The following is a 57671-nucleotide window of genomic DNA, read 5'->3' on the forward strand; positions in this document are numbered from 1 at the left end:
GCCACCGAGATAGCCTGACCATTAGTATTTAAACGCGCCAAGAGATACATTGGCACTTTATCGTTAATAGTCATCAGGTAAGGCATCGGGCTAAGGATATGTGCGCCATCAATACCACCACCAGCCGAGCCGATTTTGAGGTTATCGCGGGTAACAGGCCAAGATTTCTGCTTGATGACTTCAACATCAGTCATCCCGTACTTAGCAAAGAAACCCTTTTCTTTAGCAATGATCAGAGGTGCAGCATCAGTCAGAGGGATAAATCCTAACTTGGCTTTAGTAGTTTCTACTTTTGGTGCATTAGCTACTTTAGAGACATTCGCCGCAGGTGCAGCCGAAGGTGCATTATCCCCTGTAGTCGCTGAATTGGAACCATTAGAAGCGCAACCATGAGCCAGAATAGAAGCCGCCGCCGCCGCAGTGGAAGTAAAGATAAATTTTCTTCGTGAAAAATTAGTCATTGTTTGTTGTTAAGCAGTTTAGTGTTTGGTATTTGGCAAAAGTCAAGGGTCAAGGGTCAAGGGTCAAAGGTCAAAGGTCAAGAGTCAAGGGTCAAAGGTCAAGGATTATAAATTATTCCCCATTACCCATTACCCATTACCCCTTCCCCATCAATGAGTCATCAATACTTCCTGGCTGAGTTTTGCGCCAAAGTTTTGGATGAGTAAATCTCGTAGTACTGATTGCAAGTCTTCACAGGGAACGGCTTTTGTAACGCAAGTTCCTAATTGCGCTTCTTTACCAACTTTACCGCCCATATAAATATCTACAGCTTCCACGGTTTTACCGTTTTTGCGGGTTTTAGTCCCCATTAAGCCAATGTCTGCAACCTGGGGTTGTCCGCAGGAGTTGGGACAACCAGTCCAGTGAATTCGCACCGGATGAGTTAGAGTTAATTCAGCTTCTAGTGCTTTGATGGTTGCTAAAGCGCGATTTTTGGTTTCGATGAGGGCAAAGTTGCAGAATTGTGCGCCTGTGCAAGAAACTAGCGATCGCGTCAATAACCCTGGATTAATTGCAAACCTTTCTAGTAAAGGCTCTGTTAAAAATATTGCCAGCCGAGAATCGGGAATATTAGGGATAATGACGTTTTGTTCAACGGTTAAGCGAACTTCTCCACTGCCGTAAACCCCTGCTAAACGGGATATTTCAAACATATCACCCGCATACAAGCGTCCTACAGGAATATGTAAGCCTACGTAATTTAATCCTGGTTGCTTTTGTTTATATACACCGATATGGTCGCGTTTTTCCCAGTCGATTTCATCTTTCGGTGCTGCGGGTAATAGTGACTTACCCAAACACTTTTCGACCTCTGCACGGAATTTCTCTAAACCCCATTCATCAATCAGCCACATCAAACGTGATTTTTGGCGATTAGCACGGAAGCCATTGTCACGAAAAACCTCTACAATCGCTCTACTTACAGCAACCACATCTTCCGGCGCAACCCAAGCATTCAAGGGGATCGCCGCTTCACAACGTTTCGCAGAAAAGAAGCCACCCACCAACACGTTAAACCCGAACTTAGGAGATGGGCTGACTTCTTCCCCAGTCCCCAGTCCCCAGTCCCCAGTCCCTTCTTTAAATGCTGGTACAAATGCTAAATCGTTGATTTCAGCATGGACAGAATTATCTCTTCCACCAGTAATTGCAATGTTAAATTTGCGCGGAAGGTTGGTAAATTCGGGATTACCTTCACCTTTGTTGGTGATCATATCCTGAATTTGTTGTACCAACTCTCGGGTGTCAAACAACTCATCCGCATCTAATCCAGCCACGGGATCGCCTGTGATATTGCGGATGTTGTCCATACCCGATTGGATAGTAGTTAAACCAACTGCATGAAATCTGTTGAAGATATCAGGTAAGTCCTCAATCCTGATCCCCCGCAATTGAATATTCTGCCTCGTGGTAATATCGGCGCTGCCATCATCACCGTAACGCTGCACTACTTCTGCTAACACACGCATCTGATTGCTGGTGAGAATACCATTCGGTACTCGCATCCGCATCATAAACTTACCTGGCGTGACTGGGCGGAAAAATACACCCACCCACTTCAGCCGATGGTCTCGGTCTGTTTCATCCATTGCTTCCCAGCCTAGAGAGGCAAATTTTTCGATGTCTTGCTTGATAGCAAGTCCATCTTTTTCTGCCTTAAATTTCTCAAATTTATTGAGGCTGGTTGTAGTGGTAGTTGCTGTGTCTGTCATGAACTGACTCTCATTGCAAAGTTTTAATCCCGTAAACCTAAGTAAGTTATTTGCCCAATATCAATTAACCCGTAGTGCGATCGCTTCCTCTCCTACTAGGGCAAATGCATTCATAAACTAATATTTGTGTATTGAGATGATTGCTTCAGAAGGAATATTTGGAATATTTCCTTGTATCCATTGTTGGAAATTTGCTAAAGCTGTTTTGTTAACAAAAGTGTAACGATTTACATATTCCTAAGGTTAAAGGCGGTTTTCTGCTAAAATAGTATAAGTTGTTACAAAAATTTGGTAATAGTGCAAAAAATGTATCGCTACTATGCATTTTTTGCATTGATATTTACACATAAATTGTTGAATCAGCAGTCTGTGACTGATTTTGCCTGTAATATTGCCCTAAAAATTATTGATGCGATCGCAAAATAATTAAGCTGTGCGCTACATCCACAAGCAAAAATAGCTTTTTAACTCATTCACAGCAGCAGTTTTAAATAGCTTTCTTAAGCTCATTCCAATCCTTAAAGGGGCAATCGGATTTCACGTTGATGGTTGATGGGTAGCAGAAAACATAGTCAACCATCAACAGTTAACTAAAAGCAAATACAATTCAGTTTAAAAAATTAATTGATAACAAAACCAAAAAACTAGTTACTCAAAAAAACAGAACAATAATTTTGGAGGGGGTTTGGGGGACGCAACCGTCACCCAATCGGGGGTTTGGGGGATTCTCCCCCAATTGATCTGGCTTTGTTAATAAGAGACAAATCAATCGCTAATGACCTTAACCCAAGCGTATTGAACCAAAAGCCTTTTTTGTCGATAAATGATGCTGTTGTTTGATTGCCCTATTTCCCAACAACTCTGGGTAATCTAAGAACAAGGGGTAATTAGGAATTGGAGCGCGAAATCCGATGAAAAATGCTAGAAGTATCAGGATGTTGGCTATTAACTTAGCAGTGTTGGCATTCCTACCATCACTGCTATTTTTAGCATTCTGGCATCGTGCCACAGCCGAAGATTTGGGAAGCTGTTTTATGGTGACTTCCTCTGGTAGAACTATCAGTTTAGGAAAGCTTTGTGGTGTCACACCCCCAGACAACGGAGTTTTTCGCGTACCAATCAAACGCCGTATTGGGAAAACTCCTGTGATTGATGTGACTTTTAACCAGCGACAGACATTTGAGATGATTTTAGATACAGGTGCCAGTAGTACCCTGATAACTCTGAAAATGGCTGCAAACCTGCAACTCCAACCCACAGGTAAAATCAACGCGCAAATTGCAGATGGAACTGTAGTGCAATTTTTAACGAGTCAGATCAAAGATATTGCTGTTGGTGGCGCTGTAGCTAATAATATTGAAGTTGCGATCGCACCCAAAGCTAGCATTGGTCTACTAGGTCACGATTTTTTTGACAACTACGACATCAAGATTTTGGAAAAAGAAGTGGAATTCCGCCAGCGCTAAAGTGCTAGAGGCTAGGGACTAGTTTTCTACTTAGCATTCAGCAACGCCACTTGCTACAACGGGGGTAACCCCAACGGACAGTTTGCTCAAGTCGGGAAACCCGCCCACGCAACTGTCCTCCGCAACGCAGTGCTCCTCAGCACTATCAAGACTAACTATTAAAACTTGTATCCTCTAGCAAGCCAATATTGCCAGTCTGCAAGTGCTTCTAGGGTTTCTTCATCAGCATCTATTGCTTCTATTTCTGATAGCTTTGCCGAAAACACATCTTCATCGTTGCCGCCAGGATAGACTACATCGACAAACATATCTCTTAAACAATCTTCATCAGGTGCCATTCCTAAAACTTCAACTTCTTTTTCTTCGATGGCCCCGGTTTTGCGTACCTTCTTTTTCCATTTGGCTAAAAAGGGGACGTTAAGAGTATCGTCTAGGTAGTAGTACCAACCCATCGCCCGCTCCTCTTTATCATTACCAGCATCGACAATGATCTCTGTTTCAATGCGCTGTTCGCGAGTTTCATCCCTTTCGACATTAGGCATAAAATCCAGACTTGCATAGGATAAATGTTCAAATATGTATACCCTGTTGGAGATTGCCTGTCAATTTCTTATGACTTCTCTGGACTAAAAACTTCAGGAGTGATTTAGGCCAATTCCTCGATTTTTGGGTTTTTAAGCGATATATAAGGCAATTTAGACCCCCAGCTTTTTGGAAAAATCGGGGGTCTGGACAGCAACTTTTGCTTCAGTAAGTGCTATTCACCCATCAAGTGTGGTCTATTTACATCAGCCAGGCTCGCGCAAGCCTACCTTTACAAGTTGAGCGATTTGAGTATTGTGTAGCGCCAAAACAGTATTACTCTACCCTCAGAGTATTTTGTATCACTTCAGAAATAAGATACTTGTCTTGCCAGCGCTAGATAACGTTTATTTCATCAAGACAGAGGGTATTAAATTTGACTTAATTATTTTATTATCATATATCAAAGTCTTTTTCTTAAAGAGGGCAATAATTTTCTATATATTTTTGATAAAATCTTTAAAAGCCATGATTTCCATGCCACAAACATAAAGCATTTTGGTAAAGCTATTATAAAAATTCTTTAATTTTTGAATAAGTTTAAGTAAAAATTGTTGTAGTTTTAGTTATGTACTTTTCAGTAATTCCACTTACTTATTTCAGCAATGAGAATTTCTAAGTTTGGTAATTAAGTTTGCACAAAATGAGAATGACTCACCTGGGTACTTGCCTATATCGTATTAATCAAGCGAGGAGAAAAGCGAGCCAACAAGCGGCAAGCAACTCGCGAAACTAATACAAACCAGGAGACTTTAATCATGTCTAACGAACTATTTACCGCAGTATCTGTTGAAGAACAAGAAATCGTAACCGGTGGTGCACAAGCTAATTTGTTCACTCTTAATGGCTTTAAGACAGCAGTTACAGCTTTAGCTACATCTTCAGCTAATATCAACGGCGCACAATCAGGTGCAGGTTTTAGTAGCACTACTGAATCACTATCTGTCTTATTGGCTCAACTCCAACAGCCTTAATATTAGTGTATTGATGAAATCCTAACTAAGCTAAGTTGGTTATCAAGAAATCCGGTTTATTAAAACTGTAAATTTGGATTTCTTGAAACTACTAGGGTTCTATTTTTGCCTGAAACATCAACAATAAGCTAATAGTTTCATGCTTAGGAGTTCAGGTTACATAAATGAAACGACTTCAGAAGAAGTCGTTTCATTATCCATACTAATGAGCAATTTTTTTATTTAATAAATTGAGATTTCAAGACGGCAATACTGTGTCTAAAGATATCAAGCTCAATAATTCTGGATTATTCCTAGATTTGTCTGAAGAAGAACAAGCAGCCATAGTTGGTGGAATTTCCAGTTCACAATTTGCTTTCTTCTTTCAAATGAGACGGATAATCTCTTTAGCTGGCAGCCAAATAAGTGTTTCTGAGAGAGGTCAAAATGTTGCTCTTAGCCAACAAGCAGGATATATGTCTTCAGAAATTACCATTGGTGTTAATCCATCTTTTTTTGCAGGTGGGAGTATTCAAAGTAGAACCAGACGCTTTAATAGCTTTTTACGCTTATTATGGTCAATTATGAATTGATTATATATTCTTTAAATAATTTTTAATCACATATCACTAAATCGATAGTTTTTTAAATTGCCGGATGTGTAAAGTACTTCGCTTATGAGATACAAATTTGTCAAACAGCATAGTGAAGAAGATTGCGGGGCTGCTTGCATTGCTACAATTGCTAAACATTATGGGCATAATTTTACTCTCACCCACATCCGAGAAGCTGTAGGTACTGGACAATTTGGTACCACTTTATTAGGGTTAAGACGCGGTGCAGAAACACTGGGATTTAATACTCGTCCTGTCAAAACTTCACCAGAACTGTTAAACAGGATGCATGAGGCACCGTTACCAGCAATTATTCACTGGAAAGGGAATCATTGGGTTGTTTTATATGGTAAAAAGGGCAAAAAATGTTTAATCGCTGATCCAGCTGTAGGTATTCGCTATCTTTCTAAAAAAGATTTAGCTGAGGGTTGGACAGATTGGTTAATGCTATTACTGGAACCAGATCCAGTGAGATTTTTTGCTCAAAAGGATGATAATATTGGTGGCTTTTGGCGCTTCTTCAAACGTGTTTGGAATTATCGCGCAATTCTAGCACAAGCCTTACCACTGAATTTAATATTGGGCTTACTATCTTTAGCTTCTCCCTTTTTATTACAAATCCTCACAGATGATGTTTTAGTTCGCGGGGATACTAGCTTACTAACTACTGTAGCAATATCTGTAGTAGTAATGAATTTTATTTCTAGTAGCCTTTCATTTGTACAATCTAATTTAATTGCTAACTTTGCTCAACGCCTACAATTAGGGATGGTAATGGAATTTGGCAGGCAAATTCTCCGATTACCTTTAACTTATTATGAAACTCGTCGTAGTGGAGAAATAGTTAGCCGATTACAAGATATTGAACAGATAAATCAATTAGTAGCCCAAGTAGTTGTTGGCTTACCTAGCAAGTTTTTTATTGCCATCATCTCTTTAGGACTGATGATTTTTTATAGCTGGAAATTAACTGTAGTAGCGGTATTCATCTCTATAGTTATGACCCTGTCAACGATAGTATTCCAGCCCACATTGCAGCAAAAAACTCGCGAGTTATTAGTTACCGAAGCCGAAACTCAAGGACTTTTAGTAGAAACATTCAAAGGCGCACTTACCCTGAAAACGACTGCATCTGCTCCCCAATTTTGGGATGAACTACAACATAGATTTGGTCGTCTTGGTAATCTCACCTTTCGCACCATGCAGATAGGAATTATTAATAATACTTTTTCTGGTTTTATTTCTGCGATTGGGGCTGTTGTTTTGCTCTGGTTTGGTGGTAACTTAGTAATTAATCCGGCTGAAAACCTCAGTATTGGGCAATTAATGGCGTTTAACTCCATGAATGGGAACTTTTTGGGGTTAATTGCTACTGTGATTAGTTTTGTGGAAGAATTTACGCGGGCTAAAACTGCTACACAACGCCTGACAGAAGTTATTGATGCTACCCCAGAAAATGAAGGTGACGGACGCAAACCTTTAGCTTATATTGCCAATGAAGCTGATATTATCTGTACTAATCTCAGCTTCCATTATGCTGGTCGCCTGGACTTGTTAGATAATTTTTCGTTAACAATTCCTGGTGGTCAAGTTGTGGCATTAATTGGTAAATCTGGTTGTGGTAAAAGTACTCTAGCGAAATTAATTGCTGGTTTATATCAACTGCAATCAGGTAATATTCAAATTGGTATATATAATATCCAAGACCTTTCTCTCGATTGTTTGCGTCAACAGATAGTACTAGTTCCCCAAGATGCTCACTTTTGGAATCGTTCTATTGTCGAAAACTTTCGTTTAGGAACTCCTCATATTAGCTTTGAGCAAATTGTCAGAGCTTGTCAAATAGCTGGAGCCGACGAATTTATTAATAAATTCCCAGAGAAATATCAAACTATTTTAGGAGAATTTGGTGCCAATATCTCTGGGGGGCAACGGCAAAGATTGGCGATCGCACGGGCTATTGTCACAGATCCACCAGTTTTAATCTTGGATGAATCCACTGGTGGACTCGATCCAGTGAGTGAGGGACAGGTTTTAGATCGGCTGTTTGAGCATCGCCAAGGTAAAACCACTATTTTGATTACACACCGCCCCAAAGTAATTAACCGTGCTGATTGGGTGGTTTTATTAGAAAACGGCAAATTAAAACTGCAAGGTTCCTTAAAAGATTTGATATCCCAACCAGGTGACCATCTAGATTTTCTCATTCCTTAATTCACACTCATTTTCAGAGGGGATATGATATGCTCTACATCCATAATCAGAAAGTCCTACCTGAAGTCCAAGAAGATTTTATTCCTCCTGTCAGTCCTTGGACATCATTAGCAGGAATTTTTCTTGTTGGTAGTGTTGGTTCTGCGATCGCCCTCTCTTCATGGGTGAAATATAATGTCACAGTTAAAGTTCCAGCTAGTATCCGTCCTACTGGGGAAATTCGGCTAGCACAACCGAAAATGGAAGGAACTATTAAACGGATTTTAGTGAAAGAAAATCAAGTTGTTAAGCAAGGGGATATTATTGCTTATCTTGATGATGAAGAATTACAGATAAAAAAGAGCCAACTGCAAGGGAATATTCAACAGGGTAGGTTACAAATCACCCAAATTGACGCTCAAATTAATAATTTAGATAACCAAATGCAAGCAGAAAAGACAGTAATTGATAGAACTGTTGCTGCGGCGGAATCTGATTTATTACGTAACCAACGAGACTATCAAGAACGTCAAGTTACAACTCAAACCGACTTACAAGTTGCTGAAGCTAATTTGCAAAAAACTTATACAGATTTGCAAAAAGCTCAAGCTGATTTAGACTTTGCCAATTCAGACCGCGATCGCTACGAACAATTAGCAGAAACCGGTGCAATTGGGAGACGAGAATTTGAGCAGAAAAAATTCTTAGTTGAACAGACAAAAGCTGTTGTGGAAGGTGAGAAAAAAGCTGTTGAAATAGCTCAGGCTAAAGTGGAATCAGCTAGATCTGCGATTAATCCTACTGATGCAACAGTCGCAATCGCGAAAGAACGGATTGCTCAAGAAGTTGCTAGAGGTAAAGCCAACATTGCGACTTTAAATAAAGAAAGACAAGCTTTAATTCAGCGACGAGTAGAAATTCAATCCCAATTAATCCAATCTCACAAAGAACTCGAGCAAGTTTTCAATCAACTACAAAATACTGTAATTCGTGCCACTACAGAAGGTACTATTCTCAAGCTCAATTTACGCAATCCCGGTCAGGTGGTGGGCGCTAGTGATGCGATCGCAGAAATTGCACCTAGTAATGCACCGTTAGTAATTAAAGCCATGATTCCCACTCAAGATATTAAAAGTGTGGAAGTTGGTCAAGAAGTGCAACTGAGAATAGATTCTTGTCCTTATCCTGATTATGGGACGCTCAAAGGAGTAGTTAATACAGTTTCTCCAGATGTAATTACATCTCAAAATAACAGTACAAATTCTCCCACATCTAGTTCTAATATTCTGGCTGCTAGCTATTTTGAAGCTACTATCGCACCAGAAAGTTTATCATTCGGTCATCAAAATCATCAGTGTCATATCCAATCAGGTATGGATGCTAAAGCTGATATTATCTCTAAACGCGAAACGGCGCTGCAATTTATGTTGAGAAAGGCCAGATTAATTACTGATTTATAAATCAGTATATTTCATTTAGATAAACTTATCTCTGTAGTTAATAAATGGAGAAAAGAAATATAAATCTTAGATATTTTTATAACTAAAATTCAACAGTATAGCTAAATTTTACTGTTTACACAGTTGATTGCCTGAATTTAGGCAATCAAGATTTTTATTTGCGAAACACCAAGATTCATCTACTCATTAAAACTATAAAATTATATGCATATTTTTATAATTATCATCAATATTTTGGGTATTTCTCTTATTCAATTTAAACATTTTACAAAAGATAAATCTGATATATTTTGCTTTAAAGCTTTATTTAATCGGCATAAAATACCCATCAAAACTTCCTGTGAAACTGCTATTGTGGACGCAAGTTATACTGTTAATAGCCAGCTTCATAACCCTCCTCTGGTTTATCAGCTCTGAATTAAGAATTCGGCAAGCATTAAAATGGTGGTCTTATCAAGAGTCGATAAAACGATTTTTAGAAGCTGAAAAAATTCGTGATGATTTATTGCAGGAATCCTTTAGTATCAGGCGCAATCTAGAAATGTTAACAGTAGATAATTTAGATTTATCAGTTAACAAAATTCAAGAATCTGTTAAAAAAATTGATAGGTTCCATCAATCTTTAGTGGAATTGAGCGATCGCTTATTTCCATCGCAGCTACAGTATAGCTTGCCGTTAGCTATTGATTGTTTATTACAGTCTAAACTGACGAATAATTCTCAGTTATCTTTTCACCGTAATATGCCAGTAATCTGGCGACATCAGTCAACCGAACAAAGCTTAATAATTTTAAGCTTACTAGAAGAATTGCTCACAATAGCTTTGCCGCAAGTTTTAACACCTATATCAATTTATATCAATTTGAAACAATGCAAAAATTTATGCCATTTAATGGTACAAATTACTTATCCGGATGTATCTACCCGTGGTTCTTACGCTAATCTACGAGAATTACAATATTTGTGTGATAGCTTTTACCTATTAACTTCAGGTAAATGTTTTTATCGTAGTACAAGGCTCATGCTAACTTGGTATTTCTACTGGTAAGCATCAGTTAACATTGCTATCAGCAGTTTTAATTGAAGACCTCTAGATCGTCTATTTGATAATTGCTCAGGGCATCTTCCTTTGTCAATAACATAATTACAAATTATACAATCATAAATTCAGCGTTTTTTCTGATAAACATCAACAATCTAGCTTCAATAGCTGCTTTTACTTCGACTGATCGCTAAGTAGAGAGTCAGGAATACTAGTCCCTAATTTCCTTTTTATCGGGCGATTTTATGCAATTTATAAATATTTGCAAGGAAATACTGTGAATAGGGATGAAAAGAATAACAAATGACAAAAAAGCACAATTTTCATCTGTCTGGCTTTAGGCAGTAGATGAAAACTTAGTATTTACTTAGTTCGATAACGAGGTGTTAATTATGACACAACTTGTAGCAGAGAAGAAATTACTCACCATTTTGGTGATTGACGACCATGAATCAGTTTTAGGTGGCACAGTCGATGTACTGAAAAAAAAATATCCTAGTGCAAAATTTATTACTGCTATTGATGCTAAGAATGCTCTCGAGCAGATGATGATATCACAAGCAGACCTTGTAGTGATGGATTTATCAATGCCAGAACACCCCGGAGCAACAGCACGTCCTGATACAGGAATTCAACTTCTAAGGAATCTGATGAAATCTTATCCGCATTTAGATATTGTTGTGCAAAGTGCCCATGCTAGAACTTTAGTCAGAATTAGACCGGAGATTGATAGTCATAAAGGTGGCTTTACAGTTGCAGATAAAAGCCTTTCCACCCAAGAAATGTTAACTAGAGTTGATTGGGCATTACAAGGATTAACTCATACTAAAGATATCAAAGGTATCAATTCAGGATTAGAGGTGAAACCAGAATGGCTAAAGGTATTAACTCTCGCATTTGAAGAAGGTTTACAAGATAAGACGATCGCAGAAAGAATGTGTATGTCTGAACGCATGGTGCGTCATTACTGGAATAAGCTACAAGATGCTTTAGATGTTTACCCCGAAGAAGGTAAAAATATCCGCATTCAAACGGAAATGAAAGCTCGGCATGAAGGGTTAATTGATTGATCATAGTCAAGCTTTAGTAGGTGCTGTTTCTGTGCAATATCAAATATTTAGTTCGTAATGGTACAAGTAGTAAGACAAAATTTATCACACAATTTATGAGACAATGTCATTACGAATACAACAAAGTGAAAGTTTCCCATTAGCCTTTGGCGTTCCCGCAGAGTAAGCAGCTTTGTTGAAAGAATACTCTTTGGGAAGGCCAAAGGCGATCGCATTCAATGTAAATATTTTTTTCTATTTACTTCTATAGCTCAAACCCCTTGCTATCAGGGCCAACACTTAGATATAAAATTAAATCAGGATTTGAGTAAATCCCGATATTTAAGTTTGACTATTGCTTAGGTCTAATTTGTAACCACAATCAAATTGAAGTCAGAAAAATGTAATATGTATTTGTTAATAATCATTAATTTTTGCGTAATGATGAATTATTATCGGTGATTTTTATTTGATAACTAAAGACTAGGAAACTGGTTTATGCAGCCTGGAATTTGGAGAAGAATCAAAGAGGAAATCTCCATTTGGCGTGTAGGAACGCTGCCCGGGATTGTAGTACTTTGTCTAGTAATTATTCTTCGTCTGACTAGTGCAATGCAATCTTTAGAATGGCTAGTATTTGATAGTTTCCTCCGTCTACGGCCTGTGGAACCTATAGATGAACGAATTGTCATTGTTGGCATTAATGAAGATGATATCCATAATTTTGGATATCCCATCCCAGATCAAGAAATGGCAAGCCTGTTAAAAAAATTGCAGGCTTATGCTCCTCGAGCCATTGGTGTTGATATTGTGAGGGATATACCAGTTGAGCCTGGTTCTGCTGAACTAGTCAGCACATTTCAACAGCATAAAAATTTACTTGGAATTGAAAAAGCATTACCTGTAACAATTAATCCACCACCGTATTTATCTGATGCACAAATTGGTTTTGTAGATCAAATTCCAGATGCGGATGGTAAATTAAGACGCAGCCTACTAGGAACAATCACACCGAAAGGATATAAATTTGCCTTATCTCTCAAGTTAGCAGAGATGTATTTAGCTAATGAAGGCATTCAGTTAAAATATGGATTTGGCGATCGCAATCCCATCTGGGTTGGTAATATTCAACTTCCTCGCGTTTACAGCAACTCTGGCGGATATGTGCGAACCGATGCGGGGGGATTTCAGGTATTACTCAACTTTCGTAGCGGCCAAGAACGATTTAGAACGGTGACCCTTGGCGATATTAAAGCAGGAAAATTCCAGCCTGAGTGGATACGCGATCGCATTGTCATTATTGGCATGACGGCCCCTAGCGCCAAAGACTTGACCACAACTTCTGCTATTCCGTCGTCAAAATTTGCACCACCAGGCCAAGTTTATGGGGTAGAAATTCATGCTCATGCTGTTAGCCAACTAATCAGTGCGGTTCTCAATTCTCGACCCCTCTTAAAGACTTGGCAAGATGAATGGGAATATCTATGGATTATTACTTGGGGTTTTTTAGGAATCGCTCACGCCAGGCTAACTAAATTACCTTTGCTCAATCTTGTAACGATTGGTTTTGCTAGCTTTATTCTCGTTCTCGTAGCTTATATATTTTTAATTTTGGGTTGGTGGATTCCATTAGCCCCAGCCATAATTATTTATACCTTAAATTCTTTAGGACTCACCGCTTTATATCAATACGAACAAGCTTTAAAAGCAGAAATTAATGCTCATTATACGATGATTGAACGCACATTTGAAACAATTCATAATGGGCCTCTACAAACTCTGGCTAAAGTTCTGAAACTTTTGAAAGAACAGAACTTACCTACAGATAAATTATTACCTGAAATTGAAAAAGAACTAGAAAAATTAAATTACGATCTCCGAGGAATTTATGAATTCTTGCAGCGAGAACCTGTAAATCAGGATAAAAGTTTATATTTAGGACAAGGGTTAGTCATCAATTTACATGACCCTATCCACCAGATTCTTTATCAAGTTTACAGTTATACCTTAGAGCGAGACTTTCCCTGCTTTAAAACCATCAAAATTAAAATCCGCACATTTGAACCTATCGAAGAGAAAGGATTGAGTATTGAACAAAAAAGAGGACTCTGCCGATTTTTAGAAGAAGCATTATGTAATGTTGGCAAACACGCCGCCGGAGTTACCCGTCTGGAGGTTAATTGTTCTTCTTCTGAAGGCTGGCACACTTTAAGTATTATAGATGATGCATTAGCTATTAGTTCTTATAAAGAAGGCAGAGGCACACAACAATTTAGGAATTTAGCTCGACAACTTAAAGGTAAATTTCGACGGGTTTCTCTATCTCCTAGAGGTACTCTTTGTGAACTTTCTTGGCCCGCTAACAAGTTTTGGTTCTATTAATAATTTAAATTTATATCACTCATATCCCGTTTGATCACTGGGGTTTCTCAAAAGAAATAATTAACAGTATTAGATTTTACATTTAAATAGATTATATAAGACTCAGGTTACGTACTACCAGATGTTAAAGTTTATATTTCTTATTTATTAATTTAGGTGTACAGTCTCGACGTTAAAAGCGTTTGCCCTTGATGTTTACACACCCGTGAAGCATTTAATGATTGGATGTTTGTAATTATATAGTTTGCTTCTCCGTCCTTAGCAAGTAACATCAATGAGGAACTGGTATAATTTATGTGAGATAATTTGGTTGCTATCCTTAAATATAAATTAGTTAAATCATGGCTTGTATACTCGCTCACCAAATAATTTAGAACTACTCTAAATTTTATTACATAAAAACTCTCTATCTAATGATAGATGCTTTTATCTGCTTGTATATGTATAATTGGATTGGCTTAAGCCAAATTCTATTTACATATGGGCAAAGCCAATTGTTGACACGGATACAGATGGAGTAAATTCTAAGATTAAGATATTCCGTTCATTTATAACAATTAGGCACTTTTCGATCAGAAAATAGAATTAATAAATTACCAATTTTTAAATTACCTTTTGGGTGCAAACTACTAATAAATACAGATTCAGCGCAATATTCCTAGCTTTCACTTATCAATGATGGTTGGGATTAGTTGCCATGAAATTAAAGGTAAAGATTAAGTTTAGCAATTAAGCGCTGAACTGTTAATAAGTAGGCTTGATTCAACCCAACTATTTAAAATTTTATAGGGAGAAAGGAGAACATTTTTCCCTTGACTCTTCTAAAAATAGTCATGTGCGATCGCTAACCTACTTATTCATACATCATTTGTCAAAAGTTTTTTGATAATTTCCCCGTGCAATGCCGGAGGCTTAACAATGATGAATTATATGAAGTGGCTTTTGCACCGATTTTTTATCATGCAGTTTTTCACAACTTTTGTTTTGAGTCTGACATTATGTTTCGCTATAGCTACACTAGCGGAATATCACTCATTACCACCCCAAAAAGCCCCTATTAGTTATACTGACTCATCAGGTGTGAGATAGTTAGCGATAAATTTCGGTCATCCCAATTTAAACAATGTTTGCGACAGATCAATTATTAAGAGGGTACAGCACTGCTCATTGGTGTCAACTTAACGTGAAACCCGCTTAGTTGCAAGGTTTTGCCCTCACCCCCAGCCCCTCTCCCACAGGGAGAAGGGAGCAAGAGATTTAATTCCCCTTCTCCTGCGGGAGAAGGGGTTAGGGGATGAGGGCGAGGGTTTTTGTACAACACGCGCCCTATATAGCTTTTAGCTTAAGTTGACACGTATGAGCACTGCTGTACCCCTACCTCACTTAAAAACTTGGGTTAAGGGGTTTGATAAATTATTACCCTAATTTTTCATTAAACATCTACAGGATGCTGTCCATAGTAAGGTAAAGCCTCAAACCAATGCGGACGCTTTCCTTGTTCCCAGTCTAGATAAGCTAGTTCCAAAATATTAGTGACTGTTGCTGCTAATGCAGATTTTGCTTCAATTAATTGATAAGTTGTTTGCCAATTCGCTAAAGTCTCTTGCCATACTTCAGGTGTAAACACACTATCTGGTAATAATGTTGTCAGATTTGAATTATCAGCATGAGGTTGATAAATAGCACCAAAAACTTGACCACGTTGAGCCGGCATTTGAATAGCGATCGCATCTGTTTTAGCAATACTATCTTTTGCACTCCAAGCAACTGCAGCTAAAGTAGATACTGCAAACACAGGAATTTCTAATTGTTGTCCTAATGTGCGTGCTAAAACTACACCAATCCTTGTTCCTGTAAAACCACCAGGGCCTTTGGCCACTGCCAAAAAGCCTATATCTGACCAAGTTTGTGGCTGAATAAATTCCACTAAGTATTGATGGACAAAGCTGGACAAATCACGCCCTAAATTCCATACTTGAGCGCGATTATCACCAGCAAAATTATTAATTGCTAATCCTAATTCGGGGGTTGTAGTGTGCAGTGCTAAACCATATTTTGTGACTGCAAGGTTTTCTAAGTAGGTAGTCAAAATTAAGTTAATTGGGGTTAAAGGTCAAGCGGAGATACAGAGAGACGCGATTCATCGCGTCTGTAAAAGAGTTAAGGGTTAAAAATTCATTAGTATACTAATTATTTTAAATGTGAATTATCATCACATTTAAAAGTAGGGGTGCAATCAATACTTGTCGGTTAAGGGGAAAAGGGGAAGGGGAAAAGGGGCAAGAAAAAACCTTTAACCCTTACCCTTTCACCTTTTCCCCAAACCAAATTCCGAGTTAAAAATCCTTAACCGAGCAGTATTGGGGGTGCAATAACTTACGCCCCTACCATAAATTTGACCCTAGACTCTTTTGGAAATTTCTATGTTTTATAACTTTAGAAAAAAGAGTATTACCAAGTCAACAAGATTTTAATTTTGAATTCTCACTAAACAGCTGCAAGTGGCTAGAATATCAAAACAGTCTTTTATCATCATTAAATTTTAAATACTGCTCAAATTCTAGCTACTATGGAAAACTCTAAAAGTTATAGATTCAAAAATTTTGAATTTGAGCATAGCACAAATTACGTTGGGACTAATTCGCCGGGACGCAACTTCGCCCACTTACCAGTTTCTTGTTTAAAGCTGAGACAGCCGACTACATCCCATTCCATTTCAATCACATCCTCTTTTGTACGGATGTTGACATTGATTGAAGGCTCATTAGGATCAAAAGTGGGTGTTTCGGTCAAATGGGGCTGTTGGTGCTGCGCTTCGACGGCATGATATGTTAAACATCGGTCTACATAGTGGCAGTTGACGCAAATACACATAATAGAACCAACTCCAGGAACCTTTATTGTTAATCTAGCTTAAGACAAACTTATATTCATTAGTTGCTAGGTTGATTTTTATTAAATATGAATAATTCAGTTACTTCTACCCTAGCTCCCGAAACTTGGCCTTTTAGCCTATCATTACTGCCACAACCAGCATATATGGTAGGTGGTGCGGTGAGGGATGCGCTTTTAGGTAGAAGTCGTGAATACCTAGATTTAGATTTTGTCATCCCTACTGATGCGGTGAAAGTAGCAAGGGCGATCGCTCAACATTATCAAGCAGGTTTTGTCTTACTCGATCCGCAACGCCAAATTGCCCGTGTCGTCTTTCCCCACGCTACAGTTGATATTGCCCAACAGGAAGGAGCTAGCTTAAAAACCGATCTGCACAGAAGAGATTTTACAGTCAATGCGATCGCTTACGATCCCCATAGCCAAGAAATAATTGACCCCCTACAAGGCGTAGCTGATTTAGAGAAGCGTGTTTTACGCATGATCTCACCAGCTAATTTACAAGACGATCCCTTAAGATTAATGCGCGCCTACCGCCAAGCAGCCCAACTGGGTTTTACTATCGAACCCGCTACACAACAAGCAATTCGTGATTTAGCTGCACACATCACTACAGTAGCCGCAGAACGAGTCAGGGTAGAAGTTGGCTATTTATTGGCTATACCTCAAGGTACGCAAGCGATCGCGATGGCTTGGGAAGATGGTGTGTTAGCACCTTTCTTTAAAAATGCTACAAATGAAAGCTTTGTGAAAATCGCCGCAGTGGATACAGCCGCCGCTTACATAACACAAAATTGGCAGCCCTTAGGGGTAGAACTACAAGAGTACATCCGCGACACCATTAAAACTACACACTTAGGTATCGCCAAACTTGCTTGTCTAGTTCACCCCCATCCCGAAGCTGCGGAAATCGAGCTATTGCAACTAACCTACAGCCGTGCTGAAATTCACTCTGTCATTACAGCCCTGAGACTTCTACCGAGGCTAAAAGCCACAAATATGTCTTTGAGAGAACAATATTTTTTCTTTCAGGAAGCAGGCAATGTATTTAGTACTGCTGTAGCGTTAGCCCTAGCTTGTGATAATCTGGTAGGGGCGATGTTTGGGGATAAACCACTTAGCGTTTACGCTCCTTTGATCAGCCGCTACCTAAACCCTGATGACCTGGTCGCTCATCCCTCTCCAATCTTGAGTGGGAAGGAGATTATTATAGCATTAAATCTCTCACCTTCGCCATTAATTGGGAAAATTATTACAGAAATTGCGATCGCCCAAGCCGAGGGAAAAGTCACTACACCAAAAGAGGCGATCGCCTTTGCCCAGCAGATAGTTACTAATTCATAAAATTACTGATATAAATTACTTCCTCTGTTCCTCTGCTCCACGGCAGTTGCTCTACTTGGGGCAACCCCAGACGCTCTCTACGAGACGCTGCGCGAATGCAGACTCGCTCTAAGCGTAAAGCCTGCGGCATAGCTTCGCTTAGGGCGCAGCCTCTCGCAGAGAAGGCTTTACGCTGCGCTATCGCTTTTAGCATCTCCTCTTGGGAGAAGACCGCACTGCCTCCTCTGCTTGCCTATACGTATTATTTTTAAATTGAAATGATATTATTTATCGCAGTTCTCTGTGATTTCTGATTTTAGAGGATGTTTGAAAAGTCTGTAGTAGTGTATCAAATATTTTTTACCCCACCCTAGCCCTGCCCTTAGAAAGGGGAGGGAACTGGATTTTCCGATCTCCCCCCTTGACAAGGCTACGGTGTATACACAAGTCCTAAAATCCTTGCCGCATAAGATGCAAGCCTTAGTAGGTAAGGTTTTGAGATTATCAATTAGATTGTCAATAGTCCTAACTTATTGATAAGCATTTAACGGAAAATCAAGGATTTAAAAAATAAATTTTCGTTCTTGTGCGTCAATTTGATTCCCAAACCAAGATGTGTATACACGGTAGCCTTGACAAGGGGGGATTAAGGGGGGTAACAGTGCAATTAAAATCACAGGGAAAAACTTTTCAAACAACCTCTTATATTTGACTGCAGGGATATCAAATATAAAAAATAATCATATAAGTTTTCTTTTGCAGATAAAATGCACGCAACTCTGTATTTCATATACAGTAGTTTACAACTAAATGAGGTACACAAATAGAGAATTAAAGATAACTATTCTTCTCTCCCATATTTCAAAACTAGTCAATTTGTACTTCAGGCAAATGAAATATGCTGTATATAGCAATTGCCTAGCGCAACAGATTGAAGCAGTTTATTATTAATGACGAATTACTTTAATCCTGGCATTATTCATGAAATTTATCAAAAAATTCTTAACTTGGCGAAGAATTATTTATTTTACTATTCCTATACTTATAATCAGTTTTTTAGCCAGCAATTTTACATGGGGGGCTGTCACAGTTAGTAGTATTGAGTTTATGGGAGAAGCAACAATCCCAAAGGGATTGCTGGTACAAAATACTCTAGTGGGAGGCTTATCTGGAATTACTTATGATGCCAATCATGATGTTTATTATGCTATATCTGATGACAGAGGCAATAAAGCTCCAGCAAGATTTTACACTTTAAAAATTGACCTCAGTCAAGGTTCACTCAAAAACAATGGTGTTGCTACTATTGGGGTAACAACTCTGTTAAATGAGGATGGTGAAAAGTTCGCTCCAGGTACTAGCGATACAGAAGGTATTGCTTTAACTCACAAAAAAACTGTTTTCATCTCTTCTGAAGGGGATTCTGGGGAATCAAGCAATCTTTTCATTAAAGAATTCTCATTGTCTAATGGTAAGGCGATCGCAACGCTACCTATACCAGACAAATTTTTACGCAATAAAAATAGTCAGCATGGTATTCGCAGCAATTTGGCTTTTGAAAGCCTCACTATTACACCAGATAACAATAAACTGTTTACAGCTACCGAAAATGCCCTAATTCAAGATGGGCCAGCTGCTCAACCTAATATCAGCACTCCCTGCCGGATTTTACAATATAACTTGCTCACCAAACAGCCAGAAAAGGAATTTTTATATTTTACAGAAGCAGTTTCACCCTTTTTAAATATTACTGGCAAGTTTGCTAGCGGCTTACCTGATTTAGTTGCTCTCGATAATCAAGGAACATTCCTGAGTTTAGAACGCTCTTTTACAGGCTTAGGATTTTCGATTCTCCTGTTTCAGACTTCTCTAGCAGGCGCTGATGATATTCATCATCTCGATAGCCTGTTGAATGTTCAGCAAAAAATCAAACCTGTGCAGAAAAAGCTACTGTTAGATTTACGAAGTCTGAATGTATTGCTAGACAATATTGAAGGCTTAACTCTTGGCCCCATATTACCTGATGGGCAACGTGCTTTAATTTTGGTCAGCGACAACAATTTTAATGCCCTACAACGTACCCAAATATTAGCTTTTAAGGTGAAAATCGATTCACCCTTAATTAGGCTGTTGCGCCGTTTTCTACCCAATTTCTAGCGCTAAATTAGAAAATACTTTTTTCAGCTTTATCTAGCTGGAGTAAAACTCCACTTAAGCCCTATTCCTCCACATCATAATGGTATAGAAATTCGTAGTCAGCACTTGAGAAACCGAAAGTTGTAGCTACGAATTTATTCTTGATGGGGGTTTGTAGAAACATCTAGTAATATGCACACTACAAAAGTTTCATTACTTCCTGAAGATTCTTTGTACTTACGTGTAATTACTGAGGAAGCAATACAAAGCAATCATCATTATTTGCGGATTCAGTGTAATTTACCATACGTTTAGCTTCACAAATATGTTACACCATGTTTAAGAGTTATTGCACACAGATTTTCCGTAATTTTATTAAAAATTAACCAGGTTTTATTGTAAATTTTAGCTGGCATAATCAACTCTATAAAAATGTGAATATCTTTTTAGATAAAATAAAGGCTGAAAAGGCACTTTATTAATAAGTATCTGGCTTTTTATTAATAAAAAATTTTATGCTAAATCCTATCCCTAATGTCACTAATGTTAAAACTGAATTAGATGTTTATATTGGTAAACTCCTCAATAATCGCTATCTAATCAGAGATTTGATTGGCAAAGGCGGAATGGGTAGGGTTTACCTAGCAGAAGATGTTGCTAAAGGCGGAATGCCAGTAGCCGTAAAAATTCTATCCCTGAGCTTGGGTAGTCAGCAAATGACTCAACGCTTTGCTAGAGAAATTTTTATTGGCGCTCAATTAGGACGGAAAAGTAAAAATATTGTGAGGATGTTTAGCTATGGCGTAACTGAGGAAAATATTCCTTATTATGTCATGGAATATCTCCAAGGAAAAAACCTAAAACGCATTCTCAAAACTCAGACATTTTCAATCACAAAAGTTTTAGATATCTCCAATCAAATTTGTCTAGGTTTACAGTGTGCTCATCAAGGTATCATCCTCAAAGGAGAAAATTATCCGATTGTACATCGTGATATTAAACCAGAAAATATTTTCATTATTGAAGATGGTAAAAAAGAGCCTCTGGTCAAAATTTTAGATTTTGGGATTGCTAAATTTTTAACAGAGCGTAGTGGTATGACGCTCACTGATTCATTTATTGGTAGTTTACCTTACTGTTCTCCAGAACACATGGAAGGGCGTAAACTCCTGGATGTGCGCTCTGATATTTACAGTTTAGGAATCTTGATGTTTGAAATGTTTACAGGAAAACATCCATTTCACACAACAAGTAACTCTTTTGGTATTTGGTATCAAGCGCATCACTTTCAAGCACCACCAGCATTTGCGGAGGTAAATTCGCAAGTCGTCGTACCCGATCAGTTACAAAAATTAGTAATGCGTTGTTTAGCAAAAGAAGTTAGCGATCGCCCACAAAATATTAAAGAAATATTAGAAATTTTAGAACAGGTCAAATCGGAAGTTGCAATTGCTTCTAATAGTAGTACTGAGAGGGTAGAAAGTAATCCAATATTACAGATAGTACCGCTAACATCATTCACAGAAAAAGAGTGTTTACAGAAAAGCTGGCCAAAAAATCGGCCAATTGCGACCATAGGTTTTCCTAGTTTATTACATACATTACAAGGAACTGTACCCACCTTTTGGGCAATGTTACCCCAACAAGAAATTAACAAATTTTTCAAGAAATCTCATGGCACTGAATTTATTGCCAAAATCAATGTTTATCCTATGATTTTATGGAGTACTTTACTATACAATACTCAAAATTCTCAAGCTAAATGGCTCTCATGCTTTTTAGATATGAAAGATAATAAAGGTCAAAAAATTCTGCGTAGTTTAGCAGAAACAGGATTTTATCATTTATTATTCTTTCCTTTAGAAGAACCGCACAAATGTACTAAGGTAATGACTTTAACTCTTAATGCTAACCAACGTCAGCAATTACTAGATTGGTTAGGGAGCAGTCAAAACGCCAATGAATTTATTTCTGCTAAACAAGCAAAAATTATTTTAAAGGCAGATTACGAACGTTTAAAATCTAGCATTCTCCGGAAAATGGTAGCTAATTTACCAAAGAACGATGATAATCTTAAATCTAAAATCATGAAATTGTTTTATACCTTTTTTCAGATGATATTGCGCCGTTAAGTCTGTATGGAAAAGGTTTGAATAATTCGAGTTAGAGAAGAGCGTTTCTCTTGTGAATGAATAGCTGGAAAACAGATATTAGTTTTGAGAAATCAGATAAAAGTCTTAAAGGGTAGATAGCCAGAATTATACATATATTAAAAATTGTTAGTTAAAATACTCATTATTAATTTTGGTGAGTATTTAAGAGGTTATAAAAGTGAATCAAAGCTCATCAGCGTCTCCCGATAGTAAAGGGTTGCTTGCCAATCGGTATCAACTGATCAAGTTAATTGGCACAGGAGGTATGGGCAAGGTTTTTTTAGCGAACGATGTTTTGTTAGGAGGAACACCAGTCGCTATCAAGTTTCTAGCTCAAACTGTTTTAAACCCAAAGTTGCAAAAAGATTTTGCACGGGAAGCAATGGTGAGCGCAGCTTTGAGCCAAAAAAGTATACATATCGTCAAGGCTTATGATTATGGCGTAAGTGAACAAGGTTACCCCTTTTACGTCATGGAATATTTATCGGGGAAATCTTTAAAGGAATTCATACCGATGAACTTGCCAATGTTTATGAATCTGACACGTCAGGTTTGTTTAGGCTTACAGTGCGCCCATCAAGGGATGAATATAGAAGGTAAAATTTATCCACTTGTTCATAGAGATATTAAGCCAGCAAATATTTTAGTAATGCCCGACCCTATATTAGGTTATTTAGCAAAAATCTTAGATTTTGGCATTGCTAAATTTGTAAATGCTGTATCAACAATTAGTACAAATAAAGGATTTCATGGCACTTTACCTTATTGTTCACCAGAGCAATTAGAAGGAGAAGAATTAGATAGTCGCTCTGATATTTATAGCCTGGGTGTGATGATGTTTGAAATGCTCACAGGTAAAAAACCTTGGGAACCAGAAACCGATCACTTTGGTGCTTGGTATAAAGCACATCACTTTGAGCCACCAAGAGCGATCGCAGCAGTTAAACCAGAACTGCAATTACCCAAAGAGCTAAATGAATTAATTATGGCTTGTTTAGCAAAAGCTCCACGCGATCGCCCTCAAAGTAGTACCCAATTGCTGCAAGTCTTAGAAAATATCAATCGCACTTATTATCTCAATTGGCCTGCAAATAAGAGTTCCATGAAAGTGGGTAGTAATATTCCAGCTGAATCAGTCAATGGCAACAATCCTCATATTGCTGCCAAATCTGATTTACCTGTGGCTGTAGAACAAATTTGTTGGAAAGCAATTTGGCCGCCAAACAAACCGATTCAGGAAATTGTGTTTCCGAGGCTTTTAGATATCGAAAAAAACCCTGTAGCCTCACTCTGGCTAATGTTGCCCAAAGCAGAAATTCAAAAGCGTTCCCATTCTATCCGTTACAACCAGTTTCTCTTCATCAAACTTCCTCACCCGATGCTGCTGTGGCTGACAGTTTTGTACAACAAGCAACTAGGGCCAAAGTGGCTACCCTGCTACCTCGATATGCAAGAACCGCAAAATCAAAAAATGGTGTATTCCTTAGCCAGCAATGAACGCTACCCGTTAATTTTATTTACCCTGGAAGCGCCTAATTCTTGTACTAGCGTTATGAGCAGTTACATTAATGAAACTCAGCGACAAACGTTGAAAACTTGGCTAGAACAGAGTAAAACCTTACCACCCTCATCTCAAGCGCATTTGAGTAAAAACCTCTTAAAGCAACAGTACAAGCAAATGCAATCCCAGATTCAGGAGCATTTAGCTTCAATGCCAGCAGCTGTAGGCTGAGGGACTTCTAAAAAAATAAGCAGAGGGAGCAGAGGGAGCAGAGGAGGAAGAATACAATTCTGGTCTTCTCTTTGAAATTTCCTCCACCAAATTGCTTGACAACTTAAAAAAAAATCTGCATAATAGCAAAGTCGGTAATCAAGGGACTGTAGTTCAATTGGTTAGAGCACCGCCCTGTCACGGCGGAAGTTGCGGGTTCGAGCCCCGTCAGTCCCGTTCTAACGAAAGATTAATAAGTGTTGAACGCTTAGTAAACTGAGGTAAAGGGAACTCATTATCAATATTTACCTCCACAAAGCACTGGTTCCTCAGTGCTTGTTATAGTGATCATGCTTTGCTAAAGAGAGAAAGAACTGTGACTGTTAGAGTCCGTATTGCTCCAAGTCCAACTGGAAATCTACATATCGGTACAGCTAGAACGGCTGTATTTAATTGGCTATTTGCTCGCCACCACGGTGGGAAATTTATCCTGCGAATTGAAGACACAGACCTAGAGCGATCGCGTCCTGAATACACAGAGAATATTCTTGAAGGGTTGCGCTGGTTAGGGCTGAACTGGGATGAAGGCCCATTTTTTCAATCTCAACGCCTGGAACTCTATAAACAAGCAGTAGAAAAACTACTAGCACAAGGTTTAGCCTATCGCTGCTATACCACCAGTGAAGAACTAGAGGCTTTACGGGAAGCCCAAAAAGCCAAAGGGGAAGCACCACGTTATGACAACCGTCACCGCAATCTCACCCCAGAACAAGAAGCTGCTTTCAAAGCTGAAGGACGTAGCTTTGTCATTCGCTTCAAAATCGAGGACGACAGAGAAATTGTTTGGGATGATTTAGTTCGGGGAAAAATGTCTTGGCGGGGTAGTGATTTGGGTGGTGATATGGTGATCGCCCGTGCTTCCGAAGATGGTGTTGGTCAACCACTGTATAACTTTGTGGTTGTGGTTGATGACATCGATATGCAAATCACCCATGTGATTCGGGGAGAAGACCACATCGCCAACACCGCCAAGCAAATTCTCCTTTATGAAGCTATGGGGGCAAAAATTCCCCAATTCGCCCACTCACCGCTAATTTTGAATATGGAAGGGCGGAAGCTTTCCAAGCGGGATGGCGTAACTTCAATTTCCGATTTTAAGCAATTAGGTTTCACTTCCGAAGGCTTAGTCAATTACATGACTTTACTGGGTTGGTCAGCACCAGACTCGACTCAAGAAATCTTCACTTTAGAAGCAGCAGCCAAGGAATTTAGCTTTGAGCGTGTTAATAAAGCAGGTGCAAAATTTGACTGGGCGAAATTGGATTGGTTAAATAGCCAGTACATCCATAATATGCCAGTCAGCCAGCTCACAGATTTACTCATTCCTTATTGGGAAGCAGCAGGCTTTAACTTTGATGGGGGACGTGATCGTGCTTGGTTAGAGCAATTAGTAGCTTTACTTGGGCCAAGTTTAACTCGCCTCAAAGATGCTGTCGCTCAGAGCCAACTGTTTTTCACTGAGACAGTTGAATTTAGCGAGGAAGCCAGTAAACAGTTACAACAAGAAGGTTCTGCGGCTGTTTTACAAGGAATTCTTGCAGCTTTAGAAACTCAAGAATTGCAAGAAGCTACGGCCCAAGAGATTATTAAGCAGGTGGTAAAAGCCCAAAATGTCAAGAAAGGCTTAGTAATGCGATCGCTCCGCGCTGCTTTAACTGGAGATGTTCATGGCCCAGACTTGATTCAATCCTGGCTATTACTCCACAAAATTGGTTTAGATCGCCCCCGCTTGAGTAAAGCGATCGCAGCAAGCAGTTAGCTCAGAGTCTTTGACAATATTTTAGATTTTTAGAGGCGTACTCAAGTGCGCCTCTATTCATAGATATTAAGCAGTCATAGGGATTGGGGATTGGCAATTGGGTAATGGGTAATGGGTAATTGGTAATTGGTAATCGGGAAAAGCACCCAACTCTAAACTAGTTAATTCTTCTATTTTTGGGAACTTTACGTGTAAAATTCATGTCATCAACTCCACTTAGATAACCATGTGATTAAAATGCCGAAAAGAGTTCTTAACAAAGGAATAAGATTATCATTAATGGTGGTTACACTCTTAGTCACATCGGTCACTCATGCTGGAGCAGATGTGCCACAAACGCCACCAATATTTGGAGATATCTCCATCGGTAAGAATTTTTCTCCTGACCCCTTCACTGTTCGGGGTATGAGTGGCGGTTCAGTTCCAAGTAACCAAGTAGCAAAGCGAACTGAAACTGCAACCGGGCCATGTACTGGATTTGTTGATGAAACACCAGACCATAAATTAGAAATCACTACTAAATTGGATTACTTGAAGCTACAAGTGCAAAGTCCTGAAGATACTACACTCATAGTCAAAGGCCCTGGTGGTACATGGTGTAATGACGAGTTTGATGGTAAAAATCCTGGGATGCTTGGTGAATGGCTCCCAGGAACTTACCAGATTTGGGTAGGTTCCTATGTCAAAGGCAAATATTTTCCTTACACTCTCCAAATCAGCGAAGTGAAATAATAAAAAAGTGCTGAGTGCTGAGAAGCCACTGCGCCCTTACGGGTTTCCCAGCTTAAAGCAAGGGGGATTGCTGAGTGAAAATTCTAATTGAGACTTTCATGCAGGGCTTGTGAAATTTTTTTCATTAAGACTGGCTCCTGCCTCAAAACCAGGCATCTATCTCATGTACGGCTGTAGGTTGCGAGAAGTGCTAACAGGTAGTTGCAGCTTACAATACATCAGCTTTAGCCCAAGGATTTCATAATCTAAAATCGAGCATCCACAATAGTATAGAGGGGGAGAGGAACAGCAATAGCTCAGGGAGTATGGCTTTGATGACGCTTCCTAATGCTGATGTTCCTCAAATCTCGTGTCGCGGTGGGACTATTATGTATTAAAATTAAGTTAACTTTAATTAAGATTCGTGTTGTCGCTCTAGATTTACTGTAAAGACCTTATAGTTCTAGGACACTGCACACAAAACATCAAATTCATCAAAATGGATTTATTAAGAGTCCGTTTCACAGCTAGCTAGCAACCAAGAAAGGATGGATGATCACAAAGAAGTTTTGAATTCTAGGATGACGCGCCCTCTAGCTAGTGCTGCAGGGTCAGTTAGTTTGAAAATTTTTATACTTTTTACTTCCATAATCAACCTGAATTTAGCAGGATGATTGATCATTTGGTTGCTAAAGCTGATGAGTTGTATTGGCATTTAGAGGCAGATTAAAATGAAACTTTCTTGGAAAGTCCTATTACTGTGGACGTTACCTGCTTTGGTAATTGGCTTTTTCTTCTGGCAAGGAGCATTTGCTGGCGCTCCTGCTGACATGACGAAGAATGCAGCCAATACGCGCATGACCTATGGACGCTTTCTGGAATATTTGGACGCTAATCGCGTCAGTAGTGTAGATCTTTATGAAGGTGGTAGGACAGCGATTATCGAAGCCGTAGATCCAGATATTGAAAATCGTATTCAACGCTGGCGAGTAGATCTGCCTGTTAACGCACCTGAGTTAATTAGCAAGCTCAAAGACAAAGGAATTAGTTTTGATGCCCACCCCATGCGGAATGATGGGGCTATTTGGGGACTTTTAGGCAATCTGGTTTTTCCCATTATATTGATTGCGGGTCTGTTCTTTTTGTTCCGTCGCTCTAGCAACCTCCCAGGCGGGCCAGGTCAAGCAATGAACTTCGGCAAATCCAGAGCACGTTTTCAAATGGAAGCCAAAACTGGCGTGAAGTTTGACGATGTAGCAGGTATTGAAGAAGCCAAAGAAGAACTACAAGAAGTCGTTACCTTCTTAAAACAGCCAGAAAGATTTACTGCTGTAGGCGCACGTATTCCCAAAGGCGTGTTGTTAGTTGGCCCTCCAGGAACTGGTAAAACTTTACTAGCAAAAGCGATCGCAGGCGAAGCTGGTGTACCTTTCTTCAGCATTTCTGGTTCAGAATTCGTAGAAATGTTTGTGGGTGTAGGTGCCTCTCGTGTACGTGACCTATTTAAAAAAGCCAAAGACAACGCCCCTTGTATCATATTTATTGATGAAATTGACGCAGTAGGTAGACAACGGGGTGCTGGTATTGGTGGCGGTAACGATGAGCGCGAACAAACCCTCAACCAGCTACTCACCGAAATGGATGGTTTTGAAGGTAACACAGGCATCATTATTATTGCTGCTACCAACCGTCCTGACGTATTAGACTCAGCATTATTGCGTCCCGGACGCTTTGACCGTCAAGTAACCGTTGATGCACCGGATATTAAAGGACGTTTGGAAATCTTACAAGTCCACGCCCGAAATAAGAAATTAGACCCTAGCGTATCCTTAGATGCGATCGCTCGCCGCACACCAGGATTCACAGGTGCAGATTTAGCCAACTTACTCAACGAAGCTGCTATTCTCACCGCCAGAAGACGCAAAGAAGGCATTACCCTCACCGAAATTGATGATGCGGTGGATCGGGTAGTTGCAGGGATGGAAGGTACTCCCTTGGTTGACAGCAAGAGCAAGCGCTTAATTGCTTACCACGAAGTAGGACACGCTTTAGTGGGAACAGTCTTAAAAGACCATGACCCAGTACAGAAAGTTACCTTGATTCCTCGCGGACAAGCACAGGGTTTAACTTGGTTTACACCCAACGAAGAACAAGGATTAATTACTCGTTCTCAACTGAAAGCGCGGATTACTGGTGCTTTAGGTGGACGCGCTGCAGAAGAAGTCATTTTTGGTGCTGCGGAAGTTACCACTGGTGCAGGTGGCGACTTACAACAGCTGTCGGGAATGGCGAGACAAATGGTAACCAGATTCGGGATGTCTGATTTAGGCCCCCTATCTTTGGAAAGCCAACAAGGTGAAGTATTCTTAGGTCGTGACTGGACAACTCGATCTGAATATTCCGAAGCGATCGCTTCTCGGATCGATGCTCAAGTGAGAGCGATCGTAGAAGAATGCTACGAACAAGCTAAGAAAATCATTCGTGAAAATCGTAGCGTCACCGACCGTTTAGTTGATCTGTTGATCGAAAAAGAAACAATTGACGGCGCTGAATTTCGGCAAATTGTGGCTGAGTACACTCACGTGCCTGAAAAGCCTCAGTATGCACCACAACTATAATCAGTAATTAAAAATTAGTTAAAAAGATGGGTATGGTAATAACATCATACCCATCTTTTTATGCTTAAACTCTTGAAAACTCTAACTATTTGAACGTTCTATCGGACGCTTAATTGCTTCATCTGCACGCATTTGTCTGAACTGCTTGCGAACTAATTCTAAATCTTCTTCTGTTTTAATAGCATCAAAATCTTCAATAAGTTCTTCAGCTTTAACTATATAAGAAGGATAAAAAGCAATTTTTTCTTGTACGTTGTAAAGTCTTTGAAGACTGATGAGTGCTGTGGATATTAATCCCAGCCATGCTGAAGCTGAAACACCAAGAGGAGCAGCCCAAGGGTTTTTAGTATCTTTAAAGGTAGGGCTAGTTCCAGTGATCGCAATTAAAACTGTTAGTAAAATAGATAAAGTTATGATTATATTATTGGTGTATTGATTGCGGATAAATCTAGCTTTATAAGCATTTCTATATGCTTTTATCTGATTTTTCAGTTCTTGATTATTATTAATAATTTCATTTTGACTAGACATAATATCAAAATATGTGTAATAGATATTAAATTTATTGGTTAATCATTTGCATGAACGCAAAAATTATTATATATTATTCAGCAATTGAGACCACTTCTGCTGCATTGTTTCCTTCAACGAGTTTAAACCCAGCGTGGGTTCATTTCTTCATAAGTTTAATTAGAAAATTTTTAGGCTCGGATTGCTTGACAAATTCTATAGTTAATCAAAGGTGAGTCCATAGAGGAAATTTTTTCAGGCATTACAATCCTATGCTTACTTGAATAATTTTATACTTTATATTCTTTTTTGGAGACGCTACGCGTAGCTTGCTTCCCCGCAGGGGTAGATACTTTATCCTTCAGCCCCAAAATGTTGTAAGAATGTCATCATAGTTAAGGTAAAAACATTCTGGAGATAAAGCTACGGTTTACGCACGTCCTTTAGCACGGTTAATTGAGCAACTGCAACGCCTACCGGGAGTTGGGCCTAAGTCAGCCCAGCGATTGGCTTTGCATATTCTGAAGCGGCCAGAAACGGAAGTAGAGGCTTTAGCACAAGCCCTAATTGATGCGAAAAAACAGGTAGGCTTGTGTTCTGTCTGCTTTCATTTATCTGCTGAACCAGTTTGTGAAATCTGCCGCAACCCTAACCGCGAGCAAAATACTATATGTGTGGTAGCAGATTCCCGTGATGTGATTGCACTGGAAAAAACCCGCGAGTACAAAGGTAAGTATCACGTTCTAGGTGGGGTGATTTCGCCAATGGATGGGATTGGCCCAGAACAGCTAACTGTTCAGGCTTTGGTGCGGCGAGTCAGTCAACAAAAACCCCAGGAAGTGATTTTGGCAATCAGTCCCAGCGTGGAAGGGGAAACCACAACATTATATATTGGTCAGTTATTGAAACCTTTTACAAAGGTAACGCGGATTGCCTTTGGTTTACCTGTGGGCGGTGATTTAGAGTACGCTGACGAGGTAACTTTGGCTAGAGCCTTGGAAGGCCGCAGAGAATTAGATTAGCAGCAGTTTTCGCCAACAAAAATCTACTCAGAGAAAAAATAGAAAGTGTAATGGTGCGATCGCTTTTATGAAGAGCGATCGCACTCACTAATTTTTAGACCAACCAAGACAATCCACAAAATTTTAGTCCACAAGAAAGACCCTGTTTTATCTGTGGTTCACAAAATTTTGTTTGGGGTCGCACTGTAGGCGAATCACTAAGTACTTGGGTATATTTCCTGGCATTGGATGCTACATGGGCAGAAGGCGAAAAGCTACAAGCCCGTAAATGCCTTAATTGACATAATGTGCAGCTTTTTGTTGAGGATTGAGCTGGGAAAGTCCGTAAAAGCCAATTTTTAGGATGTATATATTATCAGTTCTCTTCTCTGCCACCAAGCCAATGTATAACAACTACAATCAGTCTTCTTTTCCTACCGCTGGTTTATCAATCTGGCGGGGAAATTATTTCAACTATGTAGTACCAAATAATTGGCGAGTGGTTGAGGATGGTCAATTTGCTGTTGTTCTGGTTTCTCCAGACAATGCTGCTTTGACAATTATGGTGGGAAATTCGGGACTACCTGTAAACTATAACCCTTGGCAGTTCGTTTACGAGAAACTATTAGCACTCCAGCCTTACGACCTGCGAATTGGTCAACCCCGCCCAGCGCAACCAATCGCTGGATGTTCAGCTGCTTATGAGTTTGATTGCACATACTTCTCCAATGGTATTCCCTGCCAAGGTCTAGCCAAGTGCAGCGTCGCATATAGTTACAACATCTGTACTATGGTAATGACTTGTGCCGCATCGCACCAATCACAGTGGGCTAATTATGCTTCATGGTTGCCACAGGTAGCATCTCAGGTTTCAGCAAGCAATGGGGCCGCTTTTGGAATGCAAGGAATCATGGCGCAAAATCTGGAGATTTCGCAGACTGAAGGGCAAAGATATCGGGAATACCGCGAATGGTCTCAACGGACTTGGGACGAAGTCAACCGTCAACGAAATGAATCTCTAGACCGTCAAAACTTCCAGTTTCGTGAGAATCTGGGTAATGTCACAACTTGGACAAACCCTTACGGTTATCCAAACGCCGAGTTACCAAACAACTACAACTACTATTGGATCAATCGTCAAGGACAAATATATGGTACTAATAACAGTACCGAAAATCCTAACTTTGGTTCAACTCAAGATTGGGTAAGGATGAATCGCTATTTACCCTAAACTTTTAGCAATTCAAATAATGTTGGCGACACATCAATATATTGCCTTGCCCCTATAATCTGTCGCAATAGTGCTCGCTTAAGGATTTTCAACTCTTAATTTGGTTTGGGGAAAAGGTGTACCCCTGCGCTTAAGCAAGCTACGCGTAGCGTCTTTGCAGGAGAAAGGGTAAGGGTTAAAGGTTTTTTCTTGCCCCTTTTCCCTTTCCCCTTTTGCCTTTAACCGACGAGTATTGCAATCTGTCGTATTCTTTTTTCAAATTGGTTTTAGCTAAACGACCGCGATATTATCATCTAGGTGAAATAGTAAATTTTTAATTACGAATTACAAATTACGAATTACGAATTAGTAATTATTTAATTTAAGCTGGACGCAAATAGTATTCTTCTAGGAAGAATTTCACGAGCCAGTTTTTGACATTATAGGTAGCACGGCAGTCATCTTCGTTATAGCGTTGGATCATTTCTAAGAAAGTGCGATCGCCTGTTTCTAACCACTGATCGTACCAGTAGATACACTTAGCACCGCTAGCTTCTTTGTCACGCCATTCAAACCCTAACCAACGAGCAATTGCTTTTAGGGCATAGCTTTCAATCGGTAAGGCTACACTTTGAGTTAATTGCTCATATACATCCACAAACCGATTTAATACCGGGCGTACTGAAGCATACGGAGTTTGGTAAAGCTTTGCTAGCCGTTTGACTGTATCAAATTCGTAGGCGCAAAAATGATAAATTGGGGCTTCGGGATATTGCCCAACTAAATCTAAAAACTGCTGCCAAACTAAGCCTTCATCTTCTGGTTTTGTAGCTAACAAAGAATAAAATTGTTCTGTGTTAGTTTGCCGATTAACTACCAATACCCCTAATAAATAATCTAAATTTAAATCTGGTTGTGCCTCAATATCAAAGTAAATCTCAATTGGAGCCGTGAAGGTAATATTTTCTATTGGTAGGGTATAAGGTAAGATAAACGGACGATTTTGCACTACCGATTGCGCTTGGATTACCAGTTTATGTGCTACTTGATTGTCAAAACCAGGCAAATTTTCTAAGACACTGGGGCTAGTACTAGCTAGCGATTCTAAGCTAGTCAGGGAGAGTGATTGCAGTTGAGTATAGCGTAGCGGTGAAACTCCTGGTAACAGTGAGAGGTGTTTCTCTGATTGCGCGATCGCATAACATTGACTATGCCAGTGGCAAAGATTGCATTTTTGGCGAGAGATGAATACTTCTGGCCCTTCTTGTGACTCTAGCGCTTGAATTAACTCAGCCAAAATCAACTGCATTTGGGGCGACCATTTCAGTAAATCTACTGGATAAGTAGTTTCTTTAGTACGTAATTTTAGCAGCCCGATTTGGGGTGCAACTCCCTGCACCATCGCCAAAACTTGAGCATGAAATGCAACTCCCACTTGATATTCCTGCTTTGGGCGCTTACCCATTTCCATACTCGCCGGAACATACATCCAATCTCCAAAACGAGATTCTCCAGGATGTTTCACAAGTAAATCTGGGCGACTCAGCAAGGTATATTGTTGATTGTGGGGTTCTGTATCTTCCCACTGGTCGTAATTGACTAACAATATACCTCGATGAATGTAGTCAACACCACGCTGCATTAATTCTAAGGTTGCCGCTTGCCCAGCTTTCAAATTTCCTTTAGGATATTCTGGCTGCTCATAAGGCAAGTTAGCCAAAATATCCTTTTGATAAGCGATTTTATCTTGTTGGAGTTTTAGCAGCAACTCATTGGGAGTATCTCGCTGGCTTTTATCACCGTGACTATCTAAAAAAGGGCGGCGCTTACAGCGTTGATATTGCAGTAACAGATCGGCATTAATTAACATTCCTTTAAGCTAACAAGAATTCCTATTTTCTGTAAGTCTGTCAAATAACTATAATTCCTTTGGGCAGCGTGCAATGATGCACAACGATTAATCATGTATGTAAATCTTAGGCTAATCTGTTGCTTCCCAGTATAAAGCAGTTATTTTTGCCAGTTTAATCTAAAATTCTTATGATCAGTCTTTCTGACCTACAACAAAGTTTGCATCGCCATCGAGAACAATTTCCCGCTTTAGCAAATAAGACTTATTTCAATTATGGCGGTCAAGGGCCAATGCCCGTTGCAGCAATCAAGGCGATTTCTGAAACTCAAATGCACATCCAACAGCTAGGCCCCTTTGGGAATGAGGTGGGACGCTGGATTGGCAAAATTATTCAAGCCACAAAAGCTGCGATCGCATCTGAGTTGAATGTACCACCATCAACCATCACCCTTACAGAAAATGTGACTGTGGGTTGCAATATTGCGATGTGGGGTATTGAGTGGCAAACTGGCGACCATATATTGCTTTCTGATTGCGAACATCAGGGGATAATTGCGATCGCCCAGGAAATTGGGCGTAGATTTAATGTGGAAGTTACCACTTGTCCCTTAATGGACACCTTAAACGTAGGCGACCCTGTAGAAGTTATTTCCCAAAATTTACGCCCAAATACCCGCCTTGTAGTTTTAAGCCACATCCTCTGGAATACGGGTCAGCTTTTACCCTTAGAAAAAATTTCTGAATTATGCAGAAATAACAATTCTTTACTTTTAGTTGATGCTGCCCAGTCTGTTGGGGCTATGCCTTTAAATTTAACTCAATTGGGAGTAGATTTTTATGCTTTTACAGGTCACAAGTGGTTATGTGGCCCGGCTGGTGTAGGTGGGTTGTATGTGCGTCCTGAAGTCCAAGCCAATTTGCAACCCACCTTTATAGGCTGGCGTAGCGTTGTTATTGATGAGCGCAGTAAGCCTGTAGATTGGGAAAAAGGTGGACAACGTTATGAAGTAGCAACATCAGATTATCCATTGTACATTGCCTTACAGGAAGCGATCGCTATTCATCAGCAATGGGGAACACCAGAAAAACGTTATCAACAAATTTGCCGTAACAGCGAATATCTGTGGCGCAAGTTATCAGCGTTACCCAATATCAAATGTTTGCGGACTTCTCCACCTGAAAGCGGTTTAATTTCATTTCAACTAGCTAACCAACAACCCCAAACTACCTCAGAAGTAGTGCAATTTTTAGAATCACAAAGAATATTTACCCGCAAAATTGCCGACCCCAACTGTGTACGCGCCTGCGTTCATTACTTTACTTTAGAATCGGAAATCGACCAATTAGTTGAGGCGTTGCGAGAGTAGGGATTAGGAGTTGGGGATTAGGGACTGGGGATTGGGTAAAAGGAAAATAGAAAAATAACTTTTGAATTTTGAGTACAGACTCGATTAATCGCGTCTGTTACAACTTTTGAATTTTATCCCTTGATCCCTACCCCTTAACTCTCCTTATTGACTATTACTAAAATCAAACTGTACTTGCGTTCCGTCATTACCGTTAAAAGACTGAACAGGAACAAATAAGACAGAACTGTTAGGTGCTGATAAGGTTTCTTTAAGTTGCAAACCTTCAGAGAGTTTATTATTTACTTGATTTTGATTGGAAACAGTTGCGGGATTTTGTTGCTCAAAAAAACTGTTAAAGTCTTGTTGAGCATTTCTATTATTAATTCCGGTTAAAGAATCACCAGTTATTGAATATGAGTCTATATTTTGGTTTGATGCTCCTGATGATTGTGCTTGAACCGGGTTTACTATGCTTGCAAAAGCTGTCATTATTGCCAATAAAGCAAAAATTCTAGCGTTCATAAGTTTCCCCCAATTCTCTGTAGATTGATATAATTTCGCTGCGTTATATTATTCTCAGCTTGATTATAAATTAACCTTTACAATTAATTGTAATCACCTATACTTAATGATTAATTAATTTTTTAATTATCTTAAATGAAAGTAATATATTAAATCAAAAATTTATTTTGTTTTACAAATCTGGTAACCACCTAGAAATAGATAACAATCAAGACTAATTTATTTTTACTTCCAACTTAATCTATGCAAAAACGAGATTTATCCCCCAAAATCAAGAAGAACTCATCTATAGAACTTATATTTTATTTTTGAAGTTCACGTAGGATGCGTTAGCTACAGCGTAACGCATCAGCGTCAACTCAAATTTTAGATTACAGGGCTGATTCATCAAAGAAAAAAGGGTAAAGGTGTTTTTCCTTTTACCCTTTTTGCTGACTGTGTTCTGATAGAGGAGGGGTTTCTTGGCTAAGATTGAGAAACTTACTTTGTTAAACAACTTGTAGCAAATATTGCAAAGTAAAAGTTAGCTGACTAATCCTGCACGCAAAGCACGAACTGCAACCTGAGTTCTGTCACTAACCGAAAGCTTGTTTAATATATTACGGACGTGAGTTTTAACTGTACCTACTGTAATATAAAGCTGCTCGGCAATTTGAGCATTACTGCACCCATCAACAATTAACCTTAATACATCTAATTCTCGTGTAGTTAAAGGATAAGCTAGTAAAAATTCGCTTTCTTCTGGTGATAAAGAGTTAATCGTCACAGTTGAAGATTTAGAGCCAGCGTTTGGTTCATCATAAGCACTATTGCTTTGCTGTAAAACAATCCGAGCAATAGCAGGATCAATCCAGGAATTACCTTCATGAGTAACTCGAATTGCATCAGCTAATTTTTCAATGCTGGCATCTTTCATATAATAAGAATCTGCACCAGCTGCAAAGGCAGCTAAAACAGTATCTTCACTATCATTCATTGTTAAAATTAAAATTTTAGTTGGCAGAGGTGAATCTGCATCTTCAGAATCTTTGAAGATTTGCGTTAATTCAACTCCACTCATATCTGGTAAGCCTACATCTACTATTGCTACATCTGGTTGCAGAGAATTCAGTAGCTTCAAACCTGAATTAGCATTTTTAGCCTCACCAATTACTTCTATTCCTTCTTGTTGTTTTAAAGCAGTACGCATACCCATACGGGTTAGATCATGGTCTTCAATTAAAACTACACGAATTGTATCCATCATTAAGCCTCAGGTTTTTCCTAATTTTCAGTAATTAGAGGTAACTAAAATCTGCTTTGCGGCAGGTTATCTCTGCTATTGAAAAAAATTGTAAGGCTTGAGAAAGATTTCAGTCTATCCGTCAGAGGAACTGTTTGTCACAATGAAATTGCTTTCTTCCGAATAATCTGCCATCATTCGGAAGAAAGCTGGTAAAGTTTGAATATCTAGACTAAAGATTTTTTATTATCTATCTATTGGTAGATGATTTTGCACAATCGGGCTGTTGATAAGTGTAGATTTCAAATCCAGCAACAGCCTTGAACCAAGCAACCGCAGTCCTAATATGCAGGTTTGCTTGATATCAAAACTAATTGAATAGCGTATTGATAGATGTGGTGATTGATTTTGAATTGTTCAACCATCATCAGTATTGGCTTTTATTGCACAACTCTTATAGACTGAGCGATAATCGCAGGTCTATTTATATATGATGTATAGTATTCGTCTTGTAAATTTAAATTAAACTCTCGCTCAATTTGAGGAATTTGTAAATTGCGAACTTGACCTGTAACTTGAATTTTTCTATTGCGATTAGCAGGTAAATCAAAAGGAACCCCTGAAGCATTAACTACTAAAAGCGGTTCTTGAATAATTCTTGGCTGATCATTGACGGTGAAGGAGGTTAAGCCTACTTGCTGTACTGGTTGGCTTCTAATTGTGACATTTTTACCCACAAATTTATCTGTATCGTTAAGTACTTCTGATGTTTGGGTAACACGATTCACATTATTAGTATCAGGCTCATCAACATTACCGAATCTCACCATGCCAGCTATCAACACCAAAGAAAATAGTAGTAGTGCATCCTGGAACTTCAAACTACGTGGGGTATCTTGGGCTTTACTATCGCGTTCCGAACGCTCTTTACTTAGTATATTCATATAGGAAAACTCTCACATTGATGATAAGTACACAGTCAATAAATATTTGTAAAAACCTGCTATTTTATTGAGGTTTAAATAAATTCAGAATATTAATTCATGAGTATTTAAATTTATTTAATCTTTTTTAACCATTGCCAAAAATCAACTAATATTTGTCCTAAAATTTCTTTACTTAAATCATTAAAACAAATTACATTTATATTAAAAAAATACTATGGTATTGCCTTCTGGCTAAAGTGATAAAATTAGTTTTAAATATATATACAATCCGACACAAGACTAGAGGAAGAGCGCAATCTCTCCAATGCTATAGATATAGTGATTCAGCAATGCACGAATTACCAATACCGAAATAACTAAGTAGACTCTGGAAAATCCAAAGCTTGGTATTTTATAAAATCCCTTTAGGTTACCTTAATCACTAACTATGACTGATGTACAAAATTCCCAAACCGATTTTCCTCGGACTCACAGCAAGGGAAAATCATTACCACCCAAGCTAATTATCAAGCTGGGTAAGTTTGTTTGGTCAACAATGTGGCATACGATGATGTCAAAGATTGCTCCTCGAAGTAAATCGGGGGAGTATATTCGTCCTAACAGTCAGTTTAGAAATTTTATTAGCACAGATAAAGATAGCCGCTACCCAGCAGCAGCAGGACGTTATCATCTTTATGTGGGAATGAGTTGTCCTTGGGCGCATCGTACCCTAATTGTGCGCGCACTCAAAGGACTTGAAGATATTATCTCTGTCACTGTTGTTTATCCTTCCCCCATAGCAGGCGGTTGGGTGTTTAATGAAGAGGAAGAAGGTTGCGCTAGCTTGGCTCAATTTTATGCAGCTGCTCAACCTGGCTACAGTGGACGCGCTACAGTTCCAGTATTATGGGATAAACAAACTAAGACTATCGTTAATAACGAGAGTGCAGAAATTATTGTGATGCTGAACTCAGAATTGAACGAGTTCGCTAAGAATCCAACTATGGATTTGTATCCAGAAAATCTGAAAGAGAAAATTGATTGGTGGAATGAGAAGATTTATCAAAGTGTAAATAACGGTGTATATCGCTGTGGTTTTGCTCAAACTCAAGCAGCTTATAATCAAGCCTGTGATGAATTATTTACAACTTTGGATGAGATTGAAGCAGCGTTACAAACAAGTCGTTACCTCTGCGGAAACCAAGTTACGCTGGCTGATGTGCGCTTGTTCACTACTTTATTCCGCTTTGATGTTGCTTACTATGGGTTGTTCAAGTGTAACCGCCACAGAATTCAAGATTATCCCAATTTAGGAACTTACTTAAGCGATATATATCAGCTTCCGGGCGTGGCTGATACCTGCAATTTGGAAAGTGTGAAGCAAGACTATTATGGCAATCTCTTTCCGCTAAATCCCGGTGGAATTATTCCTTCTGGGCCGGATATGGCATATCTACTGAAAGCACATAATCGCGATAAAATTGGCAACGGTGCCAATTTACCAGTCTGAAAAATCAAAAGCGATCGCATTCACTTCAATTAATATCATGCAAATAGTGCGATCGCTTAATTTGGGTGGTTTGGTGGGTGAGTTTGGAATACCGTGCAATGCTCACCCTAGAAGATATCACAGGCTTAAGCGGCTCCTGCAGCTTGGTCAGGATTATTTAAATTAGAACGATTCCAAGACAGCATCAGCCGGGAAACGCCAGAGAATAGAATGCTAACACCTAGCAGTGTACCAATTACCCAAGGTGCATCAAATGGCCATTGGAACCAAATCATTGCACCTAATACTAATGTGATAATGCCGTCACCTAAAACCCATGTCCAATTTTGTTGAGGACGCAGTTTAAATGCCAGAATTAACTCGAAAACACCTTCGGTTAACAAGAAGCTACCCAGCAATAGAGTCAATGTGAAAATACCCGTAGAAGGGTAAATCAATAGCATGATACCTGTTGCAATGTAGAGTACGCCTAACAGCAGTTTCCACAGAAAGCCACCTGACTGGCGGGTGTTATATGCATAAAACAGTTTGGCAAATCCAGCAGAAGCCAGAATCACCGCTACCCAGGTTTCTGCAAAAATTGTGGATACAGTAGGTACTGCGATCGCAATCACTCCTAAAACAATCAAGAGAATGCCGGTTAATAGCGACTTATTATCACTCTTGTTGATATCACTAGAAACATTAGCTGTCATACAAATTTTCCCTAATACCTTTATTCAACTCTGAATTTAGGCTAAGGAATTTTTGCCTACCAAGGCATCACCCTAAGGTAGACTCGTAAGTATTAATTTCAATGCATGACATCTCATATTTAGCCTTAGTCGGCAACTATAAAGTTAAATAATCTCTCGAAAGAATTATAACTATAATAGTTACTGCTGAATTTTATGTCTATCAGTAGATGACATATAGCATATTTCAGGTAACTGATGTACTCAGTTATGTTACTCACTCAGGTAAGGCGTTTCAGTTAGCTTATGAAGGCTAAGAATATACTCAAACTCATCAGAGATTACAATTTAAATATTTATTTATAAAATCAATTTTTAAATTTGTTTTATTTAGAAAATAGAAAAAATTGTTTGGTGCGATCGCACTATATAAATTTGACAATAAATATTTTTATCTAGGGAAGTATCAAGATTTCATCTAAATTTCATCTTGATGTGTATTGAAAAACAGCGTGTTAAGCTCAGAATTGAATCGAAATAGATTTTTTTATCCCACTGTTTGTGCAGTGGGAGTTTTTTTATCAAGATTTAAATCAATAGTTGATAAGTAGTAATTAGGGATTTGTTAACACTAGAGTAAACATTCACTACACAATAATTTCACTGACTTTAGCAGGACTTATATCCCCGACTTTTTCAAAAAGTCGGGGTTCTGGGCAGCAATGTTTACTTAAGTAAGTGCATTCATTCCTACCCATACTAGTTTTATTTTATGAATAGCAAAACTGCTGTTTGGATTTAGCTAATCAATTTTAAAGAATAATTTTATAACTTTTGAGAGGCCAAATATATCCCATTGGTTGATGAAAAACAGACTAAAAACTGCCGGAATGGTAATATCACATCCGAAAATGAACAATTTCTCTAAAAAAACTATGCAAACTCAAGTACAACCACCCAAATATGTTGAGCCTCCTTATACAACCGATAAAACAATAATTGACAGTTCAGCAGCAGAAACTTTGTCAACACTAGCTAGCGAGGCTCAATCTGAGAAACAAGGTACAGAAATAGGTAGAAAAACTGCAGAATTTTTGGAAACATTGCCGAAAAATGTGGCTAATTTCGTCAATGAATACAATTTTCTTGTCATTAGCTTCGTTGTGCTTGTGGCAACGGTAATTGCCCTTAGAATGTTAGTGGCAATTACAGATGCCATCGATGATATTCCATTCCTGGCTTCATTTTTTCAGTTGATTGGCTTTAGCTACGTCATCTGGTTTGTCTCCCGCTATTTCTTAAAAGCTTCAACTCGCCAAGAGTTAGCAGGAGAAGTTGATTCAGCTAAAGAACAGATTACAGATAGCAATGCTTCTTAATGGCATCACAGGCTGAATACACTGAATTTTAATTGCGATCGCTCTTTTAATCTACACATAGAAAGTTTGGCGTTGCTGAATCCCACTTACGGAGAGACAGCAACGCCAACGTTTAAAACCAATACTTAGGATATGTTCGCTCATGTGCCAAATTATTGAATACTACGGCACAAAGTACCAAAATTATCGAACCTTCTAAGGCAGGAGTTAAGAGAAATTGCCAGGATGCTTTTGTCATCATTACAACTAATGCAACAGCACCAGAAGGAGGATGTAAGGTTGCAGTAAGTTGCATCATCCCAATAGCTGTAGCCACAGCCATTCCCATAGCCCAAGGTTCTGAACCGAAAAGATGCAGAATAGTCAGGCTAACTAATGCTGCTACAAAATTACCACCAATTACATTTCGGGGTTGAGCTAAAGGACTGTCAGGTATACCAAAGATTAATACACTTGTCGCACCAAAGGGAGCCATCAACAAAGGAGAATTCATTTTTATAGACAGGTAAGCGGTTGCTGCTATGCCAATAAAACTGCCGCACCAACTCCAAAAGATGTGTTTGTGGTGAGGTCTATCTAAAGCAGATGAACGTCTAGTTCCACGTATTTTAAAGCAGTAACTTTTCCATTTATCTTGAACATATTCATAATTAAATCTGCTTAAATATGTCGAAGAAAGCCGCCCTTTGGGTAAATAACCTTTCATAAATCTCTACAGCAACTACAACTAACAGTCTCAAAACAAAAAAATTCCCTGTATTTATTGCTTTAGCTAATTCTGCTCAGTAACTTAGCTAAAAAAATACCTAAACTCTGTCAAGAGGTGGAATTTTAAATTAGAGTTATCAGCTAAAATTCCCATCTGATAAACAGAAATTTTTGCTCTAAATCAGCATTCTTAGCAGTAATAAATTTAAATTCATTGATTAAAAAAATTTAATTGAGCGCGAATGTCATGAAACCTTGACATATAAGATCCAAAATATACTTTCAACCTGAGTAAGGAAATAGATGAATTATATAAATAAGTAATATTGCTTATAATATTTACTTATATTGATATGGGGCATAGGGCATGGGGCATGGGGCATTGGAAACTTATTCCTCCTGCTTCCTCTGCTGTCTTCACCTACTCTTTTTCAAAGCAATTCGCGCTTACCTACTATTTCTCAAAGGAACTCGCGCTCAATGTACTGGTGCTTTTGCTCCAGCGCCACCTTTGCCTAAAAAGAGTAATAAAGGTAATGAGCAGAGAAACGCTACTCCTACAACTCGAAAGATATCTGCAAAAGACAAAACCGCCGCTTGAATATCTACTGTTTGGCTCAGTAAAGCCAATGCTTGTTGATGGGCTGTTGTTGCATCCATACCTTGGTTTTGCATTGCTGCGGTAAGCAAGTCAAGGCGTTGATTGGTTTCTGGACTGTAAGGGCTAAGGTGAGATAAAAGCATAGCGCGATGAAACGCTTCTCTCTTATCTAGCAGGGTGGTGAGTATAGCAATGCCGATGCTACCACCAAGCTGCCGGGTGAGGTTGTAAAAGCCAGAACCAGAGGAAATATCTTTTTTGGGAAGTGAGCCTAAAGTTGCCAAACTTAACGGTAGAAACATCAAGACTGTAAAGGCTCCACGCCATACCAAGGGCCAAAATAAATCATCGGCTCCGGTTTGGGAAGTGAGTTTTGATAAATCAAACATCACCATAGCTGTACCCACACCACCGATCGCAATTAAAATTCTGGCATCGACTTTGGTAGATAATTTACCTAACATCACCATGACAATTGCTGATGCTAACGCCCCAGGTGCTAGTAAAAGTCCCGTTTGGGTAGCAGTAAAATGCAGGATACTTTGGGCAAAAATTGGTACAGCAAATAATGCGCCATACAATCCCATCCCCACAATTGCAGATAAAAAACTCCCCGCAGCTAAGGAACGGTGATGCAGCACTCTTAAATCCACAGCCGGATGAGGCGTTTTCAGTTCTCGCCAAATAAACAGCACTAAGCCTAAAATACTGGCAATCGCTAAGGTGGTAATAAAACCGGAAGAAAACCAATCCTCTTGTTCCCCTTCTTCTAAAAAGGTTTGCATACAACCAATAGCAACCACCAATAACCCGATCCCCAACCAATCGACGGCTTGGTTTTTTGCTTCACTTTTACCTTTATCCTGCGGTAAAAACATTGAAGACATCACTACTGCCAAGATCCCAAAGGGAATATTAATAAAGAAAATCCAGCGCCAACCCAAAGCATCGGTGAGGTAGCCTCCCAAAGTCGGGCCAATTGCTGGGCCAGAAATCACTCCCACTCCAAACACTGCTTGCGCTAAACCTTGTTCGGCGGGAGGAAAGGTTTCAAATAAAATAGCTTGAGCTTTCGCTAACAATCCCCCACCAAATAATCCTTGAGCGATGCGGGAGACAATTAGCATGGGCAAATTTACTGATAGCCCACAAATAACTGAGGCGATAGTAAAGCCAATTAGCGAAAATATAAAGTAATTTTTTTTACCAAAATAATCACCCAACCAAGCAGATAAGGGAATTAAAACAACATTGGCGATCGCATATCCGGTGACTACCCAGCCAATTTCGCTCACTGTAGCCCCTAAACTGGCTTGCATGGAAGTCAGGGCCACGTTAACAATGCTAGTGTCAATCACCTCTAGAATCGCACCCAGAGACGCAGAAAAAGCGATCGCCCATTTCAAAGGCCCTTGAACATAACCAGCTTGGTTAAAATTAGAACTTTTAATATTAGTAGCCATATTGGGGACTGGGGATTAGGGATTGGGGACTGGGTAATAGGAACACCAAACCCCTAACACAATCATATACGCTACGGTAGCGTATCGTATAGTCTTGCTCAAGACGGCGGAAAGTAAAGAAATTTACTGAAAATTGCCAAGATGGTCGGGTTTAGTCAAGATGTTGGTATGAGTAAGCGAATTAATAGCCCATCTGGACGACCACGCAGTATTCAAGCTAATCAAGCGATTCTGCAGGCAACTCTTGACCTACTGGCGGAAGTAGGGTATCAAAGCATGAGCATAGAAGCGATCGCATCTCGTGCTGGAGTTGGTAAGACAACTATCTATCGACGTTATACTTCTAAAGAAGAACTAGTTGCAGATGCGATCGAAAGCTTAAGAGCAGATGTAGCGATCCCAGATACAGGTACCTTCTGGGGAGATATGGATATCCTGATTGATAATGCCGCGAAAAAAATCTTGAGTCCTCTAGGTCGTCAGACACTCGCTTTAATTATCAGTACAGCCTCAAGCAATCCGCAATTTGCCCAAGTCTACTGGACAAAATATATAATGCCGCGTCGCGAGGCTTTTGCCCAAATTCTGCAAAGAGCCAAATCTAGAGGCGAAATCCAGCCAGATGCAGATGTAGATCTCATCACCGACCTCGTCAGTGGGTCACTCTATTATGCACTGATATTTAAACCCACAGCAGAGCCAGTAGACACCTATATGCATCGCACTATAACTCTGTTGCTTCGAGGGATTGGGCATGGGGCATAGGGCATTGGGCATTGGGCATTGGGTAATTGGTAATTGGTAATTGGTAATTGGTAATTGGTAATTGGTAATTGGTAATTGGTAATTGGTAATTTATTCTCCCCCTGCTCCCTGCTCCCTGCCCCCTGCGTCCTCATCTCCCTCTCCCCAGTCCCCAGTCCCCGATCCCCACTCCCCAATACCAATGCTCAATCGTGAAATTTACGGAGTTTACAACTTGTTGTCAAAATAGCTGTCAACTGGAAGTCAGAGGTGGGATGATAAATAAACTAGATCACCAGGAAATGAATCATGATTTTTCCTCTGTATCTTCTGGTCGCAGGATAGCATCACAATATTGGATGAGAGTTGTCAAGCGATCGCTAATGGTTTGCCGCCTGGCTTGTGCAGTTGATACCTGCCTTGCTCCTTGGAAAAACATTATGTCAATTTCCAATAGGCGCAACTGCTTGCCAATCTCTGTCCGATAAGACTGTTCTCGCGAATTCAGTTCAGGTAAAGGTAGAATCTGCTGCCCAAACAATTGATTTAAGGAGGCTAAACGCTGCCGCAGTTCGCTTGCATCTAGTGTGGTCTTATTGGCATCGGAGCGGAATTGCTCTAACAAATTTGCCAAGTCCTGATATTTCTCTTGATTTAGAGACATCCAGTGGTAGTTAAGATAGTATTAATGTCAAGTAATTTTTCTACAATAATCTTTCTTCAGCTCTTTTTAGAACAAGAAGCCTCAAGTCACGCTTTGAGGCTTCATTTGCCAGAAATATATAGGAATTATGTAACTTAAAGCTCGCACTTGATGGTTACCATAAAAAATTAGTAATCATCTTCTCAAGTTTTTTCTACCGGCCTTTGGCATTAGCATTTTCCGGCGGCGATGCTGTTAGTTTGCTCCTCTCTAACCCCTATCCACAGATCACCTTTAGTTCTCTTTGTATGAGTACCATAGTTCTCAATTCTTCCATTGATGTTCCTCTTCCGGAGTGGCTCAAAAAATGTTTAAAAGAGTCATACAGAAATGGTGGCGTAGCGGAAGACGATCGAAGGCATAATGATACAGTTTTAATTGCTCGAGCATTCCAATTCGCTTATCAACTGCATCAAGGACAATACCGAAAATCGGGAGAACCATATATTTGTCATCCCGTTGCAGTAGCAGGATTACTGCGTGATTTAGGCGGTAGTGCTGATATGATAGCAGCTGGATTTCTCCATGATGTAGTTGAAGATACAGAGATTACAATTGAACAAATAGAAGAGCAATTTGGTTCAGAAGTCCGGCAATTAGTAGAAGGTGTCACCAAACTTTCTAAAATAAATTTCAAAAGCAAAACCGAAAGTCAAGCAGAAAATTTTCGGCGGATGTTTTTAGCAATGGCACAGGATATTCGGGTTATTGTGGTGAAGTTGGCTGACCGTCTACATAATATGCGAACTCTGCAATTTATGCCAGATGAAAAACGCCGTCGCATTGCTCAAGAAACTAGAGATATTTTTGCACCCTTAGCGAATCGTTTGGGGATCTGGCACTTTAAATGGGAATTAGAAGATTTATCTTTTAAATATTTAGAACCAGAAGCTTTCCGCGAAATTCAACAGCACGTTTCTGAGAAACGGACATCACGAGAAGAGAAATTAGCGAAGGCTACAGCAACTTTACGCGATCGCCTCCAACAAACTGGAATTAAATGTCTCGATATTAGCGGTCGTCCGAAGCATCTTTATAGTATTTACCAGAAGATGCAGCGACAGCAAAAAGAGTTTCATGAAATCTATGATTTAGCAGCATTGCGGATTATTGTTGAGACCAATGAAGAATGCTATCGTGCTTTAGCGGTAGTGCATGATGCCTTTCGCCCAATTCCTGGTAGATTTAAAGATTATATTGGGCTACCAAAACCAAACCGTTATCAGTCATTACATACTGGCGTAATTGGGCTGACTGGTCGTCCCTTAGAAGTGCAAATCCGGACAATGGAAATGCACCATATTGCTGAGTATGGGATTGCTGCCCACTGGAAATATAAAGAAACAGGCAATTCTAATAATAGTCATTTAACAGCAACAGATGAGAAATTTACTTGGTTGCGGCAACTGCTGGAATGGCAAAGTGATTTAAAGGATGCTCAAGAATATCTTGATAGCGTCAAAGATAATTTATTTGAAGATGATGTCTATGTTTTCACTCCCAAAGGTGATGTAATTCCTTTAAGTCCAGGTTCCACCAGTGTTGATTTTGCTTATCGGATTCATACAGAAGTAGGTAACCACTGTGCGGGAGCCAAAGTCAATGGGCGCATGGTACCACTGTCAACGCGGTTGCACAATGGCGATATCGTCGAAGTTATGACCCAAAAAAACAGCCATCCTAGCTTGGATTGGTTGAACTTTGTCAGAACTTCCGCAGCTAAATATCGGATTAAACAATGGTACAAGCGATCGCGCCGGGAAGAAAATGTGGCTCGAGGTCGAGAATTATTAGAAAAAGAACTGGGTAAAACTGGTTTTGAGAGTCTCTTAAAATCAGACGCAATGCACAGCGTGTCTGAAAAATGTAACTACCACAGCGTTGAAGATTTACTTGCAGGTTTGGGTTACGGCGAAATCACCCTCAACTTAGTTCTCAACCGTTGGCGAGAAGTGGTGAAAGCACAACAACCTATGGTTGTTGCACCCCCATTTTTGCCCAAAGAGTCATCCAGCAACGCCAAAGCTTTGCGAGATGCACCAGCAACCCATTCCCGCGCCAGCGATTCGCCAATTGTTGGGGTAGAAGGTTTGGTGTATCACTTAGCTGGGTGTTGTACCCCCATTCCTGGGGAACCGATTATTGGCGTAGTTACCCGTGGGCGCGGAATTTCTATTCATCGTCAAGGGTGTAATAATCTTGAAAGTGTGGAATATGAACGGCTAGTACCAGTAGGGTGGAACAACGCCGCCGAACATACTGCACGTCCCCATACTTACCCCGTAAACGTGCAAATTGAAGCCCTTGATCGCGTTGGAGTGTTAAAAGATATTTTGTCACGCTTAAGCGATCAGGGAATCAACGTTCGCCATGCTCAAGTAAAAACTGCGATCGGACAACCAGCATTAATGGACTTAGGTATAGAAATACGCGATCGCCCACAACTAGAGCAAGTGTTTACCCAAATAAAAAAAATGAGCGACATTCTCAATATACGTCGCGTCGGTCAACTTGAAGATTCCTAGGGGCAATGATGCCCCTATATTATTCAGTAGGTACAGGTAATTAAGAAGTAGTGGACTGACAAGACTAAAATGTGGCAATATAATTTTCTTGTGGGGTGGACATCTTGTCCGCCCAGGACGGGCAAGATGCCCATTCCACAAGAGTTTGAGCAATGCACTATTTTAGTCTTGCCACGCCAGTAGGCTAACGCACCTTAAATTTTTGATATAACTACCCAACTGCAAAACCATCAAATTGACGCATAAAAGGTGACTGATAGGGTATCAGCTTTAGCAACATTGTCTGGTATTGTGAGTAAACAAAGGCAGTCCGTTAAGTTTGCAGCAAGCTGATTGAGTGAAGATTTTAGTAATGGATGCTTAATCGCATCTAGTATCTGTTTGGCAACGAGGGGTAATTTATACTAACCAACAAAAACCTGTATATTCGGTGAGTAAAAGTTAGTTGTTTGCGAGTAGGAAGAACGCAGCTTTCAGAGACCAGGTTAAGCTGATACGCGCCTAGATCAAATATTCTGTCGTTAGGGCTGTCAAGGGTCAAGAGTCAAAAGTCCAAGCTAGCCTTTGACCCTGGATTCTGGACTCTTGACCACCTGAGCGCGAAATATACAATTTAAATGCGTAACAGCTTATCTTGGTGGCATATTTAAAACATCTGTATATGCTTGCATCACTTCTTTTGCAGCTTTCCTCCACGAGAATTTACTTGCTTGTGTTTGACTATTAGTCTTGAGAATCTCACGGAATTTGTCATCATCCAGTTTTATAAAACCTGCCAAAATATCAGCTTCACTGCTAGGGTCTACATATAAAACTGCATTTCCACCCACTTCTGGCAAGCTTGTAGTATCAGAAGTAAGTACAGCCGTACCAAGGCTTATAGCCTCTAAAACAGGTAATCCAAACCCTTCATAAATAGATGGATAAATAAATGCCCAACAATTTTTATATAGCCATTTTAGTGTAGGGTCATCTACATAACCTAGCCTAATAATATGTTTACTCAATTCTAAATGATTAATAAACTGCTCCAGGTCTTCTTCTAGCCATCCTTGTCCTCCAGCTAAAACTAAAGGTTTAGAGTCAGAATGTAAATCAAGATATTGTTTATAAGCGCGTAAAGTTCTACGTAGATTTTTTCTAGGTTCTAAAGTTCCTACTGACAGCCAAAAATTATGAGGTTCGAGAGATGCTATCGGTTTTTCAGAATCTGTATCTGTAAAACGACTTCCTAAATAAACTACACGAGTTCTCTCTATAGGAAAGTTTGGAAATATTTCTAAAAATCGTTGTCTTGAATATTCCGAAATAGCAATAATTAGATCAGCTTGCATTGCTGCATCAAAAACACCATTAAAACAATTCCATCGGTTTTCTTCAGAAGTATACTCTGGATAATCTATGAAGCTCAGATCGTATAAAGTATAAACAAGACGTGAAGAAGTTAAACGGGGACAGGAAAAATTGTTGGCATGAACAATATCTGGATTACCCAATTTGTCTTCATCTATAGATGTGCTAACACTCCAAAAAGCTAGAGAATCATGATGCGATAAATTATCTAGCAGGTGAGTACAATTCTTTTGAGAAAAACGGATCGTACTTTTGGCATGTTCTGAATCCCAAAAGGTATTGCCAAAGGCTGAATATAGCAGATAATGATTATTATCAGACTCTTCTACTAATTTTTGAATTAGACTCGCAGCAAAATATCCACATCCTGCTTTAGCTTTTCCAGTTTGACTAATATCAAAACCAATTCTCATAAACTTTTAAACAATAAAGATAAATTCTTCAGGATTGCTATATTTGCAGCAATTACCCACCAAACCATTCTGGCTGACGCAGTTATCGTTATAATTTTTTTCCAGTGATAAAATGACCACAGGCTGTGATAAATTACTGCCTGAACAAATTTTAAATTCTGAAGAGGATTGCTTCTATCTAACTTTAAAGTTTCTTCTACCTTCACATGGGCATAAGCGAAAATCCATTTATCAGGTACACTCCTAAATTTGGAATGCATCATATTATTTATCTCATAATGAACTGCTATTCGCTGACCAAGTGTCTTATTATCTTTATAGAGACGCGAACCAGCAAGCTTACGGGATAGGTAATAAAATGGAATATGTTGACCATAGCGAAGCCACAACTCATAGTCCATACAATACTTAAGAGAAGCATCTAAGTTTCCATATCTATCAACTAGATAGCGACGAAAGAATACAGCTGGTTGACACAGAAAACAAGTATCAATTAGACGTTGGAAATTCCAAGGTTCTGTTGGATAGGCTTCAATAAATACATCTTGTTCATCAATATGGTCAGCATTACCATAGATGATTTGTATCTCGGGATTTGATGCAAAAATTTCTTGAATTACTTCAAATGTTCCAGGATAATAGATATCATCAGAATTAATCCAGGCAATTATCTCACCTGTTGTGAGCGCAATACCTTTATTGACTGCATCAGCTTGCCCATTATCGGGTTCTGATATCCAGCGTAAATTGTCATCATAATGCTGCAAAATCTCTATAGTCTCATCTGTACTACCACCATCACAGATGAAGTACTCAATTTCTATATCTGAAGATTTTTGAGAGAGTACACTTTGTATAGTTCTCTCTATAAAACGACCTTGACAAAAAGAAGGTGTAATAACGCTAAATTTTAAGTTCACACCACACTCTCTAAAGCAAGAATTGAACTAGATTCGCCATCAGCTAACTTAAGACGGCAATCACGTACTATTACCCCAAGTTGGCGCTGATCTGAGTTAAGGTTAATTTGACTAGGCTGGAAGCTAGGTAAAATCTGCACAGTAATTTCTTCCCCTGTAGATGAAACTGGCCAAACAATCTTCTGTGATGCAGCTCGAATGCAGGTATAGCATGACTTTTTACCTTTTGTTTGTAACGTTATCCTTGCTTTTGTAGCTGGAAAAAATGCGGGAGTCTCCAACAAAATCTCTAGAGTTCGCCCTGGAGAACCCGGTTCTATAGAAATAGAAAACTCAGGTGCAGACCAGCCATCATCATAAATACCAGAAATCGATGTTTGAATTGATGTAGGATGATTGAGGGCTACTGTCTCAAATATATTGAGATACTCATCAGCCATTTTTTGCCCATCAAATAGCTTTAACCTTTGATATCCTTGATTAACTAACTCTTCAATTAATAGTGAATTGCTACTAATCTTGAGCAAGCATGATGCTATTTCATCGGGTTTGCGAGGATCAAAATAGATAACTGCATCTCCTCCTACTTCTGGCAAACTAGCAGCATTACTAGATAATACTGGTTTACCAAATGCCATAGCTTCTAAAACAGGAATACCGAACCCTTCATATAACGAAGGAAAAACTAAGCATTCACAACCTTGCCAAACTGATGTCAATGCTTCTTCATGCAAATAACCCAAAAATTTGACATTTTCACTCAGCCCCATTACTTTGGCTGCTGCCTTTAATTGGTTTTGTTCATCTTCTAAAGCTCCTGTAAATACTAAATCAAAACCATCTGGCAAATGTTTTTTATATATTCCATAGGCTGTTAATAGCATACGATGATTTTTATGCGGCCAATAGTTGGCTGGGTAGAAAATATATTTTCTTTCTGCCAAATCTAGATTTATCAGATTTTCTTTGACAATGTTTTCATTGAGTTTAGTTAAACGTTCATGAATAGAAATCGGGATAACAGCAAATTTTTCTGAAGGAGCTTGAAAGTATTTAATAAAAGATTGACGTGTAAAATCTGAGATACAAATTATTTTCTGCGATTTTCTTAGGAGTTCGGTGATAAATTTTGTGCGGTGTTGTTGTTCTTGAGGGGTAAAGAAAAATTTGTAGTCTAGATGTTGTAAATCATAAGCAATGGCTACTACTGGTATACCCTTTTCAGCATAAGTTGGTGCAGAGAAAGGGCAAAAAAGTAAATTAATATTATGTTTTTTAAGTAATGTACTCTGATTAATAGAGTCAATTAGCTTGATGCTGATTTTATTCCATATTTTCTGAAGCAGTTTAGAGAATAATCCCGATTGATTTGGTTTTGGGTTTTCAGTTAAATTAGAAACTAACAGACATTCTGTATTATCAGTTTCGTATTGCTTGATTTCTGAGTGATTCCAAGGTGCTGTCAGTAGTAAAAAATGATGATGAGGAGCTAATTTTTGAAATTGTTTAATTAAAGTTAGAACTAAGACCTTTGCTCCGCCATTTTCTCCTCCAACTCTTAAAGGAGTGAGGTCTATGGCAATCCTTAAAGATGATTGTATTTCACTCATATGATCATTTGAACATTTTTAAAATTTATAGTTTGTATCCTACTACTGCATAATCTTGCGGCCCATAAAAATAATTATTGAATTTTTCAGCTAACTCACCACCACTGACTTTATACGTGTCTGGGTAAGGATGCAGGTCTATAACTCTGACTTGAGATAAACCCTGAATCTCCAGCATAAATTTAATCAAAGCACTAGGTAATGGATGATTATGAGTCGGGTCAAAATAAAAGTTACAACTACCAACTAGAACATTTTGAGGATTAGGCGTTTCAAAAATAGCTAGTCCCCCAGGCTTAAGTGTTCTGGCTACTTCACTAAAAAATTTCATTAATATAGGAAAAGTTAAATGCTCGATGATATGAAAGCCAGTAACAGCACCTAAAGTATGATCAGGGAGAGATTGCAAATAAAGCATGACATCTGCTTCTATGACATCAAATCCTCTTGAACGAGATTGTTCTACCATTACCTTATTAATATCAAGTCCTCTAGCTGTATATCCGGATTCTTGCAATAACTCTAACCACTCACCTCGTCCACAACCTACATCCAAAATAGGGAAGTCTGGGTTACCAATATTTGTTTCTGCAATCAACGGTAAATACACTTTTAAGCGATTGAGAATTTCCTCTCGCTGACCACGAAATTGGTCTTCAAAAGCCACATAGAATGCATCTAATAAATCAGGTTCTTCATTAACAAATGTCTGCAGTTGTTCTTGATTGAAAGGTTCTGGTAAGCGTTTTTTTGATTCTTCTAAAAACATTTCAATTAAACGCTTCTGTTGGATTAAGTCATTTTTGAGGTAACTGTCATTAAGAATAAATTCATCTTGCAACTTTTTCAGGTGAGTATCTACAGATGCTAATTGTTGATCTATATTTTGTATATGGCTACTATTTTTATCTATGTATTCATCTAGCTGTTGCCTTAAAGTAGTTATTTCTTCTATTAGCTGTTGATTGAGAGCTACAGATTCTCGCAAAGCCATAATTAAATTCAAGTTTACTTCTCTTTGATCTTTAAAGAGAAAGTTGATACATTTTAAAATAAAATTTTGAAATCTTAAGCTTAAATTAAAAGGAAAGAAATTTAAATTACCAGGCCACTTTGTACGCGGTTGCGCTCTCAGTTCTGCATTATTTAATAAGTCTTTTAAATTATTAACTGATGACATTGGGTTTATCTTAATAAGTCTTTATTTAAATTACATCCTATCTGATTATCATACAGTTCTAGCTAAAAATTGATTAAACATTATTACTCAGAATGGCTTTAATCAGCTTTTAAATTGATTGTTATTGGAATATCTTGTTTTAAATTTATCGGTTCTTGATCGAACCAGCGCACATTCTCTTGCACAAGCGTCAGTCTGAGCAGATAATTACCATTTTCCTGAGGGATTTTAATTTTTACTTTGTATGAGTTTTGTGCTATCGGGTTTAGTGGTGGAAAGATTGCTGTTCTCTCTCCATCAAAGATAATATTATTGGTGCCTGGCTCATTCATCCAATGGTAACTAAGGTGAACTGGGTTAGGAAGAAAGCTATTGAAGATAAATTGACTATGATTAATTAATTCTATAGATACCTCAAAGTCACTGCCGATAACTAGATTTTGAGGAAAATCTTTCACAACTAATTTTAATTTTTCGGCAACCTGATACGGTAAAGGTTGCATTTGTAGCCGCTGCTTTAACTCACTCTGATTTATGGGTTGATGAGCAGCAATAGCAAATAAGCTAGTTGCAGAACGAAGTTCTTGTATTGAATATTTATTTACCAGGCTACCTCCGGGGTGAGTTGGTTCACCAAACCAAACTAGTACATATTCAAAGTGTCTAGCTAGTTGCTTTTTTAATACCCGGGGTGACTGTTCATTAATGTGCATTAACATTTCATACCTAGTACGTGGTTGTACTGGTAAATATGCACCTACAGATGCAGCAATCCTTCTTTTCCTTTTGTACTCATACTGGTAGTACCAAAGGTTAGGAAATGTATGTATGACAAACAAACCATCTGGATTGATGGCTTGAGAAATTTTACTGTATAGTAACTCTACTTCTGCAACTGATAGGTGTTCGATCACATCAGATGCTACTGCTAAATCATAGGCTTTGGGAAAGGATAAATCACATATATTTTCACATAGAAAATCTACATTATTTTTTAAATTCTCTTCATCTATAAAGCATTTTTGTGCTAAATCAATAGCACTTTGAGCGTAGTCAATCGCTGTTACCTGAAATCCTTGTTTGGCAAAATGGTAGGTTAGTTCACCTCTACCACAAGCAATATCTAAGACTTTCCCTGATTTTTTCAAACTAGCAATAGTGGCAACTGCTCTTAGTCTAGAGTCCTCTAACTTTTTACCTTGATATATTTTGTATGCATCAAACCCACCGCAATCTTCTGTATAATATTCCTTGGTATAAGTATTACGAATATCTGTGCTAGATGTAACTTGAATATTAATATTTTGATGAAATTGATTTAAATAATTAGGAGAAACTTTGATTAATAAATCTCCAGCATAACCAGGTATGACACCATACCAATCTAGTAAGTCGGAGTTAGTGAATAAAAAATCGCTAACTGCCATAAAATTTTGCCTTGTCCAGAGATATCCATCTACCAGGACATAACGTGACTGCTTAATTGCAAGTTCTAAATCATGAAAGGAACCATTACCATCTTGTTGTCCATCAACATGAATTAGATCGTATAAATCTCCAGGCAAGCGGTTCATAACCTGTGTATCAGCAATCATATATTCTGTATGAAATTGCTGAGTAATAGTTTTTGCCCAGTTAATTGCACCTTTGATACCACCGTAGGAATCTGTATCTAAATCGATACCAACATATTTGGCAGATGGATTTCCATGCAGAAAAGCAGCAGAGGAGTAGCCATAACGTACTCCGATTTCTAGGATTGTAGCGGGTTTGAGAACATGAGCGATCGCCCACTTTAGTTTGTAGTAGTCAAACCATTCGTTAAATAGATGTCCCAGTGGATCATCTGGGTTGGCGGTTTGTCGAAAGTCATATTCTGTCTGTCTTGCCTGCTGAATTATCTCATCAAACATAAGCCTGCTTATCAATAGAAACTGTGGGTGAAAGATTTACAATACCTGACCAACGTATAGAATTTGTATTTTTTAAAACTTTTAATACGGAAACATTATGAGCATAAAGCAAAGTACGTTCAAATGTACTTTCTCCAATAACACCATCAGCAATACCAAATGTAATTGTGTATTCTCCCTCCATTAAAGGTACGTAAAAACGGAAGCAAATTTCTACTAAAGTAGCGCTATCTACTCGACCGATGCTTTTTCCCATACACCAGGTATTGGTTTCAAAAATTACCTCACCTGTCTTCTCTCGGATTTTAAATCCGATATGTGGATCTGCATAGGATTGAAGAAATAAAATTCCTATGGATAATTGCAATAATTGCTCGCTAATAGCTACTAATATTTCTTCTCCTTGCTCATCCAAGAATCTGATAAACTTTATACTAACATCTGGAGCATTAATTACTACTTCATCAACAGCACTTGTTACAGAAGATTCCTGCTCTAATTTACGAGAGCCATCTTCTGAGATAATATCGATTTTAACTGCATCTGGTTGCACATCATTCTTCTGCAGAAGTTTAGCTTCATATAAATCGATTACTTGTTTTGGTTGTGCATCTAAGATTAATTTCCCACCTTCTAATAGCAAGGCTCTACTGCAGAGTTTATGTACAGCTGTTGAATCATGGGAAACAAATAACAGAGTTGTACCGATATCTCTCAATTTTCTAATGCGTTCATAACATTTTTGTTGGAAATAAATATCTCCAACGGCCAGTGCTTCATCTACTATGAGAATTTCGGGATTAACATTCACCGCTACGGCAAATGCTAGCCGCACAAACATCCCACTGGAATAGGTTTTTACTGGCTGGTCGATAAAACTACCAATATCAGCAAATTTTTCTATTTCAATAAATTTATGTTCTATTTCTTCTTTATTTAAACCTAGAATTTGACCATTAAAAAATACATTTTGTCGTCCTGTAAATTCTGGATTAAAGCCGCTACCTAATTCCAATAAGGCAGAAACTCGCCCATTTACTACTACTTCTCCTGTAGTGGGTGTGAGCGTTCTAGCAATAATCTGTAATAACGTACTTTTACCAGAGCCATTTTGTCCGATAATTCCTAAAGTTTCACCTTGATAAAGTTCTAGGTTAATATCTTTTAACGCCCAGAACTCTTGAGAATGAATGCTTTTCGGTATTAAAATTTCTTTGAGCCGATCTATAGGACGAGCATAACGCTTATAGCATTTTGAGACATTTTTTAGCGAAATTGCAATCTCATCACCCATAGCATCGCACACTTACTACTAGCAGATCTGAAAAATTAGACAAGATATCAACCCAGCGATCGCATGATTTTTTATGAAGCTCAATTTGGGTTAATTCCCCAGATTTATAACACATCAGCAAAGGCCGGACGCAACCGTCTATATAGGGAAAACCCACAGCCAAATACCACCAAGGAAACTATAAAAGCCACTCCCCATTCACCCCAGTGTTTTACCTCCCCGACTAAAATTAAATCACGATATACTTCTGCGATCGCAGCTATGGGATTTAACCAAAATATCCAACTGCGCCATTGCTCAGGAATAGTAGATGCGGGATAGACAAGCGGTGTTGCATAAAACCAGATATTTAGGATTACCCCTAAAGTCTGAGGAATATCCCGCAAAAACACTGTCAGTCCTGCTGTCAAGTAACCTAATCCGGCTGTAAGCAATAATTGTGTTAACCAGACTAAGGGTAACAACGCCAATGTAGTATGTAAAGTATGGGCACTGATAGCTACAAAAAAAATCAATGCCATTAAGCCAAAAGAGCTTTCAATAAATGTTGATAAAATTGGCACTAAGGGTAATAAAGCTAAGGGAAAAACTACTTTTTTGACTAAATTTGGCTGTGTAACTACGGAGTTAGCAGATTGAATTAGTCCGCCTGTAAATGCAATCCAAGGTAGTAAGCCGGCAAATAACCACAAACCAAAAGTAAAATTATTGTCTGGTAAAGTTTTCAGGGTTAATTTGACTTTGAGAACAATGGAGAATACATAGGTGT

Annotated in this window: 44 protein-coding genes and 1 tRNA gene (2 of these 45 cut by a window edge); 23 read left to right on the forward strand and 22 right to left on the reverse strand. The window is 38.9% G+C overall.

Annotated elements, in window-relative coordinates; all coding sequences use genetic code 11:
• Nucleotides 1–461, reverse strand: the beginning of a protein-coding gene (locus tag AACU25_RS01160; protein ID WP_096573532.1) for a CmpA/NrtA family ABC transporter substrate-binding protein. The gene continues 865 nt to the left of window position 1, outside the view; the window shows 461 of its 1326 coding nt (coding positions 1–461); it begins with the start codon at nucleotides 459–461; its stop codon lies off the left edge, out of view.
• A gap of 150 nt (nucleotides 462–611) precedes the next feature.
• The gene (locus AACU25_RS01165) at nucleotides 612–2216 is read right to left on the reverse strand and encodes a ferredoxin--nitrite reductase (protein WP_096573533.1); all 1605 of its coding nucleotides are present in this window, start codon (nucleotides 2214–2216) and stop codon (nucleotides 612–614) included.
• 911 nt (nucleotides 2217–3127) lie between these two features.
• Here AACU25_RS01165 and AACU25_RS01170 point away from each other — a divergent pair.
• Entirely contained in the window at nucleotides 3128–3682 is a 555-nt protein-coding gene (locus AACU25_RS01170; RefSeq protein ID WP_096573534.1) for a retropepsin-like aspartic protease family protein, read from the forward strand.
• 158 nt (nucleotides 3683–3840) lie between these two features.
• Here AACU25_RS01170 and AACU25_RS01175 read toward each other — a convergent pair whose 3' ends face one another.
• The gene (locus AACU25_RS01175; protein WP_096573535.1) at nucleotides 3841–4224 is read right to left on the reverse strand and encodes a calcium-binding protein; all 384 of its coding nucleotides are present in this window, start codon (nucleotides 4222–4224) and stop codon (nucleotides 3841–3843) included.
• A 798-nt stretch (nucleotides 4225–5022) separates the two neighbouring features.
• On the opposite strand from AACU25_RS01175, the gene AACU25_RS01180 reads away from it, so the two are divergent.
• The 7 genes from AACU25_RS01180 (at nucleotide 5023) to AACU25_RS01210 (ending at nucleotide 13957) form a co-directional block, all read left to right on the forward strand.
• Nucleotides 5023–5238, forward strand: coding sequence for a CTB family bacteriocin (locus AACU25_RS01180; RefSeq protein WP_096573536.1), 216 nt, complete (start codon nucleotides 5023–5025; stop codon nucleotides 5236–5238).
• Nucleotides 5239–5492: 254 nt separating this feature from the next.
• Nucleotides 5493–5810: a hypothetical protein gene (locus AACU25_RS01185; RefSeq protein ID WP_096573537.1), complete on the forward strand. Its 318-nt coding sequence runs from the start codon at nucleotides 5493–5495 to the stop codon at nucleotides 5808–5810.
• A gap of 84 nt (nucleotides 5811–5894) precedes the next feature.
• Entirely contained in the window at nucleotides 5895–8045 is a 2151-nt protein-coding gene (locus AACU25_RS01190) for a peptidase domain-containing ABC transporter (RefSeq protein ID WP_096573538.1), read from the forward strand.
• 29 nt (nucleotides 8046–8074) lie between these two features.
• Nucleotides 8075–9484: a beta-barrel domain-containing protein gene (locus AACU25_RS01195; protein WP_096573539.1), complete on the forward strand. Its 1410-nt coding sequence runs from the start codon at nucleotides 8075–8077 to the stop codon at nucleotides 9482–9484.
• Nucleotides 9485–9824: 340 nt separating this feature from the next.
• Nucleotides 9825–10532, forward strand: coding sequence for a hypothetical protein (locus tag AACU25_RS01200; protein WP_321206624.1), 708 nt, complete (start codon nucleotides 9825–9827; stop codon nucleotides 10530–10532).
• Nucleotides 10533–10918: 386 nt separating this feature from the next.
• On the forward strand, nucleotides 10919–11596 hold the full coding sequence (locus tag AACU25_RS01205) for a response regulator (protein WP_096573540.1): 678 nt from the start codon (nucleotides 10919–10921) through the stop codon (nucleotides 11594–11596).
• A gap of 477 nt (nucleotides 11597–12073) precedes the next feature.
• The gene (locus AACU25_RS01210) at nucleotides 12074–13957 is read left to right on the forward strand and encodes a sensor histidine kinase (protein ID WP_096573541.1); all 1884 of its coding nucleotides are present in this window, start codon (nucleotides 12074–12076) and stop codon (nucleotides 13955–13957) included.
• A 1432-nt stretch (nucleotides 13958–15389) separates the two neighbouring features.
• Here AACU25_RS01210 and tsaB read toward each other — a convergent pair.
• Nucleotides 15390–16046 (reverse strand): tRNA (adenosine(37)-N6)-threonylcarbamoyltransferase complex dimerization subunit type 1 TsaB, encoded by a 657-nt coding sequence (gene tsaB, locus AACU25_RS01215; protein ID WP_096573542.1) that lies wholly within the window; start codon nucleotides 16044–16046, stop codon nucleotides 15390–15392.
• 536 nt (nucleotides 16047–16582) lie between these two features.
• Nucleotides 16583–16831, reverse strand: a complete 249-nt coding sequence (locus AACU25_RS01220; RefSeq protein WP_045872539.1) for a Ycf34 family protein — start codon at nucleotides 16829–16831, stop codon at nucleotides 16583–16585.
• Nucleotides 16832–16918: 87 nt separating this feature from the next.
• Here AACU25_RS01220 and AACU25_RS01225 point away from each other — a divergent pair, with 87 nt between their 5' ends.
• Complete coding sequence (locus AACU25_RS01225) at nucleotides 16919–18193, forward strand: tRNA nucleotidyltransferase/poly(A) polymerase-related protein (protein ID WP_096573543.1); 1275 nt, start codon at nucleotides 16919–16921, stop codon at nucleotides 18191–18193.
• Here AACU25_RS01225 and AACU25_RS01230 read toward each other — a convergent pair.
• On the reverse strand, nucleotides 18183–18386 hold the full coding sequence (locus AACU25_RS01230; RefSeq protein WP_096573544.1) for a hypothetical protein: 204 nt from the start codon (nucleotides 18384–18386) through the stop codon (nucleotides 18183–18185). The genes AACU25_RS01225 and AACU25_RS01230 overlap by 11 nt on opposite strands.
• Nucleotides 18387–19153: 767 nt before the next feature.
• On the opposite strand from AACU25_RS01230, the gene AACU25_RS01235 reads away from it, so the two are divergent.
• The 7 genes from AACU25_RS01235 to ftsH2 all read left to right on the forward strand — a co-directional run bounded on the left by AACU25_RS01235 (nucleotide 19154) and on the right by ftsH2 (nucleotide 29320).
• Nucleotides 19154–20329, forward strand: a complete 1176-nt coding sequence (locus tag AACU25_RS01235) for an esterase-like activity of phytase family protein (protein WP_096573545.1) — start codon at nucleotides 19154–19156, stop codon at nucleotides 20327–20329.
• A 494-nt stretch (nucleotides 20330–20823) separates the two neighbouring features.
• Entirely contained in the window at nucleotides 20824–22440 is a 1617-nt protein-coding gene (locus AACU25_RS01240) for a serine/threonine protein kinase (protein ID WP_096573546.1), read from the forward strand.
• 199 nt (nucleotides 22441–22639) lie between these two features.
• Nucleotides 22640–24193, forward strand: a complete 1554-nt coding sequence (locus AACU25_RS01245; protein ID WP_096573547.1) for a serine/threonine protein kinase — start codon at nucleotides 22640–22642, stop codon at nucleotides 24191–24193.
• A 142-nt stretch (nucleotides 24194–24335) separates the two neighbouring features.
• Nucleotides 24336–24409 (forward strand) — tRNA-Asp (locus tag AACU25_RS01250).
• A 139-nt stretch (nucleotides 24410–24548) separates the two neighbouring features.
• Nucleotides 24549–25991, forward strand: a complete 1443-nt coding sequence (gltX, locus tag AACU25_RS01255) for a glutamate--tRNA ligase (protein ID WP_096573548.1) — start codon at nucleotides 24549–24551, stop codon at nucleotides 25989–25991.
• 237 nt (nucleotides 25992–26228) lie between these two features.
• Complete coding sequence (locus tag AACU25_RS01260) at nucleotides 26229–26723, forward strand: hypothetical protein (RefSeq protein ID WP_096573549.1); 495 nt, start codon at nucleotides 26229–26231, stop codon at nucleotides 26721–26723.
• A gap of 710 nt (nucleotides 26724–27433) precedes the next feature.
• The gene (ftsH2, locus tag AACU25_RS01265) at nucleotides 27434–29320 is read left to right on the forward strand and encodes an ATP-dependent zinc metalloprotease FtsH2 (protein WP_096573550.1); all 1887 of its coding nucleotides are present in this window, start codon (nucleotides 27434–27436) and stop codon (nucleotides 29318–29320) included.
• Nucleotides 29321–29401: 81 nt separating this feature from the next.
• On the opposite strand, the gene AACU25_RS01270 is transcribed toward ftsH2, so the two are convergent.
• On the reverse strand, nucleotides 29402–29851 hold the full coding sequence (locus AACU25_RS01270) for a hypothetical protein (RefSeq protein WP_096573551.1): 450 nt from the start codon (nucleotides 29849–29851) through the stop codon (nucleotides 29402–29404).
• A gap of 443 nt (nucleotides 29852–30294) precedes the next feature.
• Here AACU25_RS01270 and recR point away from each other — a divergent pair, with 443 nt between their 5' ends.
• A complete protein-coding gene (gene recR / locus AACU25_RS01275; protein WP_045872549.1) occupies nucleotides 30295–30852 on the forward strand; it encodes a recombination mediator RecR in 558 nt (185 codons plus the stop codon).
• Nucleotides 30853–31195: 343 nt separating this feature from the next.
• Entirely contained in the window at nucleotides 31196–32062 is an 867-nt protein-coding gene (locus AACU25_RS01280) for a hypothetical protein (RefSeq protein ID WP_321206623.1), read from the forward strand.
• A gap of 361 nt (nucleotides 32063–32423) precedes the next feature.
• Here AACU25_RS01280 and AACU25_RS01285 read toward each other — a convergent pair whose 3' ends face one another.
• The gene (locus AACU25_RS01285) at nucleotides 32424–33911 is read right to left on the reverse strand and encodes a TM0106 family RecB-like putative nuclease (RefSeq protein WP_096573553.1); all 1488 of its coding nucleotides are present in this window, start codon (nucleotides 33909–33911) and stop codon (nucleotides 32424–32426) included.
• 170 nt (nucleotides 33912–34081) lie between these two features.
• Between AACU25_RS01285 and AACU25_RS01290 the strand changes: the two genes are divergently transcribed.
• Nucleotides 34082–35260 carry an aminotransferase class V-fold PLP-dependent enzyme gene (locus AACU25_RS01290; protein ID WP_190445678.1) on the forward strand — a complete coding sequence of 393 codons (1179 nt, stop codon included), beginning with the start codon at nucleotides 34082–34084 and terminating at the stop codon, nucleotides 35258–35260.
• Nucleotides 35261–35404: 144 nt separating this feature from the next.
• Here the strand turns inward: AACU25_RS01290 and AACU25_RS01295 are convergent, their stop codons facing one another.
• From AACU25_RS01295 to AACU25_RS01305, 3 genes are all read right to left on the reverse strand, one after another.
• The gene (locus AACU25_RS01295; RefSeq protein ID WP_096573554.1) at nucleotides 35405–35764 is read right to left on the reverse strand and encodes a hypothetical protein; all 360 of its coding nucleotides are present in this window, start codon (nucleotides 35762–35764) and stop codon (nucleotides 35405–35407) included.
• 523 nt (nucleotides 35765–36287) lie between these two features.
• Complete coding sequence (locus tag AACU25_RS01300; RefSeq protein ID WP_045869546.1) at nucleotides 36288–37007, reverse strand: response regulator; 720 nt, start codon at nucleotides 37005–37007, stop codon at nucleotides 36288–36290.
• 419 nt (nucleotides 37008–37426) lie between these two features.
• Entirely contained in the window at nucleotides 37427–37930 is a 504-nt protein-coding gene (locus AACU25_RS01305; protein ID WP_096573555.1) for a hypothetical protein, read from the reverse strand.
• A gap of 430 nt (nucleotides 37931–38360) precedes the next feature.
• On the opposite strand from AACU25_RS01305, the gene AACU25_RS01310 reads away from it, so the two are divergent.
• Nucleotides 38361–39422, forward strand: coding sequence for a glutathione S-transferase family protein (locus tag AACU25_RS01310; protein ID WP_096573556.1), 1062 nt, complete (start codon nucleotides 38361–38363; stop codon nucleotides 39420–39422).
• Nucleotides 39423–39547: 125 nt separating this feature from the next.
• On the opposite strand, the gene AACU25_RS01315 is transcribed toward AACU25_RS01310, so the two are convergent.
• On the reverse strand, nucleotides 39548–40117 hold the full coding sequence (locus AACU25_RS01315; RefSeq protein ID WP_096573557.1) for an HdeD family acid-resistance protein: 570 nt from the start codon (nucleotides 40115–40117) through the stop codon (nucleotides 39548–39550).
• Between the two features lie 914 nt (nucleotides 40118–41031).
• On the opposite strand from AACU25_RS01315, the gene AACU25_RS01320 reads away from it, so the two are divergent.
• Nucleotides 41032–41475 (forward strand): CAAD domain-containing protein, encoded by a 444-nt coding sequence (locus tag AACU25_RS01320; protein WP_190445677.1) that lies wholly within the window; start codon nucleotides 41032–41034, stop codon nucleotides 41473–41475.
• Nucleotides 41476–41587: 112 nt separating this feature from the next.
• On the opposite strand, the gene AACU25_RS01325 is transcribed toward AACU25_RS01320, so the two are convergent.
• Both AACU25_RS01325 and AACU25_RS01330 read right to left on the reverse strand, forming a co-directional pair.
• Nucleotides 41588–42181 (reverse strand): HPP family protein, encoded by a 594-nt coding sequence (locus tag AACU25_RS01325; protein WP_096573559.1) that lies wholly within the window; start codon nucleotides 42179–42181, stop codon nucleotides 41588–41590.
• A gap of 479 nt (nucleotides 42182–42660) precedes the next feature.
• Nucleotides 42661–44247, reverse strand: coding sequence for a DHA2 family efflux MFS transporter permease subunit (locus AACU25_RS01330; RefSeq protein WP_096573560.1), 1587 nt, complete (start codon nucleotides 44245–44247; stop codon nucleotides 42661–42663).
• 141 nt (nucleotides 44248–44388) lie between these two features.
• Between AACU25_RS01330 and AACU25_RS01335 the strand changes: the two genes are divergently transcribed.
• A complete protein-coding gene (locus AACU25_RS01335) occupies nucleotides 44389–45012 on the forward strand; it encodes a TetR/AcrR family transcriptional regulator (protein WP_321206622.1) in 624 nt (207 codons plus the stop codon).
• 286 nt (nucleotides 45013–45298) lie between these two features.
• Here the strand turns inward: AACU25_RS01335 and patD are convergent, their stop codons facing one another.
• Nucleotides 45299–45655 (reverse strand): heterocyst frequency control protein PatD, encoded by a 357-nt coding sequence (patD, locus tag AACU25_RS01340; protein ID WP_096573561.1) that lies wholly within the window; start codon nucleotides 45653–45655, stop codon nucleotides 45299–45301.
• Between the two features lie 287 nt (nucleotides 45656–45942).
• On the opposite strand from patD, the gene AACU25_RS01345 reads away from it, so the two are divergent.
• On the forward strand, nucleotides 45943–48219 hold the full coding sequence (locus tag AACU25_RS01345; RefSeq protein ID WP_096573562.1) for a RelA/SpoT family protein: 2277 nt from the start codon (nucleotides 45943–45945) through the stop codon (nucleotides 48217–48219).
• A gap of 629 nt (nucleotides 48220–48848) precedes the next feature.
• Here AACU25_RS01345 and AACU25_RS01350 read toward each other — a convergent pair.
• The 7 genes from AACU25_RS01350 to AACU25_RS01380 all read right to left on the reverse strand — a co-directional run.
• Nucleotides 48849–49985, reverse strand: coding sequence for a glycosyltransferase family 4 protein (locus AACU25_RS01350; protein WP_096573563.1), 1137 nt, complete (start codon nucleotides 49983–49985; stop codon nucleotides 48849–48851).
• Complete coding sequence (locus AACU25_RS01355; protein ID WP_096573564.1) at nucleotides 49982–50905, reverse strand: glycosyltransferase family 2 protein; 924 nt, start codon at nucleotides 50903–50905, stop codon at nucleotides 49982–49984. Before AACU25_RS01355 ends, AACU25_RS01350 begins: the two co-directional genes overlap by 4 nt.
• Entirely contained in the window at nucleotides 50902–52515 is a 1614-nt protein-coding gene (locus AACU25_RS01360) for a glycosyltransferase family 4 protein (protein ID WP_096573565.1), read from the reverse strand. The genes AACU25_RS01355 and AACU25_RS01360 overlap by 4 nt, the downstream gene beginning before the upstream one ends.
• A gap of 25 nt (nucleotides 52516–52540) precedes the next feature.
• Entirely contained in the window at nucleotides 52541–53695 is a 1155-nt protein-coding gene (locus tag AACU25_RS01365; RefSeq protein WP_096573566.1) for a class I SAM-dependent methyltransferase, read from the reverse strand.
• Between the two features lie 98 nt (nucleotides 53696–53793).
• A complete protein-coding gene (locus AACU25_RS01370; RefSeq protein WP_096573567.1) occupies nucleotides 53794–55608 on the reverse strand; it encodes a class I SAM-dependent methyltransferase in 1815 nt (604 codons plus the stop codon).
• Complete coding sequence (locus AACU25_RS01375) at nucleotides 55601–56902, reverse strand: ABC transporter ATP-binding protein (protein WP_096573568.1); 1302 nt, start codon at nucleotides 56900–56902, stop codon at nucleotides 55601–55603. Before AACU25_RS01375 ends, AACU25_RS01370 begins: the two co-directional genes overlap by 8 nt.
• 104 nt (nucleotides 56903–57006) lie before the next feature.
• Nucleotides 57007–57671, reverse strand: the 3' portion of a protein-coding gene (locus AACU25_RS01380) for an ABC transporter permease (RefSeq protein WP_096573569.1). It continues 181 nt past the right edge of the window; 665 of the gene's 846 nt are visible here — the last part of the coding sequence; its start codon lies off the right edge, out of view; its stop codon occupies nucleotides 57007–57009.

Origin of the sequence: Tolypothrix tenuis PCC 7101 (assembly GCF_963874875.1) — a bacterium.
Classification (GTDB): domain Bacteria; phylum Cyanobacteriota; class Cyanobacteriia; order Cyanobacteriales; family Nostocaceae; genus Aulosira; species Aulosira tenue.

What these genes read in the sequence shown, in the direction of transcription:
- AACU25_RS01165 (WP_096573533.1), bottom strand. Translation starts at nt 2,216, where the DNA reads ATGACAGACACAGCAACTACCACTACAACCAGCCTCAATAAATTTGAG.
- AACU25_RS01170 (WP_096573534.1), top strand. Translation starts at nt 3,128, where the DNA reads ATGAAAAATGCTAGAAGTATCAGGATGTTGGCTATTAACTTAGCAGTG.
- AACU25_RS01175 (WP_096573535.1), bottom strand. Translation starts at nt 4,224, where the DNA reads ATGCCTAATGTCGAAAGGGATGAAACTCGCGAACAGCGCATTGAAACA.
- AACU25_RS01180 (WP_096573536.1), top strand. Translation starts at nt 5,023, where the DNA reads ATGTCTAACGAACTATTTACCGCAGTATCTGTTGAAGAACAAGAAATC.
- AACU25_RS01190 (WP_096573538.1), top strand. Translation starts at nt 5,895, where the DNA reads ATGAGATACAAATTTGTCAAACAGCATAGTGAAGAAGATTGCGGGGCT.
- AACU25_RS01195 (WP_096573539.1), top strand. Translation starts at nt 8,075, where the DNA reads ATGCTCTACATCCATAATCAGAAAGTCCTACCTGAAGTCCAAGAAGAT.
- AACU25_RS01205 (WP_096573540.1), top strand. Translation starts at nt 10,919, where the DNA reads ATGACACAACTTGTAGCAGAGAAGAAATTACTCACCATTTTGGTGATT.
- AACU25_RS01210 (WP_096573541.1), top strand. Translation starts at nt 12,074, where the DNA reads ATGCAGCCTGGAATTTGGAGAAGAATCAAAGAGGAAATCTCCATTTGG.
- AACU25_RS01220 (WP_045872539.1), bottom strand. Translation starts at nt 16,831, where the DNA reads ATGTGTATTTGCGTCAACTGCCACTATGTAGACCGATGTTTAACATAT.
- AACU25_RS01225 (WP_096573543.1), top strand. Translation starts at nt 16,919, where the DNA reads ATGAATAATTCAGTTACTTCTACCCTAGCTCCCGAAACTTGGCCTTTT.
- AACU25_RS01230 (WP_096573544.1), bottom strand. Translation starts at nt 18,386, where the DNA reads ATGCTAAAAGCGATAGCGCAGCGTAAAGCCTTCTCTGCGAGAGGCTGC.
- AACU25_RS01235 (WP_096573545.1), top strand. Translation starts at nt 19,154, where the DNA reads ATGAAATTTATCAAAAAATTCTTAACTTGGCGAAGAATTATTTATTTT.
- AACU25_RS01240 (WP_096573546.1), top strand. Translation starts at nt 20,824, where the DNA reads ATGCTAAATCCTATCCCTAATGTCACTAATGTTAAAACTGAATTAGAT.
- AACU25_RS01260 (WP_096573549.1), top strand. Translation starts at nt 26,229, where the DNA reads ATGCCGAAAAGAGTTCTTAACAAAGGAATAAGATTATCATTAATGGTG.
- ftsH2 (WP_096573550.1), top strand. Translation starts at nt 27,434, where the DNA reads ATGAAACTTTCTTGGAAAGTCCTATTACTGTGGACGTTACCTGCTTTG.
- AACU25_RS01270 (WP_096573551.1), bottom strand. Translation starts at nt 29,851, where the DNA reads ATGTCTAGTCAAAATGAAATTATTAATAATAATCAAGAACTGAAAAAT.
- AACU25_RS01280 (WP_321206623.1), top strand. Translation starts at nt 31,196, where the DNA reads ATGTATATATTATCAGTTCTCTTCTCTGCCACCAAGCCAATGTATAAC.
- AACU25_RS01285 (WP_096573553.1), bottom strand. Translation starts at nt 33,911, where the DNA reads ATGTTAATTAATGCCGATCTGTTACTGCAATATCAACGCTGTAAGCGC.
- AACU25_RS01290 (WP_190445678.1), top strand. Translation starts at nt 34,082, where the DNA reads ATGATCAGTCTTTCTGACCTACAACAAAGTTTGCATCGCCATCGAGAA.
- AACU25_RS01295 (WP_096573554.1), bottom strand. Translation starts at nt 35,764, where the DNA reads ATGAACGCTAGAATTTTTGCTTTATTGGCAATAATGACAGCTTTTGCA.
- AACU25_RS01300 (WP_045869546.1), bottom strand. Translation starts at nt 37,007, where the DNA reads ATGGATACAATTCGTGTAGTTTTAATTGAAGACCATGATCTAACCCGT.
- AACU25_RS01305 (WP_096573555.1), bottom strand. Translation starts at nt 37,930, where the DNA reads ATGAATATACTAAGTAAAGAGCGTTCGGAACGCGATAGTAAAGCCCAA.
- AACU25_RS01310 (WP_096573556.1), top strand. Translation starts at nt 38,361, where the DNA reads ATGACTGATGTACAAAATTCCCAAACCGATTTTCCTCGGACTCACAGC.
- AACU25_RS01315 (WP_096573557.1), bottom strand. Translation starts at nt 40,117, where the DNA reads ATGACAGCTAATGTTTCTAGTGATATCAACAAGAGTGATAATAAGTCG.
- AACU25_RS01320 (WP_190445677.1), top strand. Translation starts at nt 41,032, where the DNA reads ATGCAAACTCAAGTACAACCACCCAAATATGTTGAGCCTCCTTATACA.
- AACU25_RS01325 (WP_096573559.1), bottom strand. Translation starts at nt 42,181, where the DNA reads ATGAAAGGTTATTTACCCAAAGGGCGGCTTTCTTCGACATATTTAAGC.
- AACU25_RS01330 (WP_096573560.1), bottom strand. Translation starts at nt 44,247, where the DNA reads ATGGCTACTAATATTAAAAGTTCTAATTTTAACCAAGCTGGTTATGTT.
- AACU25_RS01335 (WP_321206622.1), top strand. Translation starts at nt 44,389, where the DNA reads ATGGTCGGGTTTAGTCAAGATGTTGGTATGAGTAAGCGAATTAATAGC.
- patD (WP_096573561.1), bottom strand. Translation starts at nt 45,655, where the DNA reads ATGTCTCTAAATCAAGAGAAATATCAGGACTTGGCAAATTTGTTAGAG.
- AACU25_RS01345 (WP_096573562.1), top strand. Translation starts at nt 45,943, where the DNA reads ATGAGTACCATAGTTCTCAATTCTTCCATTGATGTTCCTCTTCCGGAG.
- AACU25_RS01350 (WP_096573563.1), bottom strand. Translation starts at nt 49,985, where the DNA reads ATGAGAATTGGTTTTGATATTAGTCAAACTGGAAAAGCTAAAGCAGGA.
- AACU25_RS01360 (WP_096573565.1), bottom strand. Translation starts at nt 52,515, where the DNA reads ATGAGTGAAATACAATCATCTTTAAGGATTGCCATAGACCTCACTCCT.
- AACU25_RS01365 (WP_096573566.1), bottom strand. Translation starts at nt 53,695, where the DNA reads ATGTCATCAGTTAATAATTTAAAAGACTTATTAAATAATGCAGAACTG.
- AACU25_RS01370 (WP_096573567.1), bottom strand. Translation starts at nt 55,608, where the DNA reads ATGTTTGATGAGATAATTCAGCAGGCAAGACAGACAGAATATGACTTT.
- AACU25_RS01375 (WP_096573568.1), bottom strand. Translation starts at nt 56,902, where the DNA reads ATGGGTGATGAGATTGCAATTTCGCTAAAAAATGTCTCAAAATGCTAT.